Annotated in this window: 53 protein-coding genes and 1 tRNA gene (1 of these 54 cut by a window edge); 21 read left to right on the forward strand and 33 right to left on the reverse strand. The window is 68.1% G+C overall.

Annotation, left to right across the window (positions count from 1 at the left end; all coding sequences use genetic code 11):
* The coding region (locus MSZK_RS19670) for a GAF domain-containing protein (protein WP_233211406.1) at nucleotides 1-373 on the reverse strand (373 nt) is incomplete at its 3' end.
* Nucleotides 374-448: 75 nt separating this feature from the next.
* On the opposite strand from MSZK_RS19670, the gene MSZK_RS19675 reads away from it, so the two are divergent.
* Nucleotides 449-1486 carry a low specificity L-threonine aldolase gene (locus MSZK_RS19675; protein ID WP_099250422.1) on the forward strand — a complete coding sequence of 346 codons (1038 nt, stop codon included), beginning with the start codon at nucleotides 449-451 and terminating at the stop codon, nucleotides 1484-1486.
* On the opposite strand, the gene MSZK_RS19680 is transcribed toward MSZK_RS19675, so the two are convergent.
* From MSZK_RS19680 to MSZK_RS19690, 3 genes are read right to left on the reverse strand one after another with little or no spacing between them, the layout of a single operon-like run.
* Nucleotides 1483-2334 (reverse strand): carboxymuconolactone decarboxylase family protein, encoded by an 852-nt coding sequence (locus tag MSZK_RS19680; RefSeq protein WP_099250351.1) that lies wholly within the window; start codon nucleotides 2332-2334, stop codon nucleotides 1483-1485. The two genes, MSZK_RS19675 and MSZK_RS19680, sit on opposite strands and share 4 nt — an antisense overlap.
* A gap of 7 nt (nucleotides 2335-2341) precedes the next feature.
* Nucleotides 2342-3715: a metallopeptidase TldD-related protein gene (locus MSZK_RS19685; protein WP_099250423.1), complete on the reverse strand. Its 1374-nt coding sequence runs from the start codon at nucleotides 3713-3715 to the stop codon at nucleotides 2342-2344.
* A gap of 37 nt (nucleotides 3716-3752) precedes the next feature.
* Nucleotides 3753-5264, reverse strand: a complete 1512-nt coding sequence (locus tag MSZK_RS19690) for a TldD/PmbA family protein (RefSeq protein ID WP_099250352.1) — start codon at nucleotides 5262-5264, stop codon at nucleotides 3753-3755.
* Nucleotides 5265-5303: 39 nt separating this feature from the next.
* On the opposite strand from MSZK_RS19690, the gene MSZK_RS19695 reads away from it, so the two are divergent.
* From MSZK_RS19695 to MSZK_RS19705, 3 genes are read left to right on the forward strand one after another with little or no spacing between them, the layout of a single operon-like run.
* Entirely contained in the window at nucleotides 5304-6185 is an 882-nt protein-coding gene (locus MSZK_RS19695) for a carbohydrate ABC transporter permease (RefSeq protein ID WP_099250353.1), read from the forward strand.
* Entirely contained in the window at nucleotides 6172-6984 is an 813-nt protein-coding gene (locus MSZK_RS19700; protein WP_199203405.1) for a carbohydrate ABC transporter permease, read from the forward strand. The genes MSZK_RS19695 and MSZK_RS19700 overlap by 14 nt, the downstream gene beginning before the upstream one ends.
* Nucleotides 6981-8255, forward strand: coding sequence for a sugar ABC transporter substrate-binding protein (locus MSZK_RS19705; protein WP_099250355.1), 1275 nt, complete (start codon nucleotides 6981-6983; stop codon nucleotides 8253-8255). Before MSZK_RS19700 ends, MSZK_RS19705 begins: the two co-directional genes overlap by 4 nt.
* 159 nt (nucleotides 8256-8414) lie before the next feature.
* On the opposite strand, the gene MSZK_RS19710 is transcribed toward MSZK_RS19705, so the two are convergent.
* A complete protein-coding gene (locus MSZK_RS19710) occupies nucleotides 8415-9239 on the reverse strand; it encodes an energy-coupling factor transporter transmembrane protein EcfT (protein WP_099250356.1) in 825 nt (274 codons plus the stop codon).
* Nucleotides 9236-11287, reverse strand: a complete 2052-nt coding sequence (locus MSZK_RS19715) for a DUF2232 domain-containing protein (RefSeq protein ID WP_199203406.1) — start codon at nucleotides 11285-11287, stop codon at nucleotides 9236-9238. The genes MSZK_RS19710 and MSZK_RS19715 overlap by 4 nt, the downstream gene beginning before the upstream one ends.
* A gap of 136 nt (nucleotides 11288-11423) precedes the next feature.
* Between MSZK_RS19715 and MSZK_RS19725 the strand changes: the two genes are divergently transcribed.
* Nucleotides 11424-11891, forward strand: a complete 468-nt coding sequence (locus MSZK_RS19725) for a MarR family winged helix-turn-helix transcriptional regulator (protein WP_371411366.1) — start codon at nucleotides 11424-11426, stop codon at nucleotides 11889-11891.
* Between the two features lie 13 nt (nucleotides 11892-11904).
* Nucleotides 11905-13110, forward strand: coding sequence for an MFS transporter (locus tag MSZK_RS19730; RefSeq protein WP_099250360.1), 1206 nt, complete (start codon nucleotides 11905-11907; stop codon nucleotides 13108-13110).
* On the opposite strand, the gene MSZK_RS19735 is transcribed toward MSZK_RS19730, so the two are convergent.
* Nucleotides 13111-13998, reverse strand: coding sequence for a bestrophin family ion channel (locus MSZK_RS19735; RefSeq protein ID WP_099250361.1), 888 nt, complete (start codon nucleotides 13996-13998; stop codon nucleotides 13111-13113). It lies immediately after the preceding gene.
* Nucleotides 13999-14185: 187 nt separating this feature from the next.
* Here MSZK_RS19735 and MSZK_RS19740 point away from each other — a divergent pair, with 187 nt between their 5' ends.
* Nucleotides 14186-16108, forward strand: coding sequence for an acyl-CoA dehydrogenase (locus MSZK_RS19740; RefSeq protein WP_099250362.1), 1923 nt, complete (start codon nucleotides 14186-14188; stop codon nucleotides 16106-16108).
* On the opposite strand, the gene MSZK_RS19745 is transcribed toward MSZK_RS19740, so the two are convergent.
* Entirely contained in the window at nucleotides 16105-19437 is a 3333-nt protein-coding gene (locus MSZK_RS19745) for an EAL domain-containing protein (protein ID WP_099250363.1), read from the reverse strand. The two genes, MSZK_RS19740 and MSZK_RS19745, sit on opposite strands and share 4 nt — an antisense overlap.
* 289 nt (nucleotides 19438-19726) lie before the next feature.
* Between MSZK_RS19745 and MSZK_RS19750 the strand changes: the two genes are divergently transcribed.
* The 3 genes from MSZK_RS19750 to MSZK_RS19760 are packed head-to-tail and all read left to right on the forward strand — an operon-like array spanning nucleotide 19727 to nucleotide 21224.
* The gene (locus MSZK_RS19750) at nucleotides 19727-20383 is read left to right on the forward strand and encodes a hypothetical protein (RefSeq protein WP_099250424.1); all 657 of its coding nucleotides are present in this window, start codon (nucleotides 19727-19729) and stop codon (nucleotides 20381-20383) included.
* Nucleotides 20380-20961 (forward strand): cytochrome c oxidase subunit 3, encoded by a 582-nt coding sequence (locus MSZK_RS19755; RefSeq protein WP_099250364.1) that lies wholly within the window; start codon nucleotides 20380-20382, stop codon nucleotides 20959-20961. The genes MSZK_RS19750 and MSZK_RS19755 overlap by 4 nt, the downstream gene beginning before the upstream one ends.
* The gene (locus MSZK_RS19760; RefSeq protein WP_099250365.1) at nucleotides 20961-21224 is read left to right on the forward strand and encodes a cytochrome C oxidase subunit IV family protein; all 264 of its coding nucleotides are present in this window, start codon (nucleotides 20961-20963) and stop codon (nucleotides 21222-21224) included. Before MSZK_RS19755 ends, MSZK_RS19760 begins: the two co-directional genes overlap by 1 nt.
* Nucleotides 21225-21229: 5 nt before the next feature.
* Here the strand turns inward: MSZK_RS19760 and MSZK_RS19765 are convergent, their stop codons facing one another.
* Complete coding sequence (locus MSZK_RS19765) at nucleotides 21230-22642, reverse strand: phenylacetate--CoA ligase family protein (RefSeq protein ID WP_142389964.1); 1413 nt, start codon at nucleotides 22640-22642, stop codon at nucleotides 21230-21232.
* On the opposite strand from MSZK_RS19765, the gene MSZK_RS19770 reads away from it, so the two are divergent.
* Nucleotides 22641-25205 (forward strand): cation-translocating P-type ATPase, encoded by a 2565-nt coding sequence (locus MSZK_RS19770; protein ID WP_099250367.1) that lies wholly within the window; start codon nucleotides 22641-22643, stop codon nucleotides 25203-25205. The genes MSZK_RS19765 and MSZK_RS19770 overlap by 2 nt on opposite strands.
* A complete protein-coding gene (locus MSZK_RS19775; RefSeq protein ID WP_233211407.1) occupies nucleotides 25202-26332 on the forward strand; it encodes an LLM class flavin-dependent oxidoreductase in 1131 nt (376 codons plus the stop codon). The genes MSZK_RS19770 and MSZK_RS19775 overlap by 4 nt, the downstream gene beginning before the upstream one ends.
* Here the strand turns inward: MSZK_RS19775 and MSZK_RS19780 are convergent.
* Nucleotides 26255-27202: a carboxylesterase gene (locus MSZK_RS19780; protein WP_158230606.1), complete on the reverse strand. Its 948-nt coding sequence runs from the start codon at nucleotides 27200-27202 to the stop codon at nucleotides 26255-26257. The two genes, MSZK_RS19775 and MSZK_RS19780, sit on opposite strands and share 78 nt — an antisense overlap.
* Nucleotides 27203-27378: 176 nt before the next feature.
* On the opposite strand from MSZK_RS19780, the gene MSZK_RS19785 reads away from it, so the two are divergent.
* Nucleotides 27379-28770 (forward strand): MBL fold metallo-hydrolase RNA specificity domain-containing protein, encoded by a 1392-nt coding sequence (locus MSZK_RS19785; protein ID WP_099250370.1) that lies wholly within the window; start codon nucleotides 27379-27381, stop codon nucleotides 28768-28770.
* Nucleotides 28771-28790: 20 nt separating this feature from the next.
* On the opposite strand, the gene MSZK_RS19790 is transcribed toward MSZK_RS19785, so the two are convergent.
* Nucleotides 28791-28866 (reverse strand) — tRNA-Asn (locus tag MSZK_RS19790).
* Nucleotides 28867-29016: 150 nt separating this feature from the next.
* On the opposite strand from MSZK_RS19790, the gene MSZK_RS19795 reads away from it, so the two are divergent.
* Nucleotides 29017-29265, forward strand: coding sequence for a hypothetical protein (locus MSZK_RS19795; RefSeq protein WP_142389965.1), 249 nt, complete (start codon nucleotides 29017-29019; stop codon nucleotides 29263-29265).
* Nucleotides 29266-29340: 75 nt separating this feature from the next.
* Here the strand turns inward: MSZK_RS19795 and MSZK_RS19800 are convergent, their stop codons facing one another.
* Genes MSZK_RS19800 through MSZK_RS19810 form a run of 3 tightly spaced genes read right to left on the reverse strand, consistent with a single transcriptional unit; the run spans nucleotide 29341 to nucleotide 32965 of the window.
* Nucleotides 29341-29655, reverse strand: coding sequence for a hypothetical protein (locus tag MSZK_RS19800; protein WP_099250372.1), 315 nt, complete (start codon nucleotides 29653-29655; stop codon nucleotides 29341-29343).
* A 55-nt stretch (nucleotides 29656-29710) separates the two neighbouring features.
* The gene (dnaG, locus tag MSZK_RS19805; protein ID WP_099250425.1) at nucleotides 29711-31642 is read right to left on the reverse strand and encodes a DNA primase; all 1932 of its coding nucleotides are present in this window, start codon (nucleotides 31640-31642) and stop codon (nucleotides 29711-29713) included.
* Between the two features lie 9 nt (nucleotides 31643-31651).
* Nucleotides 31652-32965: a deoxyguanosinetriphosphate triphosphohydrolase gene (locus MSZK_RS19810; RefSeq protein ID WP_371411367.1), complete on the reverse strand. Its 1314-nt coding sequence runs from the start codon at nucleotides 32963-32965 to the stop codon at nucleotides 31652-31654.
* Here MSZK_RS19810 and MSZK_RS19815 point away from each other — a divergent pair.
* Entirely contained in the window at nucleotides 32964-34970 is a 2007-nt protein-coding gene (locus MSZK_RS19815) for a TPM domain-containing protein (protein ID WP_099250374.1), read from the forward strand. The two genes, MSZK_RS19810 and MSZK_RS19815, sit on opposite strands and share 2 nt — an antisense overlap.
* Here the strand turns inward: MSZK_RS19815 and MSZK_RS19820 are convergent.
* Entirely contained in the window at nucleotides 34967-36361 is a 1395-nt protein-coding gene (locus MSZK_RS19820) for a glycine--tRNA ligase (protein ID WP_199203407.1), read from the reverse strand. The genes MSZK_RS19815 and MSZK_RS19820 overlap by 4 nt on opposite strands.
* 160 nt (nucleotides 36362-36521) lie before the next feature.
* Here MSZK_RS19820 and MSZK_RS19825 point away from each other — a divergent pair, with 160 nt between their 5' ends.
* Nucleotides 36522-36827, forward strand: a complete 306-nt coding sequence (locus MSZK_RS19825; protein ID WP_099250375.1) for a helix-turn-helix transcriptional regulator — start codon at nucleotides 36522-36524, stop codon at nucleotides 36825-36827.
* Nucleotides 36824-37249 (forward strand): Fur family transcriptional regulator, encoded by a 426-nt coding sequence (locus tag MSZK_RS19830; RefSeq protein ID WP_099250376.1) that lies wholly within the window; start codon nucleotides 36824-36826, stop codon nucleotides 37247-37249. The genes MSZK_RS19825 and MSZK_RS19830 overlap by 4 nt, the downstream gene beginning before the upstream one ends.
* 158 nt (nucleotides 37250-37407) lie before the next feature.
* On the opposite strand, the gene MSZK_RS19835 is transcribed toward MSZK_RS19830, so the two are convergent.
* The 6 genes from MSZK_RS19835 to recO are packed head-to-tail and all read right to left on the reverse strand — an operon-like array spanning nucleotide 37408 to nucleotide 42375.
* On the reverse strand, nucleotides 37408-38040 hold the full coding sequence (locus MSZK_RS19835; RefSeq protein WP_099250377.1) for an LUD domain-containing protein: 633 nt from the start codon (nucleotides 38038-38040) through the stop codon (nucleotides 37408-37410).
* On the reverse strand, nucleotides 38037-39536 hold the full coding sequence (locus MSZK_RS19840) for a LutB/LldF family L-lactate oxidation iron-sulfur protein (protein WP_099250378.1): 1500 nt from the start codon (nucleotides 39534-39536) through the stop codon (nucleotides 38037-38039). The genes MSZK_RS19835 and MSZK_RS19840 overlap by 4 nt, the downstream gene beginning before the upstream one ends.
* Entirely contained in the window at nucleotides 39533-40276 is a 744-nt protein-coding gene (locus tag MSZK_RS19845) for a (Fe-S)-binding protein (RefSeq protein ID WP_099250379.1), read from the reverse strand. Before MSZK_RS19845 ends, MSZK_RS19840 begins: the two co-directional genes overlap by 4 nt.
* Before the next feature lie 12 nt (nucleotides 40277-40288).
* Nucleotides 40289-40675 carry a hypothetical protein gene (locus MSZK_RS19850; RefSeq protein WP_099250380.1) on the reverse strand — a complete coding sequence of 129 codons (387 nt, stop codon included), beginning with the start codon at nucleotides 40673-40675 and terminating at the stop codon, nucleotides 40289-40291.
* 4 nt (nucleotides 40676-40679) lie between these two features.
* On the reverse strand, nucleotides 40680-41588 hold the full coding sequence (locus tag MSZK_RS19855; RefSeq protein WP_099250427.1) for a decaprenyl diphosphate synthase: 909 nt from the start codon (nucleotides 41586-41588) through the stop codon (nucleotides 40680-40682).
* The gene (recO, locus tag MSZK_RS19860; protein WP_099250381.1) at nucleotides 41554-42375 is read right to left on the reverse strand and encodes a DNA repair protein RecO; all 822 of its coding nucleotides are present in this window, start codon (nucleotides 42373-42375) and stop codon (nucleotides 41554-41556) included. The genes MSZK_RS19855 and recO overlap by 35 nt, the downstream gene beginning before the upstream one ends.
* 64 nt (nucleotides 42376-42439) lie before the next feature.
* Here recO and MSZK_RS19865 point away from each other — a divergent pair, with 64 nt between their 5' ends.
* Both MSZK_RS19865 and MSZK_RS19870 read left to right on the forward strand, forming a co-directional pair.
* Complete coding sequence (locus MSZK_RS19865; RefSeq protein WP_099250382.1) at nucleotides 42440-43894, forward strand: amidase; 1455 nt, start codon at nucleotides 42440-42442, stop codon at nucleotides 43892-43894.
* Between the two features lie 87 nt (nucleotides 43895-43981).
* Nucleotides 43982-44374: a limonene-1,2-epoxide hydrolase family protein gene (locus MSZK_RS19870; RefSeq protein WP_099250383.1), complete on the forward strand. Its 393-nt coding sequence runs from the start codon at nucleotides 43982-43984 to the stop codon at nucleotides 44372-44374.
* 4 nt (nucleotides 44375-44378) lie between these two features.
* Here MSZK_RS19870 and era read toward each other — a convergent pair whose 3' ends face one another.
* From era to MSZK_RS19905, 7 genes are all read right to left on the reverse strand, one after another.
* Complete coding sequence (gene era, locus MSZK_RS19875) at nucleotides 44379-45281, reverse strand: GTPase Era (RefSeq protein ID WP_099250384.1); 903 nt, start codon at nucleotides 45279-45281, stop codon at nucleotides 44379-44381.
* Nucleotides 45278-45598 (reverse strand): cytidine deaminase, encoded by a 321-nt coding sequence (locus tag MSZK_RS19880; protein WP_099250385.1) that lies wholly within the window; start codon nucleotides 45596-45598, stop codon nucleotides 45278-45280. The genes era and MSZK_RS19880 overlap by 4 nt, the downstream gene beginning before the upstream one ends.
* Nucleotides 45591-46883 carry a hemolysin family protein gene (locus tag MSZK_RS19885; RefSeq protein ID WP_099250386.1) on the reverse strand — a complete coding sequence of 431 codons (1293 nt, stop codon included), beginning with the start codon at nucleotides 46881-46883 and terminating at the stop codon, nucleotides 45591-45593. The genes MSZK_RS19880 and MSZK_RS19885 overlap by 8 nt, the downstream gene beginning before the upstream one ends.
* Entirely contained in the window at nucleotides 46880-47416 is a 537-nt protein-coding gene (ybeY, locus tag MSZK_RS19890; RefSeq protein WP_099250387.1) for an rRNA maturation RNase YbeY, read from the reverse strand. Before ybeY ends, MSZK_RS19885 begins: the two co-directional genes overlap by 4 nt.
* A 12-nt stretch (nucleotides 47417-47428) precedes the next feature.
* A complete protein-coding gene (locus MSZK_RS19895; RefSeq protein WP_371411368.1) occupies nucleotides 47429-48457 on the reverse strand; it encodes a PhoH family protein in 1029 nt (342 codons plus the stop codon).
* 82 nt (nucleotides 48458-48539) lie between these two features.
* Entirely contained in the window at nucleotides 48540-48956 is a 417-nt protein-coding gene (locus tag MSZK_RS19900; protein ID WP_099250389.1) for a nuclear transport factor 2 family protein, read from the reverse strand.
* Nucleotides 48953-50191: a cytochrome P450 gene (locus MSZK_RS19905; RefSeq protein WP_099250390.1), complete on the reverse strand. Its 1239-nt coding sequence runs from the start codon at nucleotides 50189-50191 to the stop codon at nucleotides 48953-48955. The genes MSZK_RS19900 and MSZK_RS19905 overlap by 4 nt, the downstream gene beginning before the upstream one ends.
* 118 nt (nucleotides 50192-50309) lie before the next feature.
* On the opposite strand from MSZK_RS19905, the gene MSZK_RS19910 reads away from it, so the two are divergent.
* Nucleotides 50310-51497 carry a LuxR C-terminal-related transcriptional regulator gene (locus MSZK_RS19910; protein ID WP_099250391.1) on the forward strand — a complete coding sequence of 396 codons (1188 nt, stop codon included), beginning with the start codon at nucleotides 50310-50312 and terminating at the stop codon, nucleotides 51495-51497.
* A gap of 3 nt (nucleotides 51498-51500) precedes the next feature.
* Here the strand turns inward: MSZK_RS19910 and MSZK_RS19915 are convergent, their stop codons facing one another.
* From MSZK_RS19915 to hrcA, 3 genes are read right to left on the reverse strand one after another with little or no spacing between them, the layout of a single operon-like run.
* Nucleotides 51501-52253, reverse strand: coding sequence for a 16S rRNA (uracil(1498)-N(3))-methyltransferase (locus MSZK_RS19915; RefSeq protein WP_099250392.1), 753 nt, complete (start codon nucleotides 52251-52253; stop codon nucleotides 51501-51503).
* 3 nt (nucleotides 52254-52256) lie between these two features.
* The gene (dnaJ, locus tag MSZK_RS19920; protein WP_099250393.1) at nucleotides 52257-53396 is read right to left on the reverse strand and encodes a molecular chaperone DnaJ; all 1140 of its coding nucleotides are present in this window, start codon (nucleotides 53394-53396) and stop codon (nucleotides 52257-52259) included.
* 54 nt (nucleotides 53397-53450) lie between these two features.
* Nucleotides 53451-54488: a heat-inducible transcriptional repressor HrcA gene (hrcA, locus tag MSZK_RS19925; protein ID WP_099250394.1), complete on the reverse strand. Its 1038-nt coding sequence runs from the start codon at nucleotides 54486-54488 to the stop codon at nucleotides 53451-53453.
* Nucleotides 54489-54672: 184 nt separating this feature from the next.
* Here hrcA and MSZK_RS19930 point away from each other — a divergent pair, with 184 nt between their 5' ends.
* The gene (locus MSZK_RS19930) at nucleotides 54673-54993 is read left to right on the forward strand and encodes a type II toxin-antitoxin system VapB family antitoxin (RefSeq protein WP_099250395.1); all 321 of its coding nucleotides are present in this window, start codon (nucleotides 54673-54675) and stop codon (nucleotides 54991-54993) included.
* Here the strand turns inward: MSZK_RS19930 and MSZK_RS19935 are convergent.
* On the reverse strand, nucleotides 54990-56483 hold the full coding sequence (locus MSZK_RS19935) for a cell wall metabolism sensor histidine kinase WalK (RefSeq protein WP_233211408.1): 1494 nt from the start codon (nucleotides 56481-56483) through the stop codon (nucleotides 54990-54992). The two genes, MSZK_RS19930 and MSZK_RS19935, sit on opposite strands and share 4 nt — an antisense overlap.
* Nucleotides 56480-56753, reverse strand: partial view of a response regulator transcription factor gene (locus MSZK_RS19940; protein ID WP_099250396.1) — the 3' portion only. Its footprint extends 506 nt past the window's final position; only the last 274 of its 780 coding nucleotides appear in the window; its start codon lies beyond the right edge, outside the window; the stop codon is at nucleotides 56480-56482. Before MSZK_RS19940 ends, MSZK_RS19935 begins: the two co-directional genes overlap by 4 nt.

Below are 56753 nucleotides of genomic sequence, written 5' to 3' on the forward strand. Positions count from 1 at the left end.
CCACCGCGCCGGACCCGTCGTGCACCGGCAGGCCCAGGTAGTTGTGCAGACCGAACTCCACCTCGTCCTCGTTGCCGGCGAAGGTGGCGTTGTCCCGGGAATCCCGCACGAACACCGCGCCGTCGGAATCGACCACCCGCTCGCAGTACAGCGGCACCCGGGACTCGTCGTCGAGCGCCTTCTTGCCGGCCGCTCCCACGGTGTAATGCCGGGTGGCCTCGCCCGCTGTGGCGGCCACCACCATCGAATCTGGTTCCGAGCGCATCACCAGAACCGACTTCACCCCGAGCTGTGCGGCGATCCGCTCGAGCTGGCCGGCCAACGGCGCAAGCGCCGCTGTGGTGTCCGTCTGGTGGGGTTCGGCGTCGGGCATCCCGCCAGTCTTCCGGCGTCCGGAGCCGGCGGCAACCGTTTCGCTCACCGCGAGCGCGGATGTCACGATGGAGTTGTGCCGTCCCCGTCCACCGCGTTCGCCTCCGACAACGCCGCACCCGCACACCCCAAGGCCCTCGACGCCATCCTGGCCGCCAACCACGGCGCCACCACCTCCTACGGCGACGACCCGCTCACCGCCCGCGCCGCCCAGCACATCAAAGACGTCTTCGACGCCCCCACCGCCGACGTCTTGTTCGCGTTCACCGGCACCGGCGCCAACATCATCGCGCTGGCGTCGGCCGTGCGGCCCTGGCACGAGATCCTCTGCAGCGACATCGCCCACAGCCTGCTCGACGAAGCGGGCGGCCCCGTCCTGGTGTCCGGCGCCAGCCTGCATGCGCTGCCCAGTGACGACGGGATCATCGACCCGGCACTGCTGGACCGTCGCATCACTCGCCGCCCCGACGTGCACCACTCCCAGCCACACATCGTCACCATCACCCAGTCCACCGAGAACGGCCGCGTCTGGCAGCCCGACGTGATCGCCGACTTCATCGACCACGCCCACGACCTCGACCTGCTGGTCCACGTCGACGGCTCCCGTATCGCCAACGCGGTTGCAGCCCTCGATGTTTCACCCGCCCAGGCGGTCGGCGACGCCGACATCGTCACCATCGGCGGCACCAAGAACGGCATGCTGTTCGGCGACGCGATCCTGGTTCGCCGCCCGGAGCACTTCGCCGGGATCGCGTTCGTCCAAAAACAGATCGGCCACCTGGCCAGCAAACACCGTTATGTCTCAGCGCAATTCGACGCCATGCTGGCCGACGGGACCTGGCTCGAGGTGGCCGCCCACGCCAACGCCATGGCCGCCCGGCTGAGCACCGGCATCACCGGCCTCGGCCTGCACCTGAGCTCCCCCACCGAGGCCAACGAGGTGTTCGTCGACCTGCCCGCCGAGGCACTGGCCGCCGTGCGAGAACGGTTCGCCGTCCACGCTCCCGACCCGCACAAGCCGGCAGTCCGATTCGTCTGTTCCTGGGCCACCACCGCCGCCGACGTCGACGCCGCGTTGCAGGCGCTGTCCGACGCTCACGGCCGGATCATCTAGGCGCTGGAGGAGAAGACGGTCTGGCCGTCCGCGTCGATCAGATAGCGTTCGGTGCCCTCGGCGACCCGCGCCTGATCAGCCTTCAACGACACCGCGATCTTGTTGCTCGCATTGCGCATCACGTCCAGCGTCAGCTCGCGGGCCTGCTCGTGCGAGAAGTGCTCGCGCACACCGGAAGCCACTGCCGGGCTGATCCGCGCCGGTGACCAGATCAACGCGTCGGCATACCGCAGCGCCGCCTTGTGCGCATCGGTGAGCAGCTCGGAGGATTCGAAGTGCTCGATGTCGTCGTACATCGACTCGCTGCCACCGGCGTCCAAAGCCTTACTTTCCCGCAGCGACTTACACAGCCGGCAGTTGTGCGCCACCGCCCCGCGCAGCCGCACCACCTCGGTGGTCACCGGATCCAGCGACTTCAGCCGGGCCACCCCGGGCAGCAGCTGGTTGAACAGCACGTCACCGGCGTCGATGCTCGCATCCCACACCGGCGCCTCGGGCACCCAGTCGACCGGCAGCCCCAGCACCTCGAGCCCGCCTCGCACCCGGGGCAGGAAGTCGGCGAAGAACATCTGGATGACCGCGCCGAACGTCGCCGGGCCCAGCGCCGTGGTCAGCGCCTCGCGTTGCCGATCCGAGATCGCCGACACGTCGACACTGAACTGCTCGGCGAACTCGGCCACCACCTTCTCGGCGTCGGTCTCCGGCGCGCTCACCGGCGTCTGCGCGGGCAGCGGCGTCAGCGACAGAGTCTGGCCGCACGTCGCGCGCACCAGTCCCACCACCCGCTGCTGATCGGCCGGTGACTGCACCACCAGCTGGGACAGCACTACATCCAGATCGTCAGCCATCTGCCGATTATTGCGCCTGACTGACCGACGACATGTGGAAGTCCGGGATTCGCAGCGTCGGCATGACCGCGCGCGTCGCCCAGTCGCCCCATTCCCGCGGCAGGGTCTGTTCGGCCTGCCCCGCCTCGGTGGCCCGGCGCAGCAGATCCAGCGGGCTCTCGTTGAACCGGAAGTTGTTGACCGCCGCGGTGACTTCGCCGTCCTCGATCAGGTAGACCCCGTCGCGGGTGAGCCCGGTCAACAGCAGCGTGGTCGGGTCGACGGTGCGGATGTACCACAGCGTGGTCAGCAGCAGGCCGCGCTCGGTGGCGGCCACCATGTCGGCCAATTCGGCGCTGCCGCCGGTCATCAGCAGGTTGTCGGCCGGGATCGCCGGTGCCGTACCGAACTCGGCGGCCGCGGCCCGCGGATAGGCCAGCGCGTTGATCACGCCGTCGCGGATCCAGTCCACCCGGCCGATGTCCATCCCGTTGTCGAACACCGACACCGTCTCCGAGCCGCTGGACGCGGCGACGAACGGCGCGCACTGCAGGCCCGCCGCGAACGGGTCGGAGTACATCGTCAGCGGCAAGTCGGTGAGCTTCTCCCCCACCCGGGTTCCGCCGCCGGGCGCCGACAACGCGGTCCGCCCCTCCTCGGCGCCGCGGCCGTCCATCGACCAGCCCAGGTAGATCATCATGTCGGCGACCGTCGACGGCGGCATCAGCGTCTCGTAGCGCCCCGCGGGCAGTTCGACGGTTCGCTGCGCCCAGCCCAGCCGCATCGCCAGATCGTCCAGCAGCGCGTCGGTCGGGACCTCTACGAACCACGGTGTGCTCACCCCGGCCCACGCGCTGGCCTGGTCGCGTTTGGCGTTGATCTCCACCGTGCCGGTCGGCTGGGTGAAGCGCCGGCGGATCCCGGTGGACGTGGCCAGAAACGTCGTCTCGACGACGTGGTGGGCGTAGCCGTAGAGCCGGTCGGTGCGGCCGAACCCGCGCGACAACGACTCGGCGACGTCGGCGAACACCGCGGCGTCGGTGTCGGGCACCGGCTCGTTCCAGTCGTCAGGCGTTCCGCTGCCGGTGAGCAGGGCGGCGCTGTCGCGGGCGTCGGGAGCGGCATGTGCGGCCTGTTCGGCGGCGGCCACCAGCGCACCGATCGCCGCCGGGTCGACGTCGCTGGTGCGGATCGCCCCGGTGTGCGAGGTATCACCCTTGCGCACAATGGAAATCACGGTGGTCGACCGGGTCCGGGAGACGCCGTTGGTGGTCATCGAGTTGCCGGCCCAGCGCAGCGATGCCTCGGCGGTGTCGGTGACGATGACGATTGTCTCGTCGACCCGGCCGGACTGGCCGGCGGCCTGCAGCGCCAGTTCGACGACCTGCTGTGCGGGGATCATGCGCGACACCACCCCAATTTGGCCTCTTCGCTGACGCTCATCGGCCGGCCTCCTCACGGGTATTCAGCACGTTCACCCCACGGAACAGCGCCGACGGGCAGCCGTGGCTGACCGCGGCGACCTGGCCGGGCTGAGCCTTACCGCAGTTGAACGCCCCGCCCAGACGCCAGGTCGACGGCCCCCCAACGGCTTCCATCGAATTCCAGAAGTCGGTGGTGGTGGCCTGGTAGGCGACGTCGCGCAGCTGGCCGTCCAGCCGGCCGTCGCGGATCCGGTAGAACCGCTGACCGGTGAACTGGAAGTTGTAGCGCTGCATGTCGATCGACCAGGACTTGTCCCCGACGATGTAGATGCCGTCGGCGACCCGGCCGATCAGATCGTCGGTGCTCAGATCGTCAGAACCCGGCTGCAATGAGACGTTGGCCATCCGCTGGATCGGGACATGGTGCGCGGAATCGGCATACGAGCAGCCGTTGGAGCGGGCCTGACCCAGTCGCGGGGCGAACACCCGGTCCAGTTGATAGCCGACGAAGATGCCGTCGCGCACCAGATCCCAACTCTGGGCGGCCACTCCCTCGTCGTCGTATCCGATTGTCGCCAAACCATATTCGACGGTGCGGTCGGCGGTCACCGTCATCACCGGCGAGCCGTAGCGCATGGTGTTCAGCTTGTCCGGGGTGGCGAACGAGGTGCCGGCATAGGCCGCCTCGTAGCCGATCGCGCGGTCGTATTCGGTGGCGTGCCCGATGGATTCGTGGATCGTCAGCCACAGGTTGGTCGGGTCGATCACCAGGTCGGTCGGGCCGGCCACCACGGTGGGCGCCTTGGTCTTCTCGGCCAGCAGGCCGGGCAGCTCGGCCAGCTCGGTGCTCCAGTCCCACACGTCGTCGCCGGCCAGCACCTCCCAGCCGCGGGCCATCGGCGGGGCCAGCGTGCGCATCGACTCGAAGCTGCCGGCGGCGGCGTCCACCGCCACCGCCTCCAGAGCCGGCATCACCCGCACCCGCTGCTGGGTGATCGACGAGCCGAAGGTGTCGGCGTAGAACACCTGCTCCTTGACCGTGTTGACCATCGCTGACACATGGTCCACCCCGTCGGACGCCAGCAGCCGGCCCGAGTACTCCCCGAGCAGCGCGATCTTGTCGGCGGTCGACACCGTGAACGGGTCGATCGCGTAGCTCGACACCCAGGTGACGTCGGCGTAGACCGGCTCGGGCGCCAGCTCGATGCGTTCGGCATTCAGCGCCGCCAGCGAGGTGGCGACCTGCACGGCGCGGCGGGCGGTGTCGGCGGCGACCTCGGGGGCGAGTTCGGCGTGGGAGGCAAAACCCCAGGTGCCGTCGACGATCACTCTTACCGCCAGTCCGATCTCCCGGTCGGTGACCGCGCTCTGCAGCTCCCCGTCGCGCAGCTGCACCACTTCGCTGGTCACGGCGTGGATGCGCAGGTCGGCATAGCTGGCCCCGGCGGCGCGGGCCGCAGACAGGGCGGCGTCGGCGAGCGCGTGGCGCGGCAGGGCCAGGAAGTCGGCGTCGACATCAAGACTCACGAGCTACACCGTAACGGGCGAGTCGGCCAACCCGCTTTAATGGCGAAGGTGACCACTCGGCGTGTGCGCTCCACCCTGCTCGGGTATGCGCTGCTGGCGCCGAGCCTGTTCGGGGTGGTGTGCTTCCTGCTGTTGCCGATGCTGGTGGTGGTGTGGCTGAGCCTGCACCGCTGGGATCTGCTGGGACCCATCCGCTATGTGGGGCTGGACAATTGGCGCACGGTGCTCACCGACCCCGGCTTCGGCAACTCGTTGTTGGCGACGCTGGCGTTCATCGCGATCGTGGTGCCTGCCCAGATCGTCCTGGGTTTGGCCGCGGCCGCGCTGCTGGCCCGGGAACTGCCGGGTAGCGGGGTGTTCCGCACCGTGTACGTGCTGCCGTGGGTGTGTTCGCCGCTGGCGGTCGCGGTGTTGTGGCGTTGGATTCTGGCCCCCACCGACGGCGCGGTCAGCAGCCTGTTGGATCGGCGCATCGAGTGGCTGACCGATCCGGGACTGGCGCTGCCGGTTGTGTCGGCGGTGACGGTGTGGACCAATGTCGGTTACGTGACCCTGTTCTTCCTGGCCGGCATCCTGGCGATCCCGCCGCAGATCCATGCCGCCGCCCGCCTGGACGGCGCGACCGGCTGGCAGCGGTTCTGGCACATCACGCTGCCGATGCTGCGCCCGACGCTGTTCTTCGTGTCGGTCACCGGCATCGTCAGCGCGGCGCAGGTCTTCGACACCGTGTACGCGCTGACCGGCGGCGGCCCGGGCGGGCGTACCGATCTGGTGGCGCACCGCATCTATGCCGAAGCGTTCGGCGCCGCGGCGATCGGGCGGGCCGCGGTGATGGCGCTGGTGCTGTTCGTCATCCTGGTGGGCGCGACGATCGTCCAGCATCTCTACTTTCGTCGCCGGATCAGCTATGACCTCACGTAACGCGGTGATCTATCTGGGGCTGTTGGCCGGGGCGGTGATCACCCTGGCCCCGTTCGGGTTGGGCCTGCTGACCTCGGTCACCTCCGCACAGCAGTTCGCCACCGGCGCGCCGCTGTCGCTGCCCCGCCCGCCGACCCTGGGCAATTACGCGGCCCTCGGTGATGCTGGGTTCGGGCGTGCGCTGGCGGTCACCGCGCTGATGACGGCGATGATCACGCTGGCTCAGCTGACGTTCTCGGTGCTGGCCGGTTATGCGTTCGCCCGCCTGGAGTTCGCCGGACGCGACGTGCTGTTCTGGCTGTACATCGCGACTCTCATGGTGCCGGGCACCGTCACCGTGGTGCCGCTGTATCTGATGATGGCCGAGGCCGGGCTGCGGAACACGTTCTGGGCGTTGGTGTTGCCGTTCCTGTTCGGTTCGCCGTATGCGATCTTCCTGCTGCGCGAATACTTTCGCGGCATCCCCGCCGACCTGGTCAACGCCGCGCGCCTGGACGGCGCCAACACCCTCGACGTGATCGTGCACGTGGTGTTGCCGGCCAGCAAGCCGATCCTGGTGACGCTGACGTTGATCACCGTTGTCAGCCAGTGGAATTCGTTCATGTGGCCGCTGGTGATCACCAGCGGCCGCACGTGGCGGGTGCTCACCGTCGCCACCGCAGGATTGCAGACCCAGTACAACGCCCAGTGGACGTTGGTGATGGCGGCGACGACGGTGGCGATAGTCCCGCTGATCGCGCTGTTCCTGGTGTTTCAGCGTCAGATCGTGCGTTCGATCGTGGTGACCGGGCTGAAATGAGCTGGCCGCCACGCTTCTCCACCCGGCTGCTGGCCGGGCTGGTCGCGGTCGCGGTGCTGCTGGTGGCCGGCGTGCTTGTACTTGGCCGCAGTAGCGACCCATCCGGCAGGACCGTCATCACCGTGCGGCTGTGGGACCCCGCCGTGGCCGCCGCCTACACCGAATCGTTCGCCGAGTTCACCCGCACCCACCCGGACATCGAGGTGCGCACCGACGTCGTCCCCTACGCCAGCTACTTCACCACCCTGCGCACGGATGTGGCCGGTGGCGGCGCGGACGACATCTTCTGGATCAACAACGCCAACCTCGCCGAATACGCCGACAACGACCGGTTGATGGCCGTCGACCCCCGCCCCGACTGGGACCCGTCGGTGATGGCCCAGTTCACCCGCAACGGCGTGCTGTGGGGTGTGCCGCAGCTGACCGACGCCGGGATCGCCCTGTACTACAACGCCGACCTTTTGGCCGCCGACGGTGTCGACCCCGCCGACCTGGACACCCTGCGCTGGGATCCCGACCCCGCCGTGGACAGCCTGCGCCCCCTGCTCAGGCGGCTCACCCACGGCCGACAGTGGGGATACAACGCCGCCAACGACTTACAGGCCATCTACCTCAACTACATCGGCTCGGCGGGCGGAGTGTTCTCCTCTCGTGACCGATTCGCATTCGACAACCCACGGGCACGCCTGGCGTTCCAGTACGTGATCGACTTGATCAACACCGATCGGGTCGCCCCGCCGGCGTCGGACACCAACGACAACGGCGACTTCTCCCGCAACCAGTTCCTGTCCGGGCGGATGGCAGTGTTCCAGTCCGGCACCTACAACCTGGCCCAGATCGCCGAGCGCGCACCGTTCCGCTGGGGAGTGGCAATGCTGCCGGCCGGGCCTGCCGGCCGGGTCAGCGTCACCAACGGCATTGTCGCCGCTGGTAATCCGGCCACCCGCCACCCCGAGGCCGTCCGCGCGGTGCTGGCCTGGCTGGGCAGCAGCCGCGGCAACGCCTACCTGGGCACCAGCGGTGCGGCCATCCCCGCGGTACTGCCCGCTCAGCAGGTGTATTTCGACTACTGGTCGGCCAAGGGGGTGGATGTGCGGCCGTTCTTCACGGTGCTCGACGGCCCGCGGATCGCCGCGCCCGGCGGGGCCGGGTTCGCCGCCGGCTACCAGGCGATCAAGCCATACTTCGACGAGATGTTCCTGGGCCGAACGCCCGTCGCTGACGCGCTGGCCGCTGCGCAGAAGGCGGCCAATGCCGCCGCCGCACGCTAGTGTCCTGAGTCGTTAATTCGTTTGCAGTGGTCCCGACCGCCGAGCGTGTGGGTTCTCGTTGAGGATCGACGAAAAATCAACGACAACACCCACGTTCGGCGCGCGAAGGGGGGCCGATTCGGGCGATTCCCGGGGCTGGCGAACTAATGACTCAGGACGCTAGATACCGGCGAGCACCGTCGCCTGCAAGGCCGCCGCCACCACGATCACCAGCCCGCAGACCACCAGCACCACCCAGTCGGCCCGCTTCGGCCCGGATGGTGCCGCCGAGATCATGCCGGTCCCGCCGCGCGCGGTGATCGCATCGCCCATCTCGTCGGCGCGGCGCAGCGCCACCGTGACCCCGGCCGCCATCAGGTCGACCATCTCGATCGCCCAGCGCCGGCGCCGGGCCCGGCGGCTGGTCAGCACCGGCGGCGGGCGCAGCCGCCGCGCGGCATACAGCAACCGGAATTCCTCGAGCAGCATCGGAAAAGCCCGCAGCGACAGGGCCAGGGCCACCGCCCAGTCGTCGACCGGAATGCGGAAGAACTTCAGCGGCCGGCCCAGCCGAGCCACTGCGGGCGCCACATCAGCAACGTTGGTCGTCCAGGAGACCAACATGCCCAGGCCCAGCAACACGATCGACACCACGGTGATCCGCACGAACTTCAGCAGCCCGCCCAGCGCGATGTCGTACGAGCCCAGGTGCAGAACCGGCGTCCCGCCGCCGAGCGTGGCGGTCACCGCACCCAACAGCAGCAGCAACCACAGCCACGTGGGGACGGACGGCACCACACCCCGCGGAATGCGGGCCATCCGAATCGCGATACCGATGACGATGGTCACCAACGCGAGCGGCACCCAGTCCGGGTAGAACGCCAGTAACGCCGAGAACGCCAGGACGACGAGAATTTTGGTGCCGGCCCACAGCTCGTGGATCGGGGACGTGCCGGGCACCGGGCGCAGCAGCACCACCGGGCGGGACTGACGGGTGGTGGTCATGACGGCCCCTCGGTCAGCACGCCCTGGTTCAGGTGCAGGGTGCGCGGGCACAGCTCCTCCAGCCCGACGAAGTCGTGCGAGATCACCACGACGGTCAATCCGCTGTTGCGGCGCAGATCGCTGAGCAGTCGCAGCAGTCCGCGCTGGCTGGCGGCATCCAGGCCGGCGAGCGGCTCGTCGAGGATCAGCGCCTGTGGTGAGCGGGCCAACAGCCCGGCGATCACCACTCGGCGCATCTGCCCGCCGGAGAGCTGGTCGATGCGGCGCCGGGCCAGCGATGCGTCCAGGCCCACCTTGGCCAGCGCGCCGGTCACCCGGGCGTGGTCGTGCGGCGAAAACCCCGCCGCAGAAGCGACTTCGGTGTCCACACGGCTGCGCATCAGCTGCAGCCGAGCGGCCTGGAAGGCGATCGCCACCGCGCCGATGCACTCGGTGGCGGGCCGTCCGCGAACCAGGCAGGCGCCGGCAGTCGGCGTGGTCAGCCCCGCCATGATCCAGGCCAGGGTGGACTTGCCGGAACCGTTACCGCCGTGAATCAGCACGCCGTCACCCTCGGAGACGGTGAAGCTGACATCGGACAGCGCGGGTTTGGCCCACGGTGTGCCGCTGGCGTATTCGTGACTGACATGGTCCAGCTGCAGCACCGGCGCCGCCGCCCGCGGGGCGGCGCTCGCCGTCGCGGTGGGCGCGGCGGCGCTTTCGACCATCTCGGTGTTGTCCTGCGAGGCGCTCAGCGTGACGATCCGGTCGGCGGTGTAGGCCTCGTTGTTGTAGTGGGTGATCTGCACCAGCGCCATCCGGTGCCGTTCGGTGAGCCCGGACAACACCGTGAGCAGGGCTTCGCGGCCCCGTTGGTCCACCATGCTGGTGACCTCGTCGGCGATCAGCATCGACGGGCGGCGCGCCAGGGCCGCGGCCACCGCGAGGCGCTGCAGTTCGCCGCCGGACAGCCCGCCGGTGTCGCGTTCCTCCATCCCGGTCAGGCCGACTTCGGCCAGCAAACCCGCGACGTCGGTGGTCGTTCCCGGCGGCAGCCCCCACACCACGTCGTCGGCGACCCTCGTTCCGAGGACCTGACTTTCGGGGTGTTGCATGACGACCGCGGTCCCACCCAGCCGGCCGAGCCCGACCGCGCCGGGCCGTTCGATCGAGCCGGACGTGGGGTGCCGGCCGGACAGCAGCAGCATCAGTGTGGTTTTGCCGGAACCGTTGGCGCCGGTGATCGCCACGTGCTCGCCCGGTTCCACGGTCATGCTCAGCGGCCGCAGCGCGTCGTGCGCGGCGCCGGGGTACCGGAACCGGGCATCGGCCAGCCGCACCGGAACCGGTGCGACCGGCCCGGTTTCGTCGGGGATCTCGAGTTTGTGGACGTCGGGGATGCCGCGCAGCCGCTCCAGCACCCGCGACAGCGCCCACCAGCCCACCAGGGTCACGACCATGATCGAGAAGATGGCGTAGGCCATCAACAGCAGCGGCCAGTACTCCAGGGCGACGCCGAACAGGTGACGGGCGTCCTGCGCGGCGGGTCGGAACGGCTCGAAGCGCGACACCACGGAGACGACCCCGTCGAAGTTGGCGGTCATGGCGGCGAAGGTGAGTGTGCGCAGCCGCACCAGTACGGTCAGCGCGGCGATGATGAAGAGCCCGAAGACCACGCCGGCCACCAGTCCGACCGCGATCACGGTCGGCGTGCCGCGCTTGCGCCGTTTCATGATGCCGGCCAGCCCGCCGACATAGGCGCAGTTGACCACCACCATCAAGCCGCTGATGCCGGCGATCAGGAACGCCACCACGCTGGCCGCGAACGTCGCGGCCACCAGCACCCGCAGCCGGTAGCGGTAGCCGAGCAATCCCATCGGGACGGTGGTCAGCAGTGACAGCCCGCCGGCGAACGGGACGACGACCGAGATGATCGACAGTGCTGCGGCCAGCGCCGCCATCACCGAGGCCTGGGCCATCTCCACCGGTGACAGTGCACGCGCTGCGCGGCGGTCGAGCGACGGGCCGGAGGGCTGGCGCGCAGGCGCCTCCGGTCTCGTCGCGGTCATCACCCGATTCTGCCAGCCCGCGCGCCCGGGCCGTCGCTTCGACCTGCCGCCGACGGCACCTGCTGTGGACCTGCTGTGAGGAAGGCCACCGGGCTGCCGGGCGACAACATAGTATTTCTATGTAAATATGGAACGCATGAGTCCGACGCCCACTCAGGAACGCTCCGACTCCACTTCCGGTCTGGGATCCGAGCTGCTCACGGTCGTTGCGAAGCTCAACCGTCTGGCCACCCAACGGATCCGGCTGCCGCTGCCGTGGGCACAGGCCAGACTGCTGGGCACCATCGAGGATCAAGGCGAAGCCCGGATCTCGGATCTGGCCGAGCTCGACCACTGCTCCCAGCCGACGATGACCACCCAGGTCCGTCGCCTCGAAGACGCCGGCCTGGTGGCGCGCACCCCCGATCCCGTCGATGCGCGTGCCGTCCGCATTCGCATCACCCCCAAGGGCCAGACAATCCTGGCCCAGGTCCGCGCGGACCGCGCCGCGGTGATCGATCCGCGCATCGAGCGGCTCTCCGCCGAGGACCGCGACATTCTGTCGACCGCCGTCGGAGCCCTGCATCGGCTGCTCGACGACCTCGACACCTCCCCGAGAAGTTAGGAGTGAGCCACTCATGTGGCGCCAACCCAAGGCCGTCTGGGCCGTCGCGTTCGCATCCGTCGTCGCCTTCATGGGCATCGGACTCGTCGACCCGATCCTGAAACCGATCGCCGACAACCTCGACGCCACCCCGTCGCAGGTGTCGCTGCTGTTCACCAGCTATATGGCCGTCATGGGTGTGGCGATGCTGGTCACCGGCGTGGTGTCCAGCCGGATCGGCCCGAAACGGACCCTGCTGCTGGGTCTGGTGATCATCATCGCGGGCGCCGGACTGGCCGGGATGAGCGACACCGTGATGGGCATCGTGGGCTGGCGCGCGCTGTGGGGCCTGGGCAACGCGCTGTTCATCGCCACCGCGCTGGCCACCATCGTCAGTTCCGCGCGCGGCTCGGTCGCCCAGGCCATCATCCTCTACGAGGCGGCGCTGGGGCTCGGCATCGCGGTCGGCCCCTTGGTCGGCGGCATGCTGGGGTCGATCTCGTGGCGCGGCCCGTTCTTCGGGGTGTCGGCGCTGATGGCCCTCGCGCTGGTGGTGACGGCGCTGCTGTTGCCCGAAACCCCGCGTCCGCAGCGGGTGACGACACTGGCCGATCCGTTCCGGGCGCTACGGCACCGCGGCCTGTTCGGCGTGGCCGTCACCGCGCTGCTCTACAACTTCGGGTTCTTCACCCTGCTGGCGTTCACCCCGTTCCCGCTCGACATGACGGCCCACGAGATCGGCCTGATCTTCTTCGGCTGGGGCGTGTGCCTGGCGTTCACCTCGGTGGTGGTCGCACCCCGGCTGCAGCACCGCTTCGGCACCGTTCGCGTGCTGGTGATCAACCTGCTGTGCTTCGCGGCCCTGCTGGCGGTGATGGCCGTGGTCACCGACGACAAGACCGCGCTGGCCGCCTGCGTGGTGGTGGCCGGCCTGTTCATCGGCGTCAACAACACGCTGATCACCGAGACGGTGATGAAGGCCGCTCCCATCGAGCGCGGCGTCGCCTCGGCGGCCTACAGCTTCATGCGGTTCGGCGGCGCGGCCGTCGCCCCCTGGCTGGCCGGAGTGCTCGGCGAGCGGATCAGCGTGCATCTGCCGTTCTGGGTGGGTGCCACCGCGGTCCTGGTCGGCGCCGGGGTGCTGGGCCTGACCAGCCGCCATCTGAGCGTCGACGAACCCGAAAGCGAGCTCGACGAACTGACCGACGAGGCCGTCGCGGTCACCGTCGGCGACAGCTGATCACATCCAGACGGTCGCCTTGGCGCTCTCCCGCGGCTGAGCGAGCGGATGGCCCGACCCGAGCATGTTGCCGGTGATCGTCGAACAGAAGCGGTACATCGAGATGTCGAACACGGTGTTGCTCATCGGCTTTTCGATGAAATGTCCGAGCCGCTCAGCGCCGACGAACACGACCATCAGCAGCAGGCCGATCAGCACACCGGCAACCGGATGGGTGGACCCGTCCAGCCGGGTGAAGGCCATGATCGCGAAGAACCAGGCCACCGTGCGGATGAAGAACTCGTAGTGCACCGGGATGGGCTCGTTACGAATGCGCTCGAGCCCGCTCTGCGCGCTCACCAGCCCGGTGTTCGCCGTCATCAGCATCATCCGGGCCTGGGAGTCGATCTGGTTGTCGGCGCACAGCACCTGGATGTCGGCGGCCTGCTCGGTCAGCAGGTCGGTGGCGCTGATGCCGGCAGGGTCCTCCGGCGTCAGCTCGGCGAGCTCCGGTATCGGCGTGACGCCGCGTAATTCGGCGGCCAGCTGCCAGCAGTAGCGCGCCTGGCGGCGGCGCATCCGATCCAGCACGGTACCCATCCCGGGGGAACCGGTGTCGACCGAACGCAGCCCATTCTGCGTGGCACGGGAATTGATGATGATGTTCCCCCACAGGGTTCGCGCCTCCCACCACCGGTTGTAGGCGATGGTGTTGCGAAAGCCGATGAACACCGAGGCACCGATGCCCAGTACCGACAGCACCGCCGCGGCGTAGTCGATCTGGGTGGGGTCCGGCACCGGCAGCAGTGCGACGGCGACCACCACGATCGCCAGCAGGTCCCAGCGCAACTGCCACGTCACCAGAGCGGTGACCTTGAGCGGGCCCAACTTCCCGACGCTACGGATCACCGCGCCAGCGTATTACCTGGGCGGGGCCTGTTCACGCCAACACCACGGCGGCGAACGCATCTTCGCCCGGCACCGATCGGTCGGCGACCAGGGCCGCAGGTCCAGGCTGTGAGTTCACATATCTGAGGTTGGCCGGCGTTTGCCACATCCGCGTTTGCCCGGGCCGTCCCGTGGATACCTTCAGGGGATGACCACCACTGCGGAGCACCTGCGTAACGCGCTCGACGGACGCTGGCGAGATGTCAAGAACGCCGTGCGCGCCGAACTGTCCACCGAAGTGTTCCGGCCGCACTACACCCCGAACACCGTCATCGCCCGGGCGAAGGTGGCCGAGCAGATGAAGATCATGGCGGCCGCGGGCGCCGCCGAGGACGGTTTCCGCAAGGAACACGGCGGCAACGGCGATGTGGGCGCGGCCGTCACCCGCATCGAGATGCTCGCGATGTCCGACCTGTCCCTGATGGTCAAGGCCGGCGTCCAGTGGGGGCTGTTCGGTGGGGCCATCGAGAATCTCGGCACCGAGCGTCACCACACCGCCTATGTCCAGCGGATCATCGACCTGGACCTGGTCGGTTGTTTCGCGATGACCGAGACCGGACACGGCAGCGACGTCCAGTCTTTGGAAACCACGGCCACCTACGATCCGGCCACCCAAGAATTCGTGATCAACTCCCCCACCCCGACCTCACGTAAGGACTACATCGGCGGTGCCGCCGAAACAGCTCGAGTGGCAGCCGTTTTCGCCCAACTGATCACCGAGGGCCAGACGCACGGGGTGCACTGCTTCGTGGTGCCGATCCGGGACGACACCGGCAACGACCTGCCCGGGGTGACCACATCGGACTGTCAGTACAAGGGCGGCCTGCCCGGCGTCGACAACGGCCGGATCATGTTCGACCATGTCCGCGTTCCGCGCGAGAACCTGCTGAACAAATACGCCGACGTAGCCCCCGACGGTACGTACTCCTCGCCGATCGAGAACCCCAACCGGCGCTTCTTCACCATGCTGGGCACCCTGATCCGCGGCCGGGTCACCGTCGGTGGCAGCGCGGCCGCCGCGGGACGGGTGGCGTTGGACATCGCCGTGCGATATGCCCTGCAGCGCAGGCAGTTCAGCGCGCCGGACGACGAAGGCGAGGTGCTGATCATGGACTACCTGGTCCATCAGCGCCGGCTGTTCCCGCTGATAGCCCGTTCCTACGCACTGCAGTTCGCCCAGAACGAGTTGGTGGCCAAGCTGCACGACCTGCAGACCGCCGACAGCCCTGACACCGAGGAGCAGCGTGAGCTGGAGTCGCGCGCGGCCGGGCTGAAGGCGGCCAACACCTGGCATGCCAGCGCCGCAATCCAGGAAGCCCGCGAAGCCTGCGGCGGCGCAGGCTATCTCGCCGAGAACCGGCTGATCGCCTTGCGTGGAGACACCGACGTGTTCACCACGTTTGAGGGCGACAACCATGTGCTGACCCAGCTGGTGGCCAAGGAGTTGCTGACCGCCTACGCCGACGACATCAAGGGCATGAGCCCGGTCGAGTGGGTGCGTTTCGCCGCCAACTTCGCCGGTGACCGGGTTCTGAAAAGAACTGCGGCCGAGACGATCATGCAGACCATCCTCGACTCGCGTCAGGACAACGAGGAAGAGGGCAGCCTGTTCAACCGCGGCACCCAGGTCAAGATGTTCGAGGACCGCGAGCAGTACCTGCTGTCCACGGTGGCGCGCCGACTGCAGGGCAAGTCCAAGGAGATGTCGGCGTTCGACGCCTTCAACGCGGTGCAGGATCACGTACTGCACACCGCGAAGGCCCACATCGATCGGATCGTGCTCGAGGCGTTCGTCGCCGGCATCGACACCTGTGCCGACGACGAGGCCCGCGCGATCCTCGGTCAGGTGTGCGACCTGTACGCGCTGTCGGTGATCGAGGACGACAAGGCCTGGTTCATCGAGCACCGCTTCCTGTCCACCGAGCGGGCCAAGGCCGTCACGCGCGGCATCAACGAACGGTGCCGGACGCTGCGACCCTACGCCGAACAACTGGTCGACGGGTTCGGCATTCCCGAGCAACTCCGGTATGCGGAGATGCTGCATCCGGAACATCTCGCCACAGGCGGTTAGGTTGTGCAGTTGGTGTCGGGTGCCGGGAACTCGTCACATGCTGCAACCATGTCGCCGAACAAGAACCCCTGACCCAGCTCGCACCCCAACTCGACGAGGGCGTCGAACTGGTCCGGTCGCTCGATACCCTCGGCGATCACCTCGAGCCCAAGGCTGGCTCCGAGGCCTAGCACCGCCCGGGTGATCGCCTCACACCGGGCATCGTCACACAGCCCATCGATGAACTGCTTGTCGATCTTGAGGATGTCCAACGGCAGCGCGACGATTCTCGACAGACCGCTGAAGCCAGTACCGAAGTCGTCAATCGCTATGCGTACCCCGATCCGGCGAAGAGCCTCAAGATCATCTTTGGCCGACTGCGCGATCTTCCCGGCATGACTTTCGGTTATCTCGAGTACGAGCCGGTGCGGCGCCAGGCCCGTCGTGCGGAGGGCTTCGATGATCCCCACCCGGAAGTTGCTGTCCGCCAACTCGCGGAGCGATACGTTGACGTGTACCGCCGCGGCAGCCATGGTCCCACCCCATCGGACCGCCTGTCCACAGGCCTCGTTGAGCACATAACGGCCGATAGCCGGCATCTGACAAGAGTTTTCGGCAAGGTCCAAGAATTCGTCGGGCCCCAATAGTCCCCACGCCGGATGCAACCAGCGCAGAAGGGCCTCGGCCGCAACCCATTCACCCCGTCGCAGATTCACGATCGGTTGGAATTCCAGGGCGAGCTGGCCCAGTCGCAAGGCCGGCTCGAGATCGCGCGTCAGCTGCACTGCGCGCACCAAGGCTGCCTCTTGGGACGGGTCGCCAAGGCTGACCCGATCCCTTCCGGACTTCTTGGCCTGGTACATCAGCATGTCCGCGCGCTGCAGAAGCGATTGGGCGGTGCATCCTGGCTGAGACATCACCGCGCCGGCGCTCACCGACAGCTGGTCGTAGGTTGCGTGGTCGGCGACCCCCACCGGCCGACGCAGCGTGTCCTGGAGCCGTTTGGCCACGCTGTCCAGTTCAGCGACGCTGGACACGGCCGGACACAGCACCGCGAATTCATCACCGCCCAATCGGGCGGCGGTGTCGCCCGGCCGAATCGAGGCCAGGATGCGCTCCGCCATCGTCCTCAGCACGTTGTCACCCTCACCATGACCCCAGGTGTCGTTGACCGCCTTGAACCGGTCCAGGTCGAGGAAGATCAGCCCCCCTCGGCTCGCACCCGGCTGTTCTGCGGCCGCGAGCGCGTGTTCGACCCTATCCATCAACAACGAGCGGTTGGCCAATCCGGTCAGCTGGTCGTGCATGGCCAGGTGCTGCAACTCTGCTTCCACACGCTTGCGGCCGGTGATGTCCTCGACCAAGCACATCCCGTACGGGCCGGCCCCTCCGGAGGCGATGATCGATGCCGAGATCGATCCCCACACTGTTGTACCGTCCGCACGCCGGAACGCGGTCTCGGCGTCATACTGCTGGCCGACGTGCATCGCGAGCAGCGGGCGCAGCCCAGCCGCCCCGGACGTACAGGGCACATCGGCGAGATCGGTCACCGCGATGTCAAGCACCGCGGCCTGCGAGCGACCGACGAAGTCGGCCATGGCCTGATTGCATCGCGTGATTCGTCCATCGCCGTGCGGCGCGAGCTCGAACATGAACATGCCCATCGGGGCCGTGTCGAAGGCCAGCCGGAATCGCTCTTCACTTTCCGCCAGCGCCTGTTTCGCGGCCTTCTGCTGGGTGACGTCGGTGGCCACACCGATGTATCCCCCGCAGCTGCCGTCCGCGTTGGTGATCTGGGAAACGGCCAGGCTCACCGTCACGTGGCTGCCGTCACGCCGGACGTACGTCCACTCGCGAACCTCCGCCTGCTGCGGGGTGACGTTGTGAACGAACACGTCAAAGCCGGCGGGGACGCCGAGTTCGGTCGCCCTGGCGCGAACCTCGTCGTGATCGTGGAAGGCCATCGGCGTATCGCCGAGCATCTCTGCTTCGGTCCAGCCCAGCAGACGCTGCGCGCCGTTGTTAAACACCGTGATGCACCCATCGGGGTCGGTGCCGATGATCGCTTGTTCCGACGCGGCGTGCAGGACGCCGGCAAACAGGTCGCGGGCCTCGCGCAACGCCCGCGCAGTCAGCCGTTCTTCGGTGACGTCGCGATAGGCGATGACCTCAAACATCGACTGGTGGACGAGCGGAGCCGTCGCGAGTTCGACGACTCGGGGTTGCTCACCGGCTACCACGACGTCGCGCGGCCCCTCGCGGTCCGGCGAGAGCACCGCGTTGGGCGCTTTCTCGCCTCGGGCCGCCGAAACCACGTTGTCGACGATGCCCGAATCGGACGCCCGCGCGTTCTGCAGAACGACCTCACCGGCAGGATCGATGAGCAGCACGCTGTCGTGGATGCTGTCCAACACGGCGCCGAACAGTTCGGAATCACGATCAGCCTGATCGCGCGCCACCTGTAGCTTCGAGACAAGGCGAACGCGCGAGTCTCGATACAACGACAACGTCAGGACGACGACCGTCAGACTCCCGACCATCGCCTGCGCCAGCAATGCACGTGTCTGAAGATCGGGAACGACGGACACGCCCCTGCCGAGAAGAGTGGTGACGATAATCCAGATGCCCGCCACCAGCAGGAAAACGGTGCTCACGGTCGTGCTGTAGCGCAGCGCCACCCACACCGCGGGCAGCAACGTCAGAAACGCCAGGGGCACACCGCTGTGCAGCCAGAAGGCCCAGGCGAAAACAACGACCACAACAGCCCCGACCAGCAGCGCCTCCAGCAAGGCCGCCGGGGAAATCTGCGGGCGCTTCCAGGTGACGTCGCGCAGTCTGAGCCAGACGGCCACCCCAAGCAGGGCCGTGGCTCCGTTGCGCACCGCGAACAGCGCAAAAGTCTCCCACGGCGGCTGCCGCATCGCGACGACCATGTAGGCGGTGGCCAAGACTGCCGCGCAGACAGTCCCAGCTGACACAGCCACGACCAGCCGCGCGAAGTCGGCGGGGTCGCGGAGAACGATCTGGTCGCGGTGGTAGGTCAGGATTGCCGCGCTCACCACCGCCAACACGACGTTCACCACCACAAACCACGCGCTGAGCGGCAGCGGGGCCCCCGTCGCCAGATTGGTTCCGAACGTCACAGCGGCCAGGATCGCGACATTGAACAGGCAGGCACGGCGGCCGTAGCCACAGGCTGCGAGCAACCACACGATCGCGACCGCCGCGGCCGGCCACACCAAGGAGAGTTCGCCGCCGCCCAACCGGGTGGCACGACCGAGAACCACCGACAGGGCGTATGCCACGGCAAACGCGCCGATGATCGACGCGGAGCGAAGGGTCGGAGCCATCACACCCCCCTCACCACGGAAACGCCCGCATCCAGAATGCGGCGTTGGTGCGGCGTTCGGACCGGAAAACGGATATTCGCGTCGCTTCTCGGCCAGCCTGGGCCGCCGCACCTGCGATCGGACGGCAAAGACCGGTGCGGGTCCCGCAGGCTCTCGAGGGGCGTGACCGCTTCGACGGTCGACAGGACGCACAGTTTCGACAATTTTGACAAAACACCGCGGATTTCCCAGTAACGTCTGCGCCGTGGAATTGACGCTGCAGCGCATCGGTGCGTGGTGCGGGACGATCATGATCATCCTGTACGGAACAAGTCTGTCGGGGATCGCGCGGATGTTTCCGCCACTGTCACCCGTCTCCTCGCCGGAGGAGATCGCCGCGTTCTACGTCGATCACAAGATCTGGATCCGGATCGGCATCGCCGGGTGCCTGCTGACGTCGGTGATCGCGCTGCCATTCCTCGCCGCCATCGTGCTGCGGATCCGCCGGGTTGAGGGACAGTTCGGGATGCTGTCGGTGACGCAGCTGTTCGCCGCCACGATTTTCGTTCCGGCCTTGCTGTTTCCGTTCTTGATCATGGCGACGGCGGCGTTTCGGCCCGAGACCCGGCCGCCGGACATCACCCAGGCACTCAACGACGTGTTCTGGCTGATGTTCATCGGCATCGTCGGCACGATCATCGTGCAGAACATCACGCTGGCGATCGCCTCATTCATCGACAAGACCGAGCCGCAGACCTTCCCCCGCTGGTACGGCTACCTCAACCTGTGGGTGGCGCTGCTGTCGCTGCCCGGCTGCGTGGTCGTGGTGTTCAACGACGGACCGCTGGCCTGGCACGGGGTTTTCGCGTTCTACATCCCGGGTCTGGCACTGACGATCTGGCTGTTCTCCACGACCTATGTGCTGAACCGCGGCATCAAAGCCCAGCAGCTCGCCGAACGAGCATGACGGCGGCGGGTCACCCGGCCGCCACGCGACGCATCCCCGGCGAACAGGGCACCTGGGTATTCCTGCTCGGCGACATGGGGGTGTTCGCAGCCTTCTTCGCCACCTTCATGGTCGAACGATCCAAGGCGCCAGAGGTTTTCGACGCGGCCCGCAAGACTTTGCACGTCAACATCGGACTGGTCAACACGTTGGTGTTGCTGACCAGTTCGCTGTTCGTGGTGGCCGCGATCGGAGCCATCCGGACCGGGGCGCGCTCGACGGCGTTCACGGCGCTGCTGATCGCGATGGGCTGCGGTGTGGTGTTCGTGGCGCTGAAGGTGACCGAGTACGTGTTGCTGGCCGGCGCCGGCCACGGCCCGGGCGGCAACCACTTCTACCTCTACTACTTCATCCTGACCGGGCTGCACCTGCTGCATGTGTGCATCGGGATCCTCGTGTTGGCGCTGATGCTCACCCAGACCAGACGCACCGAACTGTCGGCCACCCGGCTCGCGGTGATCGAGGGCGGCGGCTGCTTCTGGCACCTGGTCGACCTGTTGTGGATCGTCCTGTTCCCGCTGCTGTATCTGGTGAGCTGATGCTGGCGTTCATGCGTAACCGGGCCGGCGTGAGCTGGCTGATCCTGGTGGCCTTCACGTTGGCGTCGTGGGCCTTCGGTGCCGACCACGGCACCGGCTCCCTGGTGGCGGTCGCCGTGCTGGGCATCGCCGCGATCAAGGTGCGGCTGGTGGGGCTGGACTTCATGGAATTGCGGCACGCGCCGATCCCGCTGCGGGCGGCCTTCGAGGTGTACTGCGTGGCGTTGTGGGCGCTGCTGTCCGGCCTGTATCTGTGGCTGTGACACCGTCAGCCGACGGCACTCAGGACGTGGCGCAGCTTTCCGTTGCGAGGATTCACTTCGGGACGCTCGTGGGCCAGCTCGATGATCACCGCGCCGATTCGCTGGGCGGCCAGGAATGCTTCGAGTCGCCGGCACACCTCCGTCCAGACCGCGGACCGCTCGCTGCCGGCCTCTTCATCCAGCCTGACGATGAGCCTTGCCGGCGCGGTTTGAATGATCTGATAGCGCAACACCCCGGGTGTCTCTTCGACGGCGGTCGCGATCGCCATCGGCATCACCACCACCTGGTTGCCCTCTCGCCCAGGCAGTTTCAGCAACTCGTCGGTCCGGCCCTCCGGCGTCACGGTCGGCAACGGGCTGCCGCATGAGCACGGGTCGGCGTCGACGACGACGCTGTCGCCCAGCTCGTAGCGGATCAGCGGCTGCACATAGTTGGCCAGGTTGGTCAACAGCAGGGAATCGGATCGGTGCCCGGGTGGCACCACATCGCCGGAGCTGTCGATGGGCTCGACCAGATACCAGTCGGTGTTCAGGTGCAGGTTGCCCAGGCGACACGGCAGCGACAGCGGGGTGGCTTCCGAAGCGTTGTAGGTCTCGGTCACAACGCAGCCGAAGACGTCCCGCGCGCGTTGCCGGACATTCGGCAGTAGCAGTTCACCCCCGCTGGTGATGACGAGCGGCCGGATGTGGAGCCGCCCAGCCTCCTGTTCTTCGATGAGCACACTGAGCGCGCTGGCATAGGTGCCCAACAGCACTGGCTGGAACTCGTTGAGATTGGCGACGAGCTCCGGCAGCGGGTCGAGCACCGAGAAGAAGCGGGAGTATCGGCGCCGCACCGGATGTGCGCGCAGCCGACGCTCGAACATCACGGTCGACACGAAGTGCCCGCCGGTGGCGAAGACCGCAGCCTGGCGCGCCCCGTGGCCGAGAACTCGAAGCAGCAGCCCCGGCGGCAACACCCCGGCCGACCGCGCATACGTCAGCCCGAACATCACCGACAACGCCCGACGATCCTGGATCAGCAGCGCCGGATCGGCCGTCGACCCCGACGTGGTGAACACGACGTACTCGCCGAACATGTCGCGTCCAATGTTGGCGGGATCGGCGACCCATGCCGAGACGCCGGTCCTGGTCAACTTTGGGTCGGTGACCCATTCGTCGAATCTGGCCATCAGTTCGGGCTTGTACACGGCGGGAAGTGAGGGAAGCGATGCCAAACTCACCGGACCGTGCCGAACATCGCGGTAGTGCCCGGCGTAGAACCGCGAATGAGTACGGGCGTACGCGACCAGGGCTTGCAACCGCGGCGCCTGTCGGGCCGTGACAGCCCCGGCGCCACCTCGGGTGGTGCGCCACGCATCCCAGGCCACCCCGAAAGCCTTCATATCGCCATCAACATACGACACAATCAGCGCCATGGGGCCCCCGGTACGGATGGGCGGGCTATCGGCTCAGGAAGCCGCGCGGCGGCTGGCGACCGATGGGCCCAACGAGCTGCCCACGGCGAAACGACGCAACCTGTTGCAAGAGGTCTGGGACGTCGTCCGCCAGCCGATGCTGCTGCTACTGCTCGGCGCGGGCGCCGTCAACTTCGCACTGGCCGAACCGCTCGACGGCGCGATGCTCATGGCCTTCGTTCTCGTCGTGCTGGCCATCTCGATCTACCAGGAGCACAAGACCGAGAACGCACTGGCAGCGCTGCGTGACCTGTCCTCGCCGCGCGCCCTGGTGATCCGCGACGGCCAGCAGGTCCGCATCGCCGGACGCGATGTGGTCCGCGGAGACGTGATCCTGCTGGCCGAGGGCGACCGGGTACCTGCCGACGCAATCCTGTTGGACGGCACCAACTTCTCGGTGGACGAATCAGCCCTGACCGGGGAATCGGTCCCGGTGCGGAAGACCGCAGGCTCGGCAGAGCAGTTGTCGGCCGACATGGGGCAACCGGGCGGCGATGCCACCCCGTGGGTGTTCTCCGGCACGCTCGCGGTCAAGGGGCACGCCATTGCGGTGGCCAAGGAGACCGGTGCCGGAACCGAACTGGGCAAGATCGGCGCGGCGCTGCGCACGATCGGCGCCGAACGCACCCCACTGGAGCGCGAGATCGACCGCCTCGTAACCGTGCTGGCGATCATCGGGGTGCTGGCCGCCGCGGTGGTCGTAGTGGTGTACGGGCTGACCCGGGGACACTGGCTCAGTGGTCTGCTGGCCGGCATCGCGACCGCGATGGCATTGCTGCCCGAGGAGTTCCCGGTCGTCCTGGCCGTCTTCCTCGCCCTCGGGGCCTGGCGGATGTCGCAGAAGCACGTGTTGACCCGCCGTCCACCGGTGATCGAGACCCTGGGATCGGCCACCGCATTGTGTGTGGACAAGACCGGGACGCTGACGATGAACCGGATGACTGTGCGGGAGTTCATCGTCGACGGGCACGCCTATCCGGTCGACGATCGACCACTGCCCGAGGAACTGCACCGGATCACCGAGTTCGCGATGCTCGCCTCGCCCGTCGACCCGTTCGACCCGATGGACAAGGCCTTTCGCGAACTGGGTGCCAAGCATCTGGCGGGAACCGAGCACCTGCACGACGATTGGACTCTGGTGCGCGAATACCCGCTCTCGGAGAAGTTGTTGGCGCTCTCGCACGTGTGGCGCTCACCCGACGGTGGGCAGTTCGTCATCGCCGCCAAGGGCGCGCCGGAGGCGATCGCCGACCTGTGTCACTTCGACGCCGGCCACCTCGCACGACTGACCGAGCAGGTCGAGGACGCCGCCGCCGGCGGCCAGCGCCTGCTCGCCGTCGCCTACGCTTACTTCGACGGCGAGGCCGAGCTACCGGATCACCAGCATGACTACGATTTTCGCTATCTCGGCCTGGTCGGGCTGCACGATCCGGTTCGACCCGGGGTAGCCGATGCCGTCGCGGAGTGTCGCCGGGCATCGGTGCGGACCATCATGATCACCGGGGACTACCCCGGGACGGCGCTGGCCATCGCCCGCGAGATCGGACTCGACCATGAGGCCGGCTGCATCACCGGGCGCGAATTGCAGACCATGCCTGCTGACGAGTTGGCCGAGCGGATACGGACGGTCAGCGTGTTCGCCCGAATGGTGCCCGAGCAGAAACTGCAGCTCGTTCGCGCGTTGCAGGCCAACGGCGAGGTGGTCGGCATGACCGGTGACGGCGTGAACGATGCGCCGGCACTGAAGGCTGCTGACATCGGAATCGCCATGGGCGCCAACGGAACCGATGTGGCCAGAGAATCAGCCGGACTGGTCATCACCGACGACGACTTCTCCTCGATCGTCGCCGGGGTGCGGCAGGGCCGGGGAATCTTTGACAACCTCCGCAAGGCCATGTCATACGTGATCGCGGTCCACCTTCCCATCGTCGGCATGTCGCTCATCCCGGTCTTCGTCGCCGATTGGCCTCTGGTATTGCTCCCAGTCCAGATCGCTTTCCTCGAGCTGATCATCGATCCGGCCTGTTCGGTGGTCTTCGAGGCCGAACAGATCGATCCCAAGGTCATGGAAGGGCCGCCGCGCGGTGTCGACGAACCCATGTTCGGACCACGGGTGCTGGCGATCGCTTGCCTGCAGGGCTTGTCGGTGCTCGCAGCGACGATCTGCGTCTACCTGTGGGCCGTGTGGAGCCATCACGCCGACGACGTCGTGCGTTCTGTCACCTTCGCGACGCTTCTCATCGGCAATGTGGCCCTCATCGTGGTGAATCGCTCGTGGCGGCTCACCATCTGGAGAACCTTCCGGGAGCGTCGCAACGCTGCGCTGAAGTGGATCCTCTTCGGCGCCCCTGCGCTGCTCGTCCTGATCCTGACGGTGCCCGCGTTGCGGCACGCCTTCAATTTCGGGCCGCTGCCGGCGCTGGGATGGGCCATCGCGGTTGTTGCCGGCGCCGCCGGCGTGGTGTGGTTCGAGATCTACAAAGCCGTTGCCGCTCACCGAATCACCAGAAAGGTGAAGTCGTGAAACGGGTTCCGTCGGTCTCGGTCGGTCTGCAGATCGGCACGCAACCTCCGCTGACCGCGCTGCGTGCCTTTCTGGCCGGAGCGCGGGTGATGAGACTCGACTCGGTGATGGTCATCGACCATTTCCAGAATGTCTTCCCCACCTCGATCTGGGATCGCGACTTGACGTGGCTTGCCGCACACCGCAGCACGCCGCACGAATTCTTCGACTACCAGGTCCTACTGGGCCATCTCGCCTCCCGTATCGGCTCCCTTCGCCTGGGAGTCGGTGTGACCGAGCCCATCCGGCGCCACCCCCTGGTCATCGCCCAGGCCATGATGACGCTGTCGCATCTGACCAAAAGCGCCCCAATCCTCGGTATCGGGGCCGGCGAACGGATGAACCTCGACCCTTACGGATTGGACCCTTCCGAGCCGGTGGCCCGCTTGGAGGAGGCGTTACACATCATCCGTCACTGCTTCTCCGGGTCAGGGCCGATCACGTTCTCCGGCAAGCACTTCAAGCTAGACCGGGCGACGATGGACCTCAAGCCGGCCCGCGGACGGACACCACAGATCTGGGTGGCCGGACATGGTCGGCGGATGCTCGGTCTGACGGGACGCTACGGGGACGGGTGGTATCCCGCTACTGTCGCCTCCCCCGCCGAATATGCGACCAAACTTGAGGTCGTGCGGGTCGCCGCACGCAACGCCGGGCGGGACCCCGCCTCGATCACCCCTGCCCTACATCGCTTTCTGGTGGTCGGCCGATCCGAGTCAGAAGTGCGGGCCATGCTGGGCACCAAATCGATTCGCGCGCTCGGGCTGATGGCGCCGGCCGATGTGTGGCGACAAGCCGGAGTGGAGCACCCGTTCGGCGCGCACTTCAATCCTCTCGTCGACTTCGTGCCTGACCACTATGACCGCCGGACGATGGACGATGCCATCGATGCCGTGCCCACCGAGGTGTTGACCGAAGGGCCGCTGCTGTGGGGCACTCCTGAGCGCATTGTGGGGAGGCTTCACGAGTTTCACTCAGCCGGCCTGCGGCATGTGGTCTTGGCGCCCGTCTCAGGGCTGATCTCCAAGCGCGCCGCCCTCTACAGCCTGCGGGCCACCGGAATGATCGCTCGCGCGCTCGCCCGCTGAGCCGTCGAGGAGCGTGATGAGTTCCGCGACTCGACCGAGCACGAGCGGAAGGCATTCGTTGAACAGAAGGTGGTGATCGGTGTCGAAGACGACCAGCTCTTTTGCGGGAGCCGCAATCCGGGCGAAGACCTGCTTGGTGTAGTCCAGGCTGAACAAGGGGTCACCACGCCCTGCCACCACCACGATGGGGCATGTGATGGCGCCACTTCGGACCCCACTCATGTCAGCACTTAACAGATCGGCCAGGAAGGCAAGCGGGTAAGTGCGCAAGCTCAGGGGGTCCAGCAAGAACTGCTCGGCGGTCCATGGCTCACGACAGACCCGAGCGATGTCGAGATAGACACTGAAGGAGATCGGTAGCCGGGGCACGAACGTGGCCAGCAGGCGCAGTCCACGCATCGCCGGACGATACGCACGCTGAAGCATGGGCGGAAACCGTGACACCGTGATGGATGCGGGTAGTTCGGGATCGAGGATGTTGTGGGCGACCACGCCGGCCAGCTGACAGTCGCGGGTCGCGACGATCATCGCCAGCACTCCGCCCTGACTCGAGCCCACCACCACCGGCCATCGACCGAATCGAGCACGCGCCCAAGACGTCGCGTCCAGTGCGTTGGCAACCAGGCTCTCCAAACGCAGGAGCCGACCCACGCGTGGGCTTTTGCCGTGCCCTTCGAAGTGGACGCCCACGACGGTGATGCCCGCATCGGCAAGTCCGTCACAGAACTCCTCATAGAACAGCGGATGCGTCATGGTTCCGGGCAGGAACACTGCCACTGGTCCACCAGACTGGCCATGCCACACCGAGAGCACTATCGGCACGCCGCAGGAGGTGATGGTCACCTCCTCGTAGCGCTCGGGGTGCTCCACCTCATTGCGTAGTCGCTGACCTCTGTCACGCATGGCCGTCCCTCCGCCAGAGCCGTCGGTGCGGGTACTTCAGCAACCCCACCGCCCGAGCCCTCGCCATACCAGGGCCATAGGTCCCAGACCCGGAGATCAATCAGCATCTCGGACATCCGGACCGTCTCTGACAGACTGGCCCCATGCCCGGTGATAGCCGATCGCGCAACGTCGAACTCAGCTTGCGCAGCCTAGGCGCCGCCAACACCGTCACCGGCTCCAAACACCTGCTGGAAGCCGACGGCAAACGAATCCTGGTGGACTGCGGCCTCTTTCAGGGTGTGAAGAACCTGCGCGAGCTCAACTGGGCGCCCCTGGCGATCGACCCCTCGAGTATCGATGCGGTCATCGTGACCCACGCCCACCTCGATCACACCGGGTACCTGCCCCGGTTGGTGCGCGAAGGCTTCCGCGGGCCCATCGTGTCCACCGAGGCGACCGCTGCGGTCGCCGAGATCATCCTGCGGGACAGCGCCTACCTGCAGGAGCGGGACGCGGCTTTTCTCAACAAGCACAAGGCCAGCAAGCATCACCCTGCCCTGCCGCTATATGACAGCGAGGACGCCCAGAGCGCCATCGACCTGTTCGACACCCGTCCGTTCGGAGCCGAGTTCAGCGTCACCGACACCGGGGCGGCGGTGACGTTCCGCCGAGCCGGGCACATCCTCGGCGCGGCGACTGTCGAGGTGGTGTGGCACGGCCGGCGCATCGTGTTCACCGGTGACCTGGGCCGCTACGACGACCCGGTGATGCTCGATCCCGACCCGGTGACGACCGCGGACTACGTGGTGATGGAGTCGACCTACGGCGATCGTCTGCATGACCGGGCCGACCCTGCCGACGCACTGGCCGACGTCGTCGACTCGACGGTAGCGCGCGGCGGCACCGTGGTGATCCCGGCGTTCGCGGTCGGCCGGGCCCAGACGCTGCTCTACCACCTCTGGCAGTTGCGCTCCGCGGGCAGGTTGCCCGACCTCCCGGTCTACCTGGACAGCCCGATGGCGATCAATGCCAGCAATCTACTGGGCGCCTTCCGCAGTGACCACCGGCTGCGGCCAGAGGTCTACGAGGGTATGTGCGCCATGGCGACGTACACCCGCGACGCCGAGCAATCCAGGGCGATCTCGGCCAGCCGCGAGCCCAAGATCGTGATCTCGGCCAGCGGAATGGCCACCGGTGGCCGCATCCTGCACCATCTCAAGGCGTTCGCCCCGGACCCACGGAACACGATCATGGTCACCGGCTATCAGGTGCCCGGCACCCGCGGCGCAGCGATTGCGGCCGGTCAGCGCTTTGTGCGGATCTACGGCGAGTGGATTCCGATCAACGCCCAGGTCGCCAACCTGGCGATGCTGTCGGCGCACGCCGACGCCGATGAACTCATCCGCTGGGCATCCGGTTTCAGCACACCGCCGCGACGGGTCTTCGTGGTCCACGGCGAACCCCAGCCGGCCGACACGTTGCGTACCCGACTGGACCGTGAATTCGGCTGGCAGGGAAGAGTTCCGCGGCCGAATCAAGTGTTCAGCCTGTGACGCCACCGGCGAGGCGGCCCTGGCTCCCCCGGATGGACTCGAACCATCAACCGTCCGATTAACAGTCGGAAGCTCTGCCAATTGAGCTACAGGGGACTATCTGCTTCCCGATCGAACGCTTGCGCCGATGCGGGCCGGAGAGTGACTCTAGCCTACCGGGGACCCCAGACGCCAAACCGGTGGGCAAGCGCCAACTCAGCGGCGTCAGGCAGGATGGTGAGGCGGGGTTTCGATGGAGGGAGCGCAGTGATCCGGTTTCTAGCCGCACTTGGAGTGGGCTACGTGTTGGGCACCAAGGCCGGCCGAAAGCGCTATGAGCAGATCGTCGGCACCTACAAGGCCCTGACCGGTAATCCCGCCACGAAAACCGTGATCGACGCCGGTCGCCGCAAGATCGCCGACCGGGTGTCCCCCGACCCGGATCCGAAGATGGTCACGCTGACCGAGATCGACGCGAACACCACGGTGGTCGAGCCACAGCGGTCGGAGAATTAGGCACGCCGAAATCGACCTCAGGGTCGTCAATCGTGCGAAATCACAGCCCTCATGTCGATCTCGAGGGCAGAAAACTCAGCCCAGCGGAATGCTGATGGTCTGGCCGGGCAGCAGCGGGCCGGTGCTGACGCCGACACCGCCGCCGGGCATCGAGCCCGCATCCGGACCGTAAACCCCCAGCTGCGGGGTGCCCACGCTCACGTTGTTGTTCGAGTACGACAGGCACTGCCCGTCGCCGCGGGAGCCGAACCAGGCCAGGCAGGTGCCGGTGGCCGTGGTGCTCGGGGCGGCGGAGTGCGTCATCGCAGCCAGGGCCGGCACCGCGGCCGCGGCCACGGCAAGCGCGCCAGCGGCGGCGATACGCCGGGCACGGGTGTTCGCGGTAGTCATATCTGACCTTTCGCCGGAGACAGGCAGCACGTTAACCATAGCGTGCTGACGGCACTCACGCAGTGAGGTCGTCTCCGCTGGCCTGTTCCAGCAGACTGCGGCGATACGCCTCGAGCGCGACCAGGTCGCCGAACAGGGCGTGATATTCGTCTCCCTGCTCGACCGGCGACATCCGCTGCAGCTTGGACTTGACCTCGGCGACCTGCCGGCCCACCCAGACCTCCTGCAGTCGGGCCAGCACACCGCCGATGTAGCGGGGCAGTTTCTCCTCGTCCTCGACCCGGATCGACTCGACGCCGAGCTCGGTGATCAGGCCTTCCGTCGCCGCCGCCCCGGCCCGTTCGCGCACCGTGTCGATCCACTGGCCACCGGTCACGCCCGACGACGTCCCGCCCGCCTTCTCGATCGCCGTCCGCACCGCCGCATAGCCGGGGTGGGTGAAGCTCTCCACGGTCAACGAATCGAAGACCGGCCCGGCCAGCACCGGATACTGCAGGGCGGCCTTGAGCGCTTCGCGCTGCGGCCACAGGGTCGGGTCGCGAGGGTCAGGCCGGCGGGCGCCGCTCTCGGCGGCTGCCTTGGGCCGAGCCGGGGTGCGCCGGTTGTCGCCGCGAGCCCCCGGTTTGTGGCCCGCTTCCTCGCGGACCCGTGCGATCACCTGGGCGACGTCGTCCCAGCCGACCCAGCCGGCGAGCTGGCGGGCGTACTCGTCGCGCAACGTCGGGTCCTTGATCTGCGCCACCATCGGCACGCAGCGGCGCAACGCCGACACTCGTCCCTCGGCCTGATCCAGGTCGTGCTCGGCCAGCGCGGTGCGGATCGCGAACTCGAACAGCGGCGTGCGTCGGGCCACCAGATCGCGCAACGCCCCGTCCCCCTGCGCCAGGCGTAGATCGCAGGGGTCCATCCCGTCGGCGGCGACCGCCACGAAACTCTGGCCGGCCAGGTTCTGCTCGCCGGCGAACGCCTTGAGCGCGGCGGCCCGGCCGGCGGCGTCGCCGTCGAAGACGTAGATCAGTTCGCCACGGAAGAACTTGTCGTCCATCATCAGCCGCCGCAGCATCGACAGGTGCTCGTCGCCGAAGGCCGTGCCGCACGACGCCACCGCGGTGGTCACCCCGGCCAGGTGCATGGCCATCACATCGGTGTAGCCCTCGACGACGACGGCCTGATGCCCCTTGGCGATATCGCGCTTGGCAAGGTCGATGCCGAACAGCACATTGGACTTCTTGTAGAGCACCGTCTCCGGGGTGTTGACGTACTTGGCTTCCATCGGGTCGTCGGGGAAGATCCGGCGCGCGCCGAAGCCGACGGTCTCGCCGCTGGCGCTGCGGATCGGCCACAACAGCCTGCGATGGAACCGGTCCATCGGACCGCGCCTACCCTCCCGCGAGAGCCCGGCGGCTTCGAGTTCCTTGAACTCGAAGCCTTTTCGGATCAGATGCTTGGTCAGCGAGTCCCAGCCAGACGGCGCGAAGCCACAGCCGAACTGGCGGGCCGCCGCGGCGTCGAAGTTGCGCTCGGTGAGGTATTGCCTGGCCGGTGCGGCTTCCTCGGATTCCAGTGCGGCAGCATAGAATTCCTGCGCAGCAGCGTTGGCGGCGATCAGCCGGCTGCGACTGCCGCGGTCGCGCTGCACACTGGTGCCACCACCGCTGTAGGTCACCGTGTAGCCGATGCGATCGGCCAGCACCTCCACCGCTTCGACGAAGCTGACGTGCTCGATCTTCTGGATGAAGGCGTACACGTCACCGCCCTCCCCACAGCCGAAGCAGTGGAAGTGGCCGTGGTTGGGCCGCACATGGAACGACGGCGACTTCTCGTCGTGGAACGGGCACAGGCCCTTCATCGAATCCGCGCCGGCCCGGCGCAGCTGGACATAGTCGCCGACGACGTCCTCGATGCGAACCTGATCGCGGATGGCGGCGATATCGCGCTCGGGGATCCGACCTTTCCGGTCGCCGCCCCCGCTCACCGCTGTCGCCATCGGCACAGTCTAGATGTCGCGGGCACCGGCGATGTGCGCGTCGATGCGCTCCAACCGACCCTCGGTAAACGACGCGATCTGGTCGACGACGACCCGCATCCGGGCCGCGTCGTCGGGGGCGGCGGTGAACTCCGGCGCGAACACCGCATCCAGCGTTGCCGGCGCGCCGTCGAGCAGCCGGTGCGCCACCCGGTGGATGCGTTCGCGTTGCCGCGCCTGCAGTTCGAGATGACGCGGATCGGACATGATGAACTGCAGCGCCAAGGTCTTGAGCAGCGCGACCTCGGCCCGGACGGCGTCGGGGACCTGCAGGTCGGCCTGATACCGCACCAGCGGCTGCGGCCCGGCCAACTCGTGGGTCAGGGTGACCGCCGCCGAGGCGAACCGGCCGACGAGTTCACTGGTCAACCGCTTGAGCGCCACCGAGGCCGCCAGTGTCCCGTCGTATTTGCCGACGCCGGCCACCACCGGCAGCTCAGAGAGCCGCCGCGCCGCCGCCTCCAACTCATCGGCGCGCAGACCACTGGTCTCCCCCAGCCTGCCCAGCGCCGCCGCGGCGTCGTCGTCGGCCAGCACCCGCAGGTCGATGCGCCCGGACACCACACCGTCTTCGACGTCGTGCACCGAGTAGGCCACGTCGTCGGCCCAGTCCATCACCTGGGACTCCAGGCAGGGCCGCTGCGCCTGCGCGCCGCCCCGCACCCACTGCGCCAGCGCCCGGTCGTCTTCGTAGAAGCCGAACTTGCGGCCACGTTCACCGCGGAACCACGGATACTTGGTGACGGCGTCCAGTGCCGCACGGGTGAGGTTCAGTCCGACGCTACGACCTTGCCCGTCAAGCACTTTCGGCTCGATACGGGTCAGAATCCGGAAATTCTGGGCGTTGCCCTCGAACCCGCCGCAGGACGCCGCGAACTCGTCGAGGGCGCGCTCCCCGTTGTGACCGTAGGGCGGGTGGCCGATGTCGTGGGCCAGCCCGGCCATGTCCACGAGGTCGGGATCGCAGCCCAGCGGCACCGCCATCCCCCGCCCGATCTGGGCGACCTCCAACGAGTGGGTCAGCCGGGTGCGGGGGTTCTCACTCTCGCGCGGCCCGACCACCTGGGTCTTGTCGGCCAGTCGGCGAAAGGCGGCACAGTGCAGCACGCGGGCCCGGTCCCGGGCGAAGTCGGTGCGATGCTCGGTCGACGTACCGGGCAGCCCGGCAGTCTTGGGCGGTTCGTGCACCACCCGCTCGCGGTCGGCCTCGTCGTAGTGGCCGTGCTGATTCGTCGTCACCGAGGCATAGTCTGCCAGCCGCGCGCGATTACATTTAACGCTCATGCGCCTCGCACGTGTGCTGAGCCTGCTCGTGGCCATCCTGACCGCCGCCACCTTGGTGGCGCCCGGCGCCGCGGCCGAGCCACCCTTCCGGCTGCCCGACTACGTCACCGACAACGCAGGCGTGCTGGGCGACGGTCAGCTCGCCGATGTGCAGCGCGCTGTCGACACCCTCTACCGCGACCGCCATATCCGGCTCTGGGTGGTCTACGTCGACTCGTTCGCTCCCAAGACGGCGGTGGGCTGGAGCGAGGAGACCCGGCTGATCAGCGATCTGGGCGACCAGGACGCGATCCTGGCCATCGCGACACAGCAGCGGTCCTACGCGTTCCGGGTGCCGTCCGCCGCGGTCGGCGGCGCCTCCACCGCCGTCGACGACCTGCGCCGGGACAAGATCGAGCCGGCGCTGCACAACAACGACTGGGCGGGCGCGGCGATCGCAGCCGCCACCGGACTGGACGGGGTGGGCGGTGGCGGCTCCGGCGGATTCCCGCTGGTGACCCTCCTGGTCATCGTGGCGGTCATCGCGCTGGCGATCGCGCTGCTGCTGCTGTGGAGCCGCAGGCGCAGGCGTCAGCGGCACGAGGCCGAGGTGGCGGCCGCCAAGCGGGTGGACCCGACCGACCCGAACGCCCTGGCCGCGGTGCCGCTGGACGCCCTCGACGAGCTGTCCCGGTCGATCGTCGTCGACGTGGACAACGCAGTACGCACCAGCGCCAACGAATTAGCCTTGGCCGCCGAGGAATTCGGTCAGGCACAGGCCGAGCCGTTCACCCGCGCCGTCGAGAACGCCAAGGTCACCCTGCAACAGGCGTTCAACGTGCGCCAGCAACTCGACGACGCGGTACCCGAGACCCCGGCGCAGCGCCGCGATCTACTCACCCGGGTGGTGGTCGCCGCCGCCCGGGCCAACCGCGAACTCGACGCCCAGAACCAAGCCTTCCATCAGCTGCGGGATCTGGTCATCAACGCTCCCGACCGGCTCGACGGGCTGACCCAGAAGCTGGTCGACGTCAGCGCCCGCATCGAACCCGCCCAATCCACGCTGACCCAGCTGCACAGCGAGTTCGCTGAGACCGCGCTGGCATCGGTGGCCCGCAACGTCGACGCCGCCAAGGAGCGCCTGGAGTTCGCCGACCATTCGATCAGCCGGGCCCGCCAGCTGGTCGCCAAGCCGGTCGCCGGCCAGCAGAGCGAACTGGTCGACTGCGTGCGGGCCGCCGAAGCGGCACTGCAACAAGCCGGTTCGATGCTCGACGCGGTGGACAGCGCGGCCAGCGACATCAGGCGGGCGGTCGCGACGTTGCCCGCCGCGATCGCCGACACCCAGCAGGGCATCAATGAGGCGGTGGCACAGCTGACCCAGGGCGGGCTGTCCGACGCCGGCGAGCTGGCCGCCGCCCGCGACGCCGCGGTCAGCGCGGTGGCCGCCGCGCAGGCCGAGGGCACCGCCGACCCGCTGGGGGCGTTCACCCAGCTGACCCAGGCCGACGCGGATCTGGACCGGCTACTGGCCGGGGTGGCCCAGGAGCGCGAGACCGCCGAGCGGCTGGGCCGCTCCTTCGAGCAGGCGCTGTTCACCGCGCAGTCGCGGGTGCGCTCGGTGTCGGACTACATCGACAGCCGGCGCGGCAGCGTCGGCCCCGAAGCCCGGACCCGCCTCAACGAGGCGGTGCGCCAATTGGAGGCGGCGCAGGCCAAGCAGAAGACCAATCTCTCCGAGGCGATCGCCCACGCCAACGGCGCGTCGATGCTGGCCGCCCAGGCCCAGCAGCTGGCCAACAACGACGTCCAGGCCGCTCAGCGGTCGTACATGAATCACTATGGCGGAGTGGGCGGTTCGTCCAACATGGGCGCAATGATCGGCGGGATCATCCTGGGCAACATCCTGTCCGGCGGCATGCGCGGCGGATTCGGCGGTGGCGGCGGCTGGACGTCGAGCACCTATGGCGGATCGCAGGGATCCTCCGGGGGCGGCGGGATGCTCGGCGGCGGAGGCCGCTTCTAGCCCTTGAGCCGGGTGGCCAGGTAGTCGACCACCGAGTCGATACCGATGCGCTCCTGTGTCATCTGGTCGCGCTCGCGCACAGTGACCGCGTGGTCTTCGAGGGAGTCGAAGTCGAGGGTCACGCAGAACGGGGTGCCGATCTCGTCCTGGCGCCGGTAGCGACGCCCGATCGCGCCCGCATCGTCGAACTCGATGTTCCAGTACTTGCGCAGTTCGGCCGCCAGATCCTTGGCCTTGGGGGTGAGATCGGCGTGCCGCGACAGGGGCAGCACCGCGGCCTTGACCGGCGCCAACCGCGGGTCCAGCCGCAGCACCGTGCGCTTGTCCACCCCGCCCTTGGCGTTCGGTGCCTCGTCCTCGGCGTAGGCGTCGACCAGGAACGCCATGAACGAACGGGTCAGTCCCGCTGCGGGTTCGATGACGTAGGGGACGTAGCGGGTGTCGGCGGCCTGGTCGTAGAAGGACAGGTCGACACCGGAGTGCTCCGAGTGCGTCTTGAGGTCGTAGTCGGTGCGGTTGGCGATGCCTTCGAGCTCACCCCACGGGTTGCCGGCGAAACCGAACTTGTACTCGATGTCGGTGGTACCCGCGCTGTAGTGCGAGAGCTTCTCCAGCGGATGCTCGTAGAGCCGCAGGTTGTCGGCCTTGATACCGAGGTCGACGTACCACTGAAAGCGGGTGTCGATCCAGTACTGGTGCCACTGTTTGGCGGAGTCGGGCTCGACGAAGAACTCCATCTCCATCTGCTCGAACTCGCGGGTGCGGAAGATGAAGTTGCCGGGGGTGATCTCGTTGCGGAAGCTCTTGCCGATCTGACCGATGCCGAACGGCGGCTTCTTGCGCGACGTCGTCACCACGTTGGCGAAGTTGACGAAGATGCCCTGCGCGGTCTCCGGGCGCAGATAGTGCAGGCCTTCCTCGGATTCGATCGGGCCGAGGTAGGTCTTGAGCATCATGTTGAAGTCGCGGGGCTCGGTCCACTGGCCCTTGGTGCCGCAGTCCGGGCAGACGATCTCGTCCATCGGCACCGCGTCGGGATCATCGAGACCCTTCTTCGACGCGTAGGCCTCCTGCAGGTGATCCTGGCGGTGGCGCTTGTGACAGTTCAGGCACTCCACCAACGGGTCGTTGAACACCGCGACGTGACCGGAGGCCACCCAGACCTCGCGGGGCAGGATGATCGAGCTGTCCAGGCCGACGACGTCGTCGCGGCCGGTGACCACCGAGCGCCACCACTGCCGCTTGATGTTCTCCTTGAGCTCGACACCCAGTGGCCCGTAGTCCCACGCCGACTTGGTGCCGCCGTAGATCTCGCCGGACTGATAGACCAAACCACGACGCTTGGCCAGGTTGACGACGGAATCGATGACGGACGCCACGGTGGGTGCCACTCCTGTCTATCTGCGGGTGTGTCTATCTGCGGGTGCCTGAAGTGCGGGTAACAGCCATACAGCCTAACGACCCGCCGACCCGCCCTTTGACATGCGTGATCGCGCATGGAAAAGTGGGGGATCAATTGGAAATCGTTTCCAATAGCGTGGAGGTGATGAGATGACCACCGCCACCGATCACGCCGCCCTGCTCGACCGCGCCGGTGAGCTGCTGCGCGCATTGGCGGCGCCGGTGCGCATCGCGATCGTGCTGCAGCTGCGGGAATCCCAGCGCTGCGTACACGAGCTCGTCGACGCACTCGACGTTCCGCAGCCACTGGTCAGTCAGCACCTGCGGATCCTCAAGGCCGCCGGGGTGGTGGCCGGGGAGCGCTCCGGGCGCGAAGTCATGTACCGGTTGGTGGACGATCACCTGGCCGAGATCGTGGTCGCGGCGGTCAGTCACGCCGGTGAGGATCATCCATGACCGGCGCCGACATCCGTCCCCGCGCGGCCGCGGCCGGGGTGCGCGCCACCCGGCAGCGGGCGGCGATCATCGCCCTGCTCGACACCATCGACGAGTTCCGCTCGGCCCAGGAACTGCACGACGAGCTGCGCCGCCGCGGCGAGAACACCGGGCTCACCACGGTGTACCGGACGTTGCAGTCGCTGGCCGCGGCCGATCTGGTCGATATGGTGCGCACCGACACCGGCGAGTCGATGTACCGGCGCTGCGAGGGCACCGACCACCACCATCATCTGGTGTGCCGAAGTTGCGGTGCCACTGTCGAGGTCAGCGGCCGCGAGGTCGAAGCCTGGGCCGCCGATATGGCTGCGGCGCACGGCTTTTCCGATGTCAGCCACACGATCGAGTTGTTCGGGACCTGCGCCGACTGCGCCAGGACCTAGTGTCCTGAGTCATTAATTCGCCAGCCCCGGGGAATCGCCTGAATCGGCCACTTTCACGCGCCGAACGTGTGGGTTGTCGTTGATTTTTCGTCGATCCACAACGACAACCCACACGCTCGGCGGTCGGGACCACTGCGAACGAACGACTGCGCCAGGACCTAGCCCGCGACGACGACGTACAGCGTGCGCGGACCGTGCACGCCTTCGACCCGGTCCAGTTCGATGTCGCTCGTGGCGCTCGGCCCGCTGATCCAGGTCAACGGCCGGGTGTGGCTACCGAGGTCGACCAGGCGGCTCACCGCCTCCGGCACATCGGTGACGATCTGGCCCGCAGCCACCACACAGACGTGGACGTCCGGGATGAGGCTGAGCTCCCGGCGACCCTGCCCGGGACCGTGATCCAGCACGATCGTGCCGGTGTTGGCGACCGCCACGGTCGCCGTGGTGACCACGGCGTCGACCGCGTCGAGCTGCGTGGCGTCGAGTCCGTCGTCGACCACCCAGGTGGCCGGGCCGGCACCACCCCACCGAGAACGCACCAGTGCGTCACCCACCACGGACGTGGCCCCGACGGCGGCCAGCGCATCGGCCACAGCGGCCGCAACGACTTCCGGGTCGACCCGCACCACCGTGGCGCGGTAGTCGGCGACCCTTTCGATGAAGCGCTCGACGACATCCTGTCCGCCGGTGGAAACCGGCGCACCGTAGACCCACTGGGCTTGCGGCGGCTGTGGCCGGTCGGCCAGCGCGGACCGAATCCGGCCGAGGATCTGCTGTCGCGCGCCGCTCACCGATCCTCCTCCGTGCGACCGCCGTCGGTACGCTCCCACCAGGACCGGAAGGATTCGGTGGGCGGCACCGGGGTGTCCCTGGCGCTCGACCAGCCGCCGGCCGGCCCGGGCAGAGAGCGCAACATCTCCTTGCCGCCCAGCACCCGGCTGCGCAACGCGCGGCCGCCGAGCGCCGCCGCGCCCTGTGCCGCTTCCAGGCGGCGATGGTCGGCGAACACCCAACTCGCCGCCTTCATCGCCAGTTCCTCGGCCGACGGCACACCGCCGCGCGCCTCGTCGACCACCCTGGTACGCAGATGCACAAGCAGCGACGGGATGTCGATCCGCACCGGGCAGACATCGAAACAGGCCCCGCACAGACTCGACGCATACGGCAGTGACTTGTCGACATCGCTTGTCGTACCCCGTAATTGGGGCGTCAGCACCGCACCGATCGGGCCCGGATACACCGAACCGTAGGCATGCCCGCCCGCCCGCTCGTAGACCGGGCACACGTTCAGGCACGCCGAGCAGCGGATGCAGCGCAGGGCCTGGCGGCCCACCGTGTCGGCCAGCGCGTCGGTGCGCCCGTTGTCCAGCAGCACGATGTGCATGTCGCGCGGGCCGTCGCCGCCGGTGGGACCGGTCCAGATCGAGGTGTAGGGGTTCTCCCGTTCGCCGGTGCTGCTGCGCGGCAGAACCTGCAGGAACACCTCGAGATCACGCCAGGCCGGCAGCATTTTCTCGATGCCGACCACCGAGATCAGGGTCTCCGGCAGGGTCAGGCACATCCGGCCGTTGCCCTCCGATTCGACCACCACCAGGCTGCCCGTCTCGGCGATGGCGAAGTTGGCGCCCGACACTGCGACCTTGGCGCGCAAGAACTTCTCCCGCAGATGCAGCCGGGCGGCTTCGGCCAGCCGGCGCGGCTCGTCGGTCAGATCCGCGGGAGCGGGCTTGCCGACCTTGCCCATCTCGCGCAGGAAGATCTGGCGCACCTCCGCGCGATTGCGGTGGATCGCCGGTACCAGAATGTGGCTGGGCCAGTCGTCGCCGAGCTGCACGATCAGCTCGGCGAGATCGGTTTCCCAGGCCTCGATCCCGGCGGCCGCCAGTGCGTCGTTGAGCTCGATCTCCTGGGTGGCCATCGACTTGACCTTGACCACCTCACCAGCGCCGGTCGCCGAGACGAGGTCGACGACGATCCGGTTGGCCTCTTCGGCGTCACGTGCCCAGTGCACGGTGGCACCGGCCGCGACGGCATTGGCCTCGAACTGCTCCAGGTACTCGTCGAGACGGGCCAGCGTGCGGTCCTTGATCTCCTCGGCCGCCCGCCGCAGGTCTTCCCAGTTGTCCACTTCGCCGACCACGGCCGCGCGTTTGGCGCGGATGATGCCAGTGGCGTGGGTAAGGTTGCGCCGTTGCACCGAATTCTGCAGTGCCGCTTTGGCTGCCGCGGGGAACTTCGGGGTACCCAGGAATGCCTTGGTGACCCCGACGTGCGGATGCCCGCTCACGATGCGTCGCCTTCGGTGGCCGCGAGAACTTCGGCCAGGTGCATGACCCGCACTCCGCTGCGCTGTCGCGACAGCATCCCGCCGATCTGGGCCAGGCACGAATTATCGCCTGCCACAAGCACTTCAGCGCCGGAATCCTTGACGTTGCGGGCCTTGTCGGCTCCCATCGACACCGACACGTCGGCGTTCTTCACCGAGAACGTGCCGCCGAAGCCACAGCACTGGTCGGCGGCCGGCAGGTCGACGAGGTCGATGCCCCGGACCGCACGCAGCAGTTGCAGCGGCCGGTCCCCCACCCGCAGCATCCGCAGCGAGTGGCAGGTCGGGTGATAGGTGACCCGGTGCGGGAAATATGCTCCCACATCGGTGACCCCCAGCACGTCGACGAGGAATTCGGACAACTCGTAGACCCGGGGCGCCAGAGCGGAGACCGCCGCCGCGAGGCCGGCGTCACCGGAGCGCGCCGCCACATCGCGGTGCTGGTGGCGCACCGAGCCGACACAGGACCCCGACGGCGCCACCACGGCATCGCAGGCGGTGAACGCGTCCACGAATCGGCGCACGGCGGGAATCGCCTCGGCGGCGTACCCGGTATTGGTGAACATCTGGCCACAACAGGTCTGCTCGGGCGGGAAGACCGGATGGCAGCCCAACCGGCGCAGCAACCGCACCACCGCCTTGGGGGTCTGCGGCCACATCGTGTCGTTGTAACAGGTCGCGAAGACAGCCACCTTCCGCATGGCGCCGGCTCCCTACCCCGTCAGCGCGCGGCGGGCGTCGGCCCCGCCGGCCAGCACCATCAGCACCAGCGTCTGCAACGCGTGATCGGTGAGGCCCTCGCCGGGAAAGTTGTAGCGCAGCATCACATCGCCGCGCTTGCCGGGTTGTTCGACGAACGTCACCGTCCCGAGCATCGTGGATTGTGCTTGGGCGGCAACCCGTTTGCGTAGATCGGCGTTGACCGGCAGATCCCAGGCCAGCACCTGGGTGACCGACACCATCTCGATGTCCTCGGCAATGGTGACCGTCCGCAGCGAGGCGAAGGTCCCCTCATAGCGCACGGTCAGCGCGCCGTCGGACTCCACATCGACGGGCAGAACCGCCGTCAGCGCCTCGGCCAGGCGCGCATCCAGGCCCACGAGATCACGCCCGGCCGAAGCGCCGGTTCCGTTCGGCGTACTCCTCGCATGCCGCCCACAGATCACGCCGGTCGTAGTCGGGCCAGAGCTTGTCCTGGAACACGTATTCGGCGTAGGCCGCCTGCCACAACATGAAGTTGCTCGACCGCTGCTCCCCCGACGTCCTGATGAACAAATCCACGTCGGGGATGTCGGGCCGGTGCAGATGCTCGGCGATGGTGGCCTCGTTGACCCGTTCGGGATCAATCCGGCCTGCGACCGCATCGCGCGCGATTTGCCGTGCGGCTTCGGCGATTTCGGCCCGGCCGCCGTAGTTGACGCAGTAGTTCACCGTGATGACGTCGTTGTCCGTCGTCATGTTCTCGGCGATGTCGAATTCCTTGATGACGCTGCGCCACATCCGCGCCCGCGAGCCGACCCAGCGCATCTGCACGCCCATGATGTCGAGGTTCTCCCGGCGGCGGCGCACCACCTCGCGGTTGAACCCCATCAGGAAGCGCACCTCTTCGGCACTGCGCCGCCAGTTCTCGGTGGAGAACGCGTAGACCGTCAGATGTTTGATGCCGATCTCGATGGCTCCGCAGGTGATGTCGATCAGGACCGCCTCACCCATCTTGTGGCCCTCGGTGCGGCTCAGCCCGCGCTGGGTGGCCCAGCGCCCGTTGCCGTCCATCACGACGGCGACGTGCTTGGGCATCTGGTCGGCCGGGATGGCCGGCGGCACGGCCTTGGAGGTGTGCTGGGGCGGGCGGCGCGGTCCTCCGCCGACCGCCGGCGGCAGCTCGGGGAACACCACCGGCCAGGTGCTGGTGTCGGGGAACACCGGGTAGTCGTCGGGCGCCGGGGGCAGCTGCGGAAATTGATCCTTCCGCTTGCGTTCAGCCCCCCGCCACGAGCTGGTGACCCGGTTCATCGCCATGGGCCTCATCCTGCCTGAACACCTCCTTACCGTGGTTGGCGGGCTGCCGGTAGACACGCTCCACCAACGGCAGGGTCCGCAGCTGGCGCTCCAGATGCCACTGCAGGTGCGCCGCCACCAAACCGCTGGCATGGCTGCGGTGCGACGGCGACGATGCCTCCGCGGCCGCCCAGTCGCCGTCGTGCAGTGCCGACATCAGGTCGAGCACCGCCTGCGGCGGGGTCGTCGAACCGGACGGCCGACAGTGCATACACACGCTGCCACCAGCGGCGACGTGGAAGGCCCGGTGCGGGCCCGGGGCCGCACAGCGGGCACATTCGACCAACGCGGGCGCCCATCCGGCGATGCCCATCGCCCGCAGCAGGTAGGCGTCCAAGACCAGCTCACGTGGGCGGGTGCCGTCGGCCACCGCGCGTAAGGCGCCGACGGTGAGCCGATGCAGCGCCGGGGCGGGGGCGCGCTCCTCCCCGGCGAGCCGCTCGGCGGTTTCCAGGACGGCACAAGCGCTGGTGTAGCGGCCGTAGTCGCTGACGATGTCGGTGGCGAAGGCATCGATGGAGACCACCTGGGTGACGATGTCCAGATTGCGGCCGGGATGCAGTTGGACGTCGATGTGTGCGAACGGCTCCAGCCGGGAGCCGAACTTACTGCGGGTGCGGCGCACCCCCTTGGCGACGGCGCGGACCAGACCGTGGTCGCGGGTCAGCAGGGTGACGATGCGGTCAGCCTCGCCGAGCTTGTGCTGACGCAGCACGACAGCCCGATCCCGATACAACCGCATCTGAGAAGTTTCCCACCGCAATGCGACATACGCGCGGACGCGCGCCGTTAGTCTCGACGTCGCCATGACAGCTCGCGCGCCTTTGAGCGGGCCGCCGCGGTTTCCCACCATCGGCGAGCAGCTCTATCAGCTGGCCAGCGGCACGGTGACCTCCGCCGAGCTGGTCCGCCGGTCGCTGCGCGCGATCACGGCCAGCCAGTCCACCCTCAACGCGTTCCGGGTGGTGCTCACCGAGTCCGCCCTGGCCGACGCCGCCGAGGCCGACCGCCGCCGGGCCGCCGGCGACCAGGCGCCCCTGCTGGGTGTCCCGATCGCGGTCAAGGACGACGTGGACATCGCCGGGGTGCCGACCTCCTTCGGCACCGCCGGGCCCGTCGCACCGGCCACCGAGGACTGCGAAGTCGTCCGCCGGCTGCGGGTGGCCGGCGCGGTGATCGTGGGCAAGACGAACTGCTGTGAACTCGGCCAGTGGCCGTTCACCGGCGGACCCGCATTCGGTCATACCCGAAATCCCTGGTCGCGCAAGCACACCCCGGGCGGGTCGTCGGGCGGGAGCGCGGCGGCGGTCGCGGCCGGCCTGGTGGCCGCGGCCATCGGCTCAGACGGAGCGGGCAGTGTGCGGGTGCCGGCCGCCTGGACTCACCTCGTCGGCATCAAGCCGCAGCGCGGCCGCATCTCGACCTGGCCGCTGCGGGACCCGTTCAACGGGATCACGGTCAACGGGGTGCTGGCGCGCACGGTCGCCGACGCGGCCCTGGTGCTCGACGCCGTATCGGGTAACGCCGAGGACGACCTGCACAAACCCCCGCCGGTGCGGACCTCCGACCACGTCGGCATCGCCCCCGGGCCGCTGAAGATCGCGCTGTCCACCAGGTTTCCGTTCACCTTTTTCCGGGCCCGGCTGCATCCTGAGATCCGGGCGGCGCTGACCACGGTCGCCGACCAGCTCGGCATGCTCGGCCACACCGTGATGGAGGGCAATCCCAACTACGGGCTGCGGCTGCCGCTGACGTTTCTGCCCCGCTCCACCGCCGGGCTGCTGGACTGGGCCGATCGGCTCGGCGACGACGTGGCGTTCGATCCGAGAACCGAGGCGAACATACGGATGGGCCGGCTGCTGTCGGGAGCGATGTTGCGCCGGGCCAAGGCCAGCGAGCCCATGCTGCACCACCGCGTCGGGCAGATCTTCCGCTCGGTCGACGTCGTCCTGGCCCCGACCACTGCACAGCCGCCGCCACCGGCCCGCAGATTCGACGACCTCGGACCCGCTGGCACCGATCGCGCGATGATCGCGGCCTGCCCGGTCACATTCCCGTGGAACGTGCTGGGCTGGCCGTCGATCAACATCCCGGCCGGCTTCACCTCCGCCGGTCTGCCGATCGGCGTGCAATTGATGGGCCCGGCCAACAGCGAACCCCTGCTGATCTCGCTGGCCGCCGAGCTGGAGGCGATCAACGGCTGGGCCGGCAAGCAGCCGGAGATCTGGTGGAACACCCCGATGCCCGCTGACGGCGACTGATGTCCAGCGGCGATACGGCACAAAACCCGGCATGAATAGCCATTACGGGTAATTGTGGTGACACAAGTACGTTGGTAGTACTGACCAATGGTCGACACCAAAGAAGCAAGCGAGAAACTGGTCCGGGACTTTCTCGGATCGTGGGAGGACCGCGACCTCGAGGTCATCTGCAGCGCGTTCGCCGACGATGCGGTCTATCACAACGTCCCCGTCGCCCCGATCGAGGGCATCGCCGGAATCCGCGCGATCTTCGGCGCGTTCCTGGACGCGTTCGCCGAGGCCAAGCTCGACATCGTCACGCTCGCCGCCGAGCCGGGCCTGGTGCTCGTCGAACGCATCGACTACTTCACGATGACCGACGGCCGCGAGGTCGTGTTGCCGGTCAACGGGGTGTTCGAGGTGCGCGAGGGCAAGATCGTCCGGTTCAGCGACTACTTCGATCTCGCCGACTTCGAACAGCAGAGTGGGTTCACGCTCTGAGGGGTTAAAACCCCAGCCGGCCAAGCTGTTTGGGATCACGCTGCCAGTTCTTGGCGATCTTGACCCGCAGGTCGAGGTAGACCTTGGTGCCGAGCAGCTTCTCGATCTGGGTTCGGGCCACGGTGCCGACCTCCTTGAGCCGGGCCCCGCCCTTGCCGATCACGATCCCCTTCTGGCTGTCCCGCTCGACATAGAGCACGGCGTGCACGTCGATCAGGTCGTCGCGGTCGGGCCTTTCCTCGATCTCCTCGATCACCACCGCCAGCGAGTGCGGCAACTCGTCGCGCACCCCTTCCAGCGCAGCCTCCCGGATCAACTCGGCCATGAGCACCTCTTCGGGCTCGTCGGTGAGTTCGCCGTCGGGATAGAACGCCGGCCCGGGCGGCAGCTGAGCGGCCAGCACGTCGATCAGGACGTCGACCTGGTCGCCTCTGGTGGCCGACACCGGCACGATCTCGGCCGCGGTGTCGCCGACGAGTTCCTGCACGGCGATCAGCTGCTCGGCCACCCGATCCCTGCTGACCTTGTCGATCTTGGTGACGATGACCACCAGCGTGGTCCTGGGCGCAACCTCGCGGATCTGTTCGTAGATCCACCGGTCGCCGGGGCCGATGGCCTCGTCGGCGGGAATGCACAGCCCGATGACGTCGACCTCCGAATACGTGTCGCGCACCAGGTCGTTGAGCCGCTTGCCCAGCAGGGTGCGCGGCCGGTGCAGGCCGGGTGTGTCGACCAGCACGATCTGGAACTCCGGGCGGTGCACGATGCCGCGGATGGTGTGCCGGGTGGTCTGCGGTCGGTTGGACGTGATCGCCACCTTGGCGCCGACCAGCGCGTTGGTCAATGTCGACTTTCCGGTGTTGGGCCTGCCGACCAGGCAGACGAAGCCGGACCGGAACTCGCTCACTTCGGTGCCCCGGAACGGTCGGTCACGATGATCGCCGCACCCGGCGACAGCTCCGTGACGGCCGCGACACCGTCGTCGTCGGCCGATCCGCCGACCAGCACGGCCGCCTCGAAACCCGTTGCCCCACTGGACACCGCCGCAGCGACGGCGGCCTGCAGGCCGGTCAGCCGCAACGCCGACAACCCGACGGGAGCGCCGGCGTAGGTGCGCCCATCGAGGTCGCGCACCGCGGCGGCCTCGGCGGTCTCCGCCCGCGCCATCGCACCGCGCGCGAGCACCACCAGCTTGGCGTCCTCGGCCTCCAGCGGGTCACTCATCCTCGTCGCCTCTCTCCAGCTCGGTGCGGCTGACCAGCACGGTGCCGATCCGCACCCGGCCCCGGTGATCGGATCCGCCCTCGGCTTGCAGCCGCAGCCCGTGCGAAACCACCTCGGCGCCGGGCAGCGGGACCCTGCCGAGTTCGAGGGCCAGCAGTCCGCCGACGGTGTCGACGTCGAGATCCTCTTCGAACTCGATGTGGTAAAGCTCGCCGACGTCCTGGATCGGCAGCCGGGCTGACACCCGGAACTTGTTGTCGCCCAGTTCCTCCACCGGCGCCACCTCGTCGGTGTCGTACTCGTCGGCGATCTCACCGACGATCTCCTCGAGGACGTCCTCGATGGTGACCAGACCGGCGATTGCACCGTACTCGTCGACCAGCAGGGCCATGTGGTTACGGTCGCGCTGCATCTCGCGCAACAGCTCGTCGAGCGGCTTGGAATCGGGAACGAACACCGGCGGACGCATGATGTCGGACACCGTGGTACCCCGGCCGCTGTCGGACGAGTAGTAGGTGCGCTGGACGAGGTCCTTGAGGTAGACCACACCGATGACGTCGTCGACGTTCTCGCCGATCACCGGGATGCGGGAGTGTCCACTGCGCACCGCCAACGAGGTCGCTTGGCTTGCGGTCTTGTCGCTTTCGATCCACACCATCTCGGTGCGCGGCACCATCACCTCGCGCGCGGCGGTGTCGCCGAGTTCGAATACCGACTGGATCATCCGACGCTCGTCGTCGGCCACCACGCCGCGCTGCTGAGCCAGATCCACCACCTCGCGCAGCTCGATCTCGGAGGCGAAAGGTCCGTTGCGGAATCCGCGGCCCGGCGTCAGCGCGTTGCCGATCAGGATCAGCAGTCGGCTGATCGGGGCCAGCAACACCGAGATCGCCTGCAGCGGAACCGCTGACGCGAGCGCGATGGTGTAGGCGTTCTGCCTGCCGATGGTGCGCGGCCCCACCCCCATCGCCACAAAGCTGGCCACCGTCATGATCGCGGCCGCCGCCACCAGCCCCCAGGTCAGGCCGAGGTCATCCCACAAGAACGCGACCAGCAGCACCGTCGCCGCCGCCTCGCACGCGATCCGCAGCAGCACAACAAGATTGATGTAGCGCGGCCGCTCCGCCATGATTCGGGCCAGCCGCAGCGCACCGGGCCGCTCGTCGCGGACCAGTTCCTCGACCCGCGCGATCGATACCGTGCTGATCGCGGCGTCGATGGCGGCGAACAGTCCGCCCAGCGCAATCAGTGCGATCGCGCCGAGCAGCGCACTCCACCCGGTCACGACTCGTCGAAGTATCGCGACTTGTCCAGCAGCCGACGATCCTTCTCGAACTGCCGATCCTGGTGGTAAGCCTCGACCTGCTCGGCCACCCACTCTTCGAGCAGCCGGCGTTGCAGGTCGAACATTTCCTTTTCCTCGTCAGGTTCGGCGTGGTCGTAGCCCAGCAGATGCAGCACACCGTGCACGGTCAAAAGGGCCAGCTCCTGGCCGAGGCTGTGCCCGGCAGCTTTGGCCTGGTCGGCGGCGAATTGGGGGCACAGCACGATGTCACCGAGCATCGACGGCCCCGGCTCGGGTGCGTCGGGGCGCCCGCCGGGCTCCAGCTCATCCATCGGGAAGCTCATCACGTCGGTGGGCCCGGGCAGGTCCATCCACCGCATGTGCAGGTCGGCCATCGCGTTGGTGTCCAGCAACACCATGGACAGCTCTGCGGCCGGATTGACGTCCATCCGGCGAATCACGAAGCGCGCGACGCTGATCAATTCCTCTTCGGAAACGTCGAGGCCGGATTCGTTGGATACCTCGATGGTCATGTCGGCACTCTCCTAGCGCCGCGTCGAGCGGCGTTGGGAGCGGTTCATCAGCGCCGGCTGCTCGGCCTTGGCATAGGCGTCGACGATCTCCGACACCAGCCGGTGGCGCACCACGTCGGCGCTGGTCAGCTCGGCGAAGTGGATGTCGTCGATCCCGTCGAGGATGTCCATCGCCGCGCGCAGACCCGAGCGCGCGCCGCCGGGCAAGTCGACCTGGGTGGCGTCACCGGTGACGACGATCTTGGAGCCGAACCCGAGCCGGGTGAGGAACATCTTCATCTGCTCGGCGGTGGTGTTCTGTGCCTCGTCGAGAATGATGAACGCATCGTTGAGCGAGCGGCCGCGCATGAAGGCCAGCGGCGCGACCTCGATCACCCCGGAGCTCAACAGGTTGGGAATGGCCGCTGGATCCATCATGTCGTGCAGGGCGTCGTACAACGGCCGCAGGTAGGGATCGATCTTCTCGGTCAGCGTGCCGGGCAGGAAACCAAGGCGCTCACCGGCTTCCACCGCGGGGCGGGTGAGGATGATCCGGGTGACCTGTTTGGTCTGCAACGCGTTGACCGCCTTGGCCATGGCCAGGTAGGTCTTGCCGGTGCCCGCCGGACCGATGCCGAACACGATGGTGTGCGCGTCGATGGCGTCGACATAGCGCTTCTGGTTGAGCGTCTTGGGCCGAATCGTCTTGCCGCGCCGGGACAGGATGTCCAGCGTCAGCACCTCGGCCGGGGACTCGTTGTCCGCACCGGCGACCATGCCGATGCTGCGGCGCACCGCGTCCGGCGACAGGGTCTGGCCGCCGGCCACGATCGCGATGAGTTCGGAGAGCACCCGTTCGGCCATGGCGACATCGGCCGCGTCACCGGACAGGGTGACAGTGTTTCCCCGGACGTGCAGGTCGGCGGAGAGGCCGCGTTCGAGTGCGCGCAGGTTCTCGTCGGCGGAACCCAGCAGGCCCACGACGAGGTCGGGCGGAACAGTCATGCTGCTGCGCACCTGGCTGTCATCAGGGCGAGCAGCGGTCGTCTCGCGGGGCGTCACGTGGTCTTCGAAGCCTGCTTCCTGGGTTCTCGGTCAGATCTGTTAGCCCAGTTTACCGCCCGCCGGGCGCGCCTCCCACCCGTTAATCCGCACTCCGGGTGAACGCGTCATGGGTCAGCGCCGAGTTCATGAAGTCGCGAAAGTGCAGCCACTTGCCGTTTCGCAGCGTGATGATGTGTGCGAACTCCGATTCCCAGGTGTGTCCGGTGGCCGGCCGCAGAAACGTCTGGTGCCCCCAGACCGCCAGGTTGTCGCCGTCGCCGATGAACAGCCACGGTTCCATCGCCGTGATCTGGATGTGGCTGCCGACGATGGTGAAGAACTCGACCGCCGCCTGTATCCCGCGGTAATCCCCGGCATACGGGATCGCATCACTGCCGTAGTAGGTGATCCGGACGTCGGGATCCATATGGCTCAGCGCGGTCTGGAGGTCGCCGGCCGGGACGGCGGCGTAGATCGCCTTGGTCGCGGCGATGTTGCCGCTCTCGGTGGCGGTCATCGGGCCAGCTGCAGCGGCAGCCGGACGAAGCCGTGGGTGAGCAGGCTGGCGGTCTGGCGCACGCCGGGCTCCTCGGACAGCCCGATCACCGAGTACCGGTCCAGCACCGCGTTGACCACCGCGAACACCTCCAGCCGGGCCAGCGGCGCGCCCAGGCAGAAATGCAGCCCGTGGCCGAAGGCCAGATGCTGACGGATGTTGGGACGGTCCAGGTCCAGTCGTTCGGGGTCTTCGAAGACGGCCGGGTCGTGATTGGCCGACCCGAAGAACAGCGCCACCCAGTCCCCCTTCTTGATCGCGGCCCCGTCGATCTCGACGTCGCGGGTCGCGATGCGGAACAGCCGCTGCGGGCCGGTGAGCCGGGCGACCTCCTCGATGAACGTGTTCAGCAGCGAGCGGTCGGCCCGCAGCCGGGCGGTCACCGCAGGCTCACGGGCCATCGCGTGCAGCACGCTGCCGATCAGATAGGTCGTCGTCTCGCTGCCGGCCACCACCAGCGTCACGCAGAACCGCACCACCTCTTCAGGAGTGAGCCGCCGCCCGTCGAGCTCGGCCCGCAGCAGCGCCGAGATGAGATCCTCGGCATCCTCGACATCTTGCGAATCATCAACCTGTGCAAGCTTTTCGATGACCCGTTCGGTAAACGCCGTGACCATCTCCATGTTGCTGGCCATCCGCTCCTCGGGGGTCATCGCCGAGGAGAGCATGAACGCGTTGGCCCAGTTCTTGAACCGGACGTGGTCGCCTTCGGGAAGCCCCAGCAGCCGCACCATCGCCCGGGTGGGCACCTCGTCGGCGAATTCCATGACGTCGGGGTCGCCCGCACCGCGGCGGGCGTCGAAATCGGCGAGTAGCACCGGCACCAGTTCGGCGAGCCAGCCCTCGAGCCGGCGGATCCGCCGTGGCGAGAACGCCTGGCTGACCAGTTTGCGTTCGCCGGTGTGGGCGGGCGGGTCGGTGTTGACCAGCATCAGGCTCGGCGCCGAGGACGCCTCCTGGATCGGGTCGCGCGAGGAGAACGTCTCGCTGTCACGCGCCGCGGCGAACACCTGGTCGTAGCGGAACAGCGCCCAGGCGGTGACCGGCTCGTCGGCGCCTGGCACGGTGCCCGGCGGCCAGTCCCGGTAGCCCGCCACCGGCGAGGAGTCCCGCAGTTGCTCGTAGAGCGGGTACGGGTTGGCGATCCCCTCCGGAGTGGTCAACAACTGGAGCGCGGAAGCGGTGGTCGAGGTCATGTGAACAGCCTCATTGCTGGTAGGTGGCCCGGTCGATCTCCCGATGGAGGTCAGTTGCGCCCCCGACCGGGCGGTTTTGCCACTACAGCCCCGATCGCGGTGAGACGATCGGCTCACTGTGACCTCCACCACTGACTCGCTCGACGCCCTCCCGGTGACCGCGCTGACCGACGGAAACCATCCCGGCTGGGCCTCCAAGCAACCACCGACCAGCGCGGTGGCCCGCCGCTACGACGAGGCCTGCCGGCTCGGGATCGTCGAACGCGCCGACGACCCGATCCGCGCCGTCGCCGACACCGTCGACACGCACGCCTCCCGGGTCCGTGAAGCCCTCGAAGCTCTCGGCGACGAAGCAGCACTGGCCGCGCTGGAGGCGGTGCTCGATCTGTCGCTGCTGGAGCGCCAGCTGATCGAGGACAGCGCCCGGCGCCGAACCCTGGCACTGCTGCGGGTGCAGGAAGGGCTGTCCAAACTTCGCGGGATCGACGAAGTCGCCAAGATCGTCGACCGCGCCCCACGCGAACTCGTCGAGTCGTGCGGGTTCGATCGCGCGGTGCTCTTCCGGGTGCACGAGGGCCGCATGGTGATGGAGTCGGCGTACTTCGGCGACGATGTCGAGGGCGCCGAGAAGATGGTCGCCTTCGCACAATCGGTCGCGCCGCCGCTGGACCACATGCTGCTCGAGACGCAGATGATCCGCAGGCACGCACCGGAAATCGTGCGCGACGCCCGTAACGACCCCCGCGTCAACCGTCCGATCATCGACTTCTCGCTGACCCATTCCTACGTCGCGGCGCCGGTCATGCCGACCGGTCGGGTGATCGGGTTCCTGCACGCCGACCGGCTCTATTCCGGGCGCACGGTCGACGAGATCGATCGCGACACGGTGTGGGCGTTCGCCGAGGGGTTCGGCTATGCCTTCGAGCGCACCGTGCTGATGGAACGGATGCGCCGACAGCACGCCGAGGTGCGCAGCGCGCTGGCGACTGCCGAGCAGGCCGCGCAGGCGTTGCAGGATGCCGACCTGGAACTGCGCAAGGTCGAACCGGCCGAGCGCAGTCCGGCCAGCCGCCGGCTGGCCGAGGTGGAGTCGCGGGTGCACGACATGCTGACTCGCCGGGAGGCCGAGGTGCTGCGGTTGATGGCCGACGGCCGGACCAATCAGCAGATCGCCGACGAGCTGGTGATCACCCCGGGGACGGTGAAGTCGCACGTCAAGCGGGTGCTGCGCAAGCTGCACGCCAGCAACCGCGCCGAGGCCGCGTCGATCTACGCGCGCCTGGCGGCCCGGCCCGATCCGGTCTGATCGTCAGCCGATCGACCAGCGGTCGGTCAGCACACCCAGCGCACCGAGGGCGACCGCCGCGGCACTCGTGGTGCGCAGCACCGTGGGACCAAGCCGCACCGCGGTTGCCCCGGCCGCCACCAGCGCGTCGAGCTCACCGTCGCTGATCCCGCCCTCGGGGCCCACGATCAGCATGATCGAATCCGCCTGCGCCAGCGGCAATTGCGCCAACGGCCGGTCGGCGGATTCATGCAGAGCGAGCACGATCCCGCCGGTGCCGGCGTATTCGGCGACCCGCGTCACCAGAGCGGAGGTCGACACCGGACCGGCGATGTCCGGGATATAGGCCCGTCGCGACTGGCGGGCGGCTGAGCGTGCCACTGCGCGCCAGCGCCGCAATCCCTTCTCGGCCCGTTCGCCGTCCCAGCGCGCCACACAGCGATCGGCCTGCCACGCGACGAAGTGGTCGGCGCCGGCCTCGGTGGCCAATTCGACCGCGAGCTCCGAACGCTCGGACTTGGGGATGCCCTGCGCGACGGTCACGGCCGGCGTGGGCCGCGGCACCGTCGTGCATTCCAGCACCCGGGCAGAGAACCCGCGCTTGCCGGTCTCCTCGACCTCGCAGCGCGCCAGGGTGCCTGCGCCGTCGGAGAGCACCAGCGTCTCGCCCGGACGGATACGCCGCACCGTGGCCGCATGAAAGCCTTCGTCGCCCCCGACGACAGCGCACTGCCCGACCGCCGGGATGGCGTCGGCGTAGAACAGGGTGTCGGCCAACGCCTAACGGCCGCTGAACGTTTCGCGCAGCCGGTTGAACAGGCCGCCGGAGCCGGCGGTCGCGGCATGCGTGGACTTGACCTCGGGTTCAGCATGGCTGCGCGTCTTGAATTCGGCGAGCAGTTCCTTGGCCCGCGCGTCGAGCTTGCCGGGCACGGTCACCTCGATGTGCGCGTGCAGGTTGCCGCGAACACCCGAGCGTAGGTGCGGCATCCCATGCCCGCGCAAAGTCACCACAGAGCCGGGCTGGGTGCCGGGCGCCACGGTGATCTCGGTGAGCCCGTCGAGGATGGCGTCGACGGTCACGGTGGTGCCGAGCGCCGCGTCGACCATCGGCACCGAGACGGTGCAGTGCAGATCGTCGCCGTCCCGGACGAAGATGTCGTGCTGCTGCTCGTGGACCTCGACGTACAGATCGCCCGCCGGACCGCCACCCGGACCGACCTCCCCCTGCGCGGCCAGCCGAACCCGCATCCCGTCGCCGACACCCGCAGGGATCTTCACACTGATCTCGCGGCGGGCCCGCACGCGACCGTCGCCGGCGCACCGGTGGCACGGGTCGGGGATCACCTCGCCGACGCCGCGACAGGTCGGGCACGGACGCGAGGTCATCACCTGACCGAGCAGCGAGCGCTGCACGGTCTGCACCTCGCCGCGGCCTCCGCACGTGTCGCAGGCAACCGGGGCCGAGTTGCCGTGGGTGCCCTTGCCCTGGCACACGTCGCACAGCACGGCGGTGTCGACGGTGACCTGTTTGGTGACGCCGGTCGCGCACTCGGCCAGGTCGAGCCGCATCCGCAGCAGCGAGTCCGACCCCGGGCGCACCCGGCCGATCGGGCCGCGCGATCCGCCGCCGCCGAAGAAGGCCTCGAACACGTCACCCAGCCCGCCGAACCCGCCAAACCCGTTGGCGGCCCCGCCCGCGCCTTCCAGCGGGTCGCCGCCGAGGTCGACGATGCGTCGCTTCTCCGGATCCGACAGCACCTCGTAGGCGGCGCTGATCTCCTTGAAGCGGTGCTGGGCCTCCTCGTCGGGGTTGACGTCGGGATGGAGTTCGCGGGCCAGCTTGCGATAGGCGCGCTTGATCTCCTGATCGCTGGCGCCCTTGCTCACCCCGAGCAGGCCGTAGTAGTCCCGTGCCACACTTGACCTTTCGAAATTCCGCCGGCTATCCGGCTCGGTGTCTAATGTCGCCGGCTACCCGGCTCGGTGTCCTAGGACATCGCCGATGTACATGGCAACCGCCGCGACATTGGCAATAGTTCCCGGGTAATCCATTCTCGTCGGACCCAAAACACCCATGCCGCCGTAGACGGTGCCCGAGCTGCCATAGGTCGTGGTCACCACCGACGTACCGGCCATCTGCTCGGCCTCGGTCTCATGGCCGATGCGCACCGTGACCTTACCCGCTTCCTCCTGGGCGGCCAGCAGGCGAAGCACCACCACCTGTTCTTCGAGGGCTTCCAGGATCGAGCGCAGCGAGCCACCGAAGTCGGCGGTGTTGCGGGTGAGGTTCGCGGTGCCGCCCATCAACAGGCGTTCCTCGTTGTGCTCGACCAGTGACTCGAGCAGCACCGTCGCCGACCGGCCGACCGCGTCACCCAATCCGCCGGAACCGTCCAGCCGGGCGGCCAGGTCGGCCACCGCCACCGAGGCGGCCGCGAGCCGCTTGCCCTCCAGCGCCTGCCCGAGCAGCTCGCGCAACTGGGACAGCTGGTGGTCGTCGATGGTGTCGCCCAGTTCGACGATGCGCTGGTCGACCCGGCCGGAATCGGTGATGACGACCATCAGCAGACGGGCCGGGGTGAGCGCGACGATCTCGAGGTGGCGCACGGTCGAGGTGGACAGGGTCGGGTATTGGACGATGGCCACCTGACGGGTCAGCTGAGCCAGCAGCTTGACGGCGCGGCGCAGCACGTCGTCCAGGTCGACGCCGGACTCGAGGAACTGCAGGATCGCCCGGCGCTCGGAGCCCGACAGCGGCTTGACGTCGTCGATGCGGTTGACGAACTCCCGGTAGCCCTTCTCGGTGGGCACCCGGCCCGAGCTGGTGTGCGGTTGGGTGATGTACCCCTCGGCCTCGAGCACCGCCATGTCATTGCGCACGGTGGCGCTCGATACGCCGAGGTTGTGCCGGTCGACAAGGGCCTTGGATCCGATCGGCTCCTTGGTCGCGACGAAGTCGGCGACGATGGCGCGGAGCACTTCGAAACGCCGGTCGTCGGCAGTTCCCATCTGTTTCACCTCCCAGTCGTCCCCATTTTACGGACAGCAACAGCACAATTAGCACCCACGCGTCGCGAGTGCCACCGCGCGCCGGGCACCGAAGTTCGCCCAGCGCGCACGGACCGGGCGCCACCGACTAGCCTTGCCGAATGGTGATGCGGAGTCGGGGGGCTGCGCTCGGGGCTCCGGCCCGATGATCTTCAAGGGCGTTCGGGAGGGTAAGCCCTATCCCGAGCACGGGCTGACCTACCGCGACTGGTCGCAGATCCCGCCGCGACAGATCCGCCTCGACGAGCTGGTCACCACCACGACCGTCCTCGCGCTGGACCGGCTGTTGTCCGAGGACTCCACCTTCTACGGCGACCTGTTTCCGCACGCGGTCAGGTGGCGCGGCGTGGTCTACCTCGAGGACGGCCTGCACCGTGCGGTGCGGGCGGCGCTGCGTAACCGCACCGTGCTGCATGCGCGGGTCTACGACATGGACGGCGGCTCTTCCGGGGAGTACCCGAGCTAGAGTGCCGGCAGGCGCACCGTGAAAAGGGTTCTGCCCGGCTGCGATTGCGCATGGACGACGCCCTTGTGGGCCTCGACGATGGACGCCACGATCGCCAGCCCCAACCCGCTGCAGCCGAGTTCGCGCGAGCGCGCCTTGTCGGCGCGGACGAACCGGCCGAACAGATTGGGCATGATCTCGGCGGGGATTCCCGGCCCGTCGTCGCTGACGGCCAGTTCGACGACGTTCCCGGTGCTCTCGGTGCGGGTTCGCAGCGTCGTGGTGACCGTGACGCCGGGCGGCGTGTGGACGCGGGCGTTGCCCAGCAGGTTGCTCAACAGCTGATGGAGCCGGGCCCGGTCGCCGCGCACCCACACCGCCTGTTCGGGGAGCTCGGTGACGAAATGGTGGCCGGGCGCGGACACCGAGGCGTCGTTGACGGCGTCGGCCGCCACGTCACACAGATCCAGCTCCTCGAGTTCGAGATCCAGGCCCTCGTCGAGCCGGGACAGCAGCAGCAGGTCGGCGACCAGCGAGGTCATCCGCCGCGACTCGGCCTCGATGCGCGCCAGCGCGTACTCGGTGGTCGGCGGGAGCACGTCGCTGTCCTGGCGGGTCAGTTCGGCGTAGCCGAGAATCGCCGCCAGCGGAGTGCGCAGTTCGTGGCTGGCATCGGTGAGGAACTGCCGGGTGCGCCGATCCGACTCCGCGATCTCGGTGAGCGCGGAGTCGACATTGGCCAGCAGACGATTCAGCGTGAGCCCGACGACGCCGACCTCGCTTTCCGGGTCGGTGTCGGCCTCCCCCACCCTGGCGGTGATGCGATAGTCGGTGGCGTCCAACGGCATCGCCCCGACCTGCCCCGCCACCGCGGCCACCCGGCGAAGCGGTTTGAGCGCGTAGTTCACCGCCACGACGGTGCCCAATGCGGTCGCCAGCAGCGCCAGTACCACGAGCCCCGCCACGGTGAGCACCCTGCCGGTGACCGTCTTGTGCGCCTGGACCAGTGAGACGGCGGAGATCAGCCGTTCGCCGCCGGCGAAGTCACGGTGGCCGACCCGGTGTGAGCCGAGGTCGCCCAAATCGACCGTCTGCGGGTCACCCTCTCGCCAGTCGATGGCCTCCAGTCCGCGCATGACGTCCGCTGGAACCGGCACCGGTTCGCCGTCGGTGAACACGGTGCCGTAGACGGCCTTGCCGTCGCGCAGCATCGCGATGACCGTTCCCGGGGCCTGCCCCGGGAAGTCGATCATGTCCCCGTGCGAGGTGTCCTCGGCCAACGGCGGTTCGGCCTGGTTGCGTTTGGCCTTGGCGTAGGAATAGCTGAACGCCGCCAGCGAGTTCGCCACCTGACTGTTGGCCAGACTGGCCGCTTCGTCGCGCAGGCTCATCACGGCCACCGCACCGACACCCACCAGTGCGACCGTGACGATCGTGGTGACCCAGAGCACCAGCCGCCGGCGCAACGACCGCGGCCGCCACCATCGCGAGGTCGTCCTCGCCAGGCTCACTGCTGCGGCCGCAGCATGTACCCGACGCCGCGCACCGTGTGGATCATCGGGTCGCGCCCGGCGTCGATCTTGCGCCGCAGGTAGGAGATGTAGAGGTCCACGATGCTGGACCGGCCGCCGAAGCTGTAGTTCCAGACCCGGTCCAGAATCTCGGCCCGGGTGACCGCCCGGCGCGGGTTGCGCATCAGGTAGCGCAGCAACTCGAACTCGGTGGTGGTCAGGGAGATCTGCTCGCCGGCCCGGCTGACCTCCCGACTCGGACCGTCGAGC

Origin of the sequence: Mycobacterium sp. shizuoka-1, assembly GCF_002723835.1 — a bacterium.
In the GTDB taxonomy this organism is placed as follows: Bacteria; Actinomycetota; Actinomycetes; order Mycobacteriales; family Mycobacteriaceae; genus Mycobacterium.

What these genes read in the sequence shown, in the direction of transcription:
- MSZK_RS19680 (WP_099250351.1), bottom strand. Translation starts at nt 2,334, where the DNA reads ATGGCTGACGATCTGGATGTAGTGCTGTCCCAGCTGGTGGTGCAGTCA.
- MSZK_RS19685 (WP_099250423.1), bottom strand. Translation starts at nt 3,715, where the DNA reads ATGATCCCCGCACAGCAGGTCGTCGAACTGGCGCTGCAGGCCGCCGGC.
- MSZK_RS19695 (WP_099250353.1), top strand. Translation starts at nt 5,304, where the DNA reads ATGGCGAAGGTGACCACTCGGCGTGTGCGCTCCACCCTGCTCGGGTAT.
- MSZK_RS19700 (WP_199203405.1), top strand. Translation starts at nt 6,172, where the DNA reads ATGACCTCACGTAACGCGGTGATCTATCTGGGGCTGTTGGCCGGGGCG.
- MSZK_RS19705 (WP_099250355.1), top strand. Translation starts at nt 6,981, where the DNA reads ATGAGCTGGCCGCCACGCTTCTCCACCCGGCTGCTGGCCGGGCTGGTC.
- MSZK_RS19710 (WP_099250356.1), bottom strand. Translation starts at nt 9,239, where the DNA reads ATGACCACCACCCGTCAGTCCCGCCCGGTGGTGCTGCTGCGCCCGGTG.
- MSZK_RS19715 (WP_199203406.1), bottom strand. Translation starts at nt 11,287, where the DNA reads ATGACCGCGACGAGACCGGAGGCGCCTGCGCGCCAGCCCTCCGGCCCG.
- MSZK_RS19725 (WP_371411366.1), top strand. Translation starts at nt 11,424, where the DNA reads ATGAGTCCGACGCCCACTCAGGAACGCTCCGACTCCACTTCCGGTCTG.
- MSZK_RS19730 (WP_099250360.1), top strand. Translation starts at nt 11,905, where the DNA reads ATGTGGCGCCAACCCAAGGCCGTCTGGGCCGTCGCGTTCGCATCCGTC.
- MSZK_RS19740 (WP_099250362.1), top strand. Translation starts at nt 14,186, where the DNA reads ATGACCACCACTGCGGAGCACCTGCGTAACGCGCTCGACGGACGCTGG.
- MSZK_RS19745 (WP_099250363.1), bottom strand. Translation starts at nt 19,437, where the DNA reads ATGGCTCCGACCCTTCGCTCCGCGTCGATCATCGGCGCGTTTGCCGTG.
- MSZK_RS19750 (WP_099250424.1), top strand. Translation starts at nt 19,727, where the DNA reads ATGATCATCCTGTACGGAACAAGTCTGTCGGGGATCGCGCGGATGTTT.
- MSZK_RS19755 (WP_099250364.1), top strand. Translation starts at nt 20,380, where the DNA reads ATGACGGCGGCGGGTCACCCGGCCGCCACGCGACGCATCCCCGGCGAA.
- MSZK_RS19760 (WP_099250365.1), top strand. Translation starts at nt 20,961, where the DNA reads ATGCTGGCGTTCATGCGTAACCGGGCCGGCGTGAGCTGGCTGATCCTG.
- MSZK_RS19770 (WP_099250367.1), top strand. Translation starts at nt 22,641, where the DNA reads ATGGGGCCCCCGGTACGGATGGGCGGGCTATCGGCTCAGGAAGCCGCG.
- MSZK_RS19765 (WP_142389964.1), bottom strand. Translation starts at nt 22,642, where the DNA reads ATGGCGCTGATTGTGTCGTATGTTGATGGCGATATGAAGGCTTTCGGG.
- MSZK_RS19785 (WP_099250370.1), top strand. Translation starts at nt 27,379, where the DNA reads ATGCCCGGTGATAGCCGATCGCGCAACGTCGAACTCAGCTTGCGCAGC.
- MSZK_RS19800 (WP_099250372.1), bottom strand. Translation starts at nt 29,655, where the DNA reads ATGACTACCGCGAACACCCGTGCCCGGCGTATCGCCGCCGCTGGCGCG.
- dnaG (WP_099250425.1), bottom strand. Translation starts at nt 31,642, where the DNA reads ATGGCGACAGCGGTGAGCGGGGGCGGCGACCGGAAAGGTCGGATCCCC.
- MSZK_RS19815 (WP_099250374.1), top strand. Translation starts at nt 32,964, where the DNA reads ATGCGCCTCGCACGTGTGCTGAGCCTGCTCGTGGCCATCCTGACCGCC.
- MSZK_RS19810 (WP_371411367.1), bottom strand. Translation starts at nt 32,965, where the DNA reads ATGAGCGTTAAATGTAATCGCGCGCGGCTGGCAGACTATGCCTCGGTG.
- MSZK_RS19825 (WP_099250375.1), top strand. Translation starts at nt 36,522, where the DNA reads ATGACCACCGCCACCGATCACGCCGCCCTGCTCGACCGCGCCGGTGAG.
- MSZK_RS19830 (WP_099250376.1), top strand. Translation starts at nt 36,824, where the DNA reads ATGACCGGCGCCGACATCCGTCCCCGCGCGGCCGCGGCCGGGGTGCGC.
- MSZK_RS19845 (WP_099250379.1), bottom strand. Translation starts at nt 40,276, where the DNA reads ATGCGGAAGGTGGCTGTCTTCGCGACCTGTTACAACGACACGATGTGG.
- MSZK_RS19855 (WP_099250427.1), bottom strand. Translation starts at nt 41,588, where the DNA reads ATGAACCGGGTCACCAGCTCGTGGCGGGGGGCTGAACGCAAGCGGAAG.
- recO (WP_099250381.1), bottom strand. Translation starts at nt 42,375, where the DNA reads ATGCGGTTGTATCGGGATCGGGCTGTCGTGCTGCGTCAGCACAAGCTC.
- MSZK_RS19865 (WP_099250382.1), top strand. Translation starts at nt 42,440, where the DNA reads ATGACAGCTCGCGCGCCTTTGAGCGGGCCGCCGCGGTTTCCCACCATC.
- MSZK_RS19870 (WP_099250383.1), top strand. Translation starts at nt 43,982, where the DNA reads ATGGTCGACACCAAAGAAGCAAGCGAGAAACTGGTCCGGGACTTTCTC.
- MSZK_RS19880 (WP_099250385.1), bottom strand. Translation starts at nt 45,598, where the DNA reads ATGAGTGACCCGCTGGAGGCCGAGGACGCCAAGCTGGTGGTGCTCGCG.
- ybeY (WP_099250387.1), bottom strand. Translation starts at nt 47,416, where the DNA reads ATGACCATCGAGGTATCCAACGAATCCGGCCTCGACGTTTCCGAAGAG.
- MSZK_RS19900 (WP_099250389.1), bottom strand. Translation starts at nt 48,956, where the DNA reads ATGACCGCCACCGAGAGCGGCAACATCGCCGCGACCAAGGCGATCTAC.
- MSZK_RS19905 (WP_099250390.1), bottom strand. Translation starts at nt 50,191, where the DNA reads ATGACCTCGACCACCGCTTCCGCGCTCCAGTTGTTGACCACTCCGGAG.
- hrcA (WP_099250394.1), bottom strand. Translation starts at nt 54,488, where the DNA reads ATGGGAACTGCCGACGACCGGCGTTTCGAAGTGCTCCGCGCCATCGTC.
- MSZK_RS19930 (WP_099250395.1), top strand. Translation starts at nt 54,673, where the DNA reads ATGATCTTCAAGGGCGTTCGGGAGGGTAAGCCCTATCCCGAGCACGGG.